Origin of the sequence: Bacillus sp. AK25 (genome assembly GCF_048270685.1) — a bacterium.
GTDB classification, from domain to species: Bacteria; Bacillota; Bacilli; order Bacillales; family Bacillaceae; genus Bacillus; species Bacillus altitudinis.
Window position 1 is genome coordinate 1771408 of sequence record NZ_JBLUWC010000001.1, and the last position, 42777, is coordinate 1814184.

Annotated in this window: 38 protein-coding genes and 2 pseudogenes; 18 read left to right on the forward strand and 22 right to left on the reverse strand. The window is 42.8% G+C overall.

The features are described 5' to 3' along the window. Positions 1-1522 (forward strand): annotated as a pseudogene (locus ACNO7B_RS09115) (MDR family MFS transporter); the annotation flags it as partial. Positions 1523-1565: 43 nt separating this feature from the next. On the opposite strand, the gene ACNO7B_RS09120 reads toward ACNO7B_RS09115, so the two are convergent. The 5 genes from ACNO7B_RS09120 to ACNO7B_RS09140 form a co-directional block, all read right to left on the reverse strand. Then, entirely contained in the window at positions 1566-2435 is an 870-nt protein-coding gene (locus ACNO7B_RS09120) for a class II fructose-bisphosphate aldolase (protein WP_073414085.1), read from the reverse strand. A gap of 2 nt (positions 2436-2437) precedes the next feature. Next, positions 2438-2896: a PTS sugar transporter subunit IIA gene (locus tag ACNO7B_RS09125; RefSeq protein WP_417901436.1), complete on the reverse strand. Its 459-nt coding sequence runs from the start codon at positions 2894-2896 to the stop codon at positions 2438-2440. A 15-nt stretch (positions 2897-2911) separates the two neighbouring features. After that, entirely contained in the window at positions 2912-4327 is a 1416-nt protein-coding gene (locus ACNO7B_RS09130; RefSeq protein WP_081114501.1) for a PTS fructose transporter subunit IIC, read from the reverse strand. 12 nt (positions 4328-4339) lie between these two features. After that, positions 4340-5254, reverse strand: coding sequence for a 1-phosphofructokinase (pfkB, locus tag ACNO7B_RS09135; RefSeq protein WP_019744152.1), 915 nt, complete (start codon positions 5252-5254; stop codon positions 4340-4342). A 130-nt stretch (positions 5255-5384) separates the two neighbouring features. Continuing rightward, positions 5385-6161, reverse strand: a complete 777-nt coding sequence (locus ACNO7B_RS09140) for a MurR/RpiR family transcriptional regulator (protein ID WP_007499235.1) — start codon at positions 6159-6161, stop codon at positions 5385-5387. A 160-nt stretch (positions 6162-6321) separates the two neighbouring features. Here ACNO7B_RS09140 and ACNO7B_RS09145 point away from each other — a divergent pair, with 160 nt between their 5' ends. Then, complete coding sequence (locus ACNO7B_RS09145) at positions 6322-7728, forward strand: phospholipase D-like domain-containing protein (protein ID WP_025207451.1); 1407 nt, start codon at positions 6322-6324, stop codon at positions 7726-7728. Positions 7729-7740: 12 nt separating this feature from the next. On the opposite strand, the gene ACNO7B_RS09150 is transcribed toward ACNO7B_RS09145, so the two are convergent. The 3 genes from ACNO7B_RS09150 to ACNO7B_RS09160 are packed head-to-tail and all read right to left on the reverse strand — an operon-like array spanning position 7741 to position 9373. Next, positions 7741-8226 carry a DMT family transporter gene (locus ACNO7B_RS09150; protein WP_046343697.1) on the reverse strand — a complete coding sequence of 162 codons (486 nt, stop codon included), beginning with the start codon at positions 8224-8226 and terminating at the stop codon, positions 7741-7743. Positions 8227-8247: 21 nt separating this feature from the next. Next, entirely contained in the window at positions 8248-8934 is a 687-nt protein-coding gene (locus ACNO7B_RS09155) for a Crp/Fnr family transcriptional regulator (RefSeq protein ID WP_025207452.1), read from the reverse strand. Between the two features lie 13 nt (positions 8935-8947). After that, a complete protein-coding gene (locus tag ACNO7B_RS09160) occupies positions 8948-9373 on the reverse strand; it encodes a DMT family transporter (RefSeq protein ID WP_008343684.1) in 426 nt (141 codons plus the stop codon). Between the two features lie 212 nt (positions 9374-9585). Between ACNO7B_RS09160 and ACNO7B_RS09165 the strand changes: the two genes are divergently transcribed. From ACNO7B_RS09165 to cysI, 3 genes are all read left to right on the forward strand, one after another. Next, entirely contained in the window at positions 9586-11013 is a 1428-nt protein-coding gene (locus tag ACNO7B_RS09165) for an aldehyde dehydrogenase family protein (protein ID WP_144610088.1), read from the forward strand. 213 nt (positions 11014-11226) lie between these two features. Further along, positions 11227-13038: an assimilatory sulfite reductase (NADPH) flavoprotein subunit gene (locus ACNO7B_RS09170; RefSeq protein ID WP_046343701.1), complete on the forward strand. Its 1812-nt coding sequence runs from the start codon at positions 11227-11229 to the stop codon at positions 13036-13038. Between the two features lie 33 nt (positions 13039-13071). Then, positions 13072-14790, forward strand: a complete 1719-nt coding sequence (gene cysI / locus ACNO7B_RS09175; RefSeq protein ID WP_212339117.1) for an assimilatory sulfite reductase (NADPH) hemoprotein subunit — start codon at positions 13072-13074, stop codon at positions 14788-14790. 27 nt (positions 14791-14817) lie between these two features. Here cysI and ACNO7B_RS09180 read toward each other — a convergent pair whose 3' ends face one another. From ACNO7B_RS09180 to ACNO7B_RS09225, 10 genes are all read right to left on the reverse strand, one after another. Beyond that, complete coding sequence (locus ACNO7B_RS09180) at positions 14818-16752, reverse strand: AMP-binding protein (RefSeq protein ID WP_212339110.1); 1935 nt, start codon at positions 16750-16752, stop codon at positions 14818-14820. A gap of 14 nt (positions 16753-16766) precedes the next feature. Further along, positions 16767-18290: an acyl-CoA carboxylase subunit beta gene (locus ACNO7B_RS09185; RefSeq protein ID WP_212339108.1), complete on the reverse strand. Its 1524-nt coding sequence runs from the start codon at positions 18288-18290 to the stop codon at positions 16767-16769. 18 nt (positions 18291-18308) lie between these two features. After that, the gene (locus ACNO7B_RS09190; RefSeq protein WP_048002652.1) at positions 18309-19091 is read right to left on the reverse strand and encodes an enoyl-CoA hydratase; all 783 of its coding nucleotides are present in this window, start codon (positions 19089-19091) and stop codon (positions 18309-18311) included. Between the two features lie 15 nt (positions 19092-19106). Then, positions 19107-20012: a hydroxymethylglutaryl-CoA lyase gene (locus tag ACNO7B_RS09195; RefSeq protein ID WP_417901437.1), complete on the reverse strand. Its 906-nt coding sequence runs from the start codon at positions 20010-20012 to the stop codon at positions 19107-19109. A 12-nt stretch (positions 20013-20024) separates the two neighbouring features. Continuing rightward, positions 20025-20240 (reverse strand): acetyl-CoA carboxylase biotin carboxyl carrier protein subunit, encoded by a 216-nt coding sequence (locus ACNO7B_RS09200; RefSeq protein WP_008346646.1) that lies wholly within the window; start codon positions 20238-20240, stop codon positions 20025-20027. Continuing rightward, positions 20237-21586 (reverse strand): acetyl-CoA carboxylase biotin carboxylase subunit, encoded by a 1350-nt coding sequence (locus ACNO7B_RS09205; RefSeq protein ID WP_417901438.1) that lies wholly within the window; start codon positions 21584-21586, stop codon positions 20237-20239. Before ACNO7B_RS09205 ends, ACNO7B_RS09200 begins: the two co-directional genes overlap by 4 nt. 8 nt (positions 21587-21594) lie before the next feature. Then, a complete protein-coding gene (locus tag ACNO7B_RS09210) occupies positions 21595-23232 on the reverse strand; it encodes an AMP-binding protein (protein ID WP_065460496.1) in 1638 nt (545 codons plus the stop codon). Between the two features lie 42 nt (positions 23233-23274). Continuing rightward, the gene (locus ACNO7B_RS09215) at positions 23275-24417 is read right to left on the reverse strand and encodes an acyl-CoA dehydrogenase family protein (RefSeq protein ID WP_417901439.1); all 1143 of its coding nucleotides are present in this window, start codon (positions 24415-24417) and stop codon (positions 23275-23277) included. 159 nt (positions 24418-24576) lie between these two features. Further along, positions 24577-26112 carry a glycoside hydrolase family 10 protein gene (locus ACNO7B_RS09220; protein ID WP_138825875.1) on the reverse strand — a complete coding sequence of 512 codons (1536 nt, stop codon included), beginning with the start codon at positions 26110-26112 and terminating at the stop codon, positions 24577-24579. Between the two features lie 24 nt (positions 26113-26136). Continuing rightward, positions 26137-27024: a tyrosine-protein phosphatase gene (locus ACNO7B_RS09225; RefSeq protein WP_417901440.1), complete on the reverse strand. Its 888-nt coding sequence runs from the start codon at positions 27022-27024 to the stop codon at positions 26137-26139. A 90-nt stretch (positions 27025-27114) separates the two neighbouring features. Between ACNO7B_RS09225 and ACNO7B_RS09230 the strand changes: the two genes are divergently transcribed. Together ACNO7B_RS09230 and ACNO7B_RS09235 are read left to right on the forward strand one after the other, a co-directional pair. Further along, positions 27115-27867, forward strand: coding sequence for a DeoR/GlpR family DNA-binding transcription regulator (locus ACNO7B_RS09230; RefSeq protein ID WP_060832382.1), 753 nt, complete (start codon positions 27115-27117; stop codon positions 27865-27867). 122 nt (positions 27868-27989) lie between these two features. After that, positions 27990-28379, forward strand: coding sequence for a tautomerase family protein (locus ACNO7B_RS09235; RefSeq protein WP_008346632.1), 390 nt, complete (start codon positions 27990-27992; stop codon positions 28377-28379). Positions 28380-28413: 34 nt separating this feature from the next. Here ACNO7B_RS09235 and ACNO7B_RS09240 read toward each other — a convergent pair whose 3' ends face one another. Continuing rightward, on the reverse strand, positions 28414-28968 hold the full coding sequence (locus tag ACNO7B_RS09240; protein WP_056703144.1) for a hypothetical protein: 555 nt from the start codon (positions 28966-28968) through the stop codon (positions 28414-28416). Positions 28969-29092: 124 nt separating this feature from the next. Here ACNO7B_RS09240 and ACNO7B_RS09245 point away from each other — a divergent pair, with 124 nt between their 5' ends. The 6 genes from ACNO7B_RS09245 to ACNO7B_RS09270 all read left to right on the forward strand — a co-directional run bounded on the left by ACNO7B_RS09245 (position 29093) and on the right by ACNO7B_RS09270 (position 36829). Next, positions 29093-30226: a CdaR family transcriptional regulator gene (locus tag ACNO7B_RS09245; RefSeq protein WP_411239334.1), complete on the forward strand. Its 1134-nt coding sequence runs from the start codon at positions 29093-29095 to the stop codon at positions 30224-30226. A 77-nt stretch (positions 30227-30303) separates the two neighbouring features. After that, positions 30304-31713 carry a glycolate oxidase subunit GlcD gene (glcD, locus tag ACNO7B_RS09250; protein ID WP_417901441.1) on the forward strand — a complete coding sequence of 470 codons (1410 nt, stop codon included), beginning with the start codon at positions 30304-30306 and terminating at the stop codon, positions 31711-31713. Beyond that, positions 31710-33050, forward strand: a complete 1341-nt coding sequence (locus tag ACNO7B_RS09255) for a (Fe-S)-binding protein (protein ID WP_046343725.1) — start codon at positions 31710-31712, stop codon at positions 33048-33050. Before glcD ends, ACNO7B_RS09255 begins: the two co-directional genes overlap by 4 nt. 81 nt (positions 33051-33131) lie before the next feature. Then, complete coding sequence (locus tag ACNO7B_RS09260; protein WP_417901442.1) at positions 33132-34619, forward strand: spore germination protein; 1488 nt, start codon at positions 33132-33134, stop codon at positions 34617-34619. Positions 34620-34631: 12 nt separating this feature from the next. After that, on the forward strand, positions 34632-35732 hold the full coding sequence (locus ACNO7B_RS09265) for a GerAB/ArcD/ProY family transporter (protein ID WP_007499199.1): 1101 nt from the start codon (positions 34632-34634) through the stop codon (positions 35730-35732). Then, positions 35729-36829, forward strand: coding sequence for a Ger(x)C family spore germination protein (locus ACNO7B_RS09270; protein WP_235621734.1), 1101 nt, complete (start codon positions 35729-35731; stop codon positions 36827-36829). Before ACNO7B_RS09265 ends, ACNO7B_RS09270 begins: the two co-directional genes overlap by 4 nt. 43 nt (positions 36830-36872) lie before the next feature. Here the strand turns inward: ACNO7B_RS09270 and ACNO7B_RS09275 are convergent, their stop codons facing one another. Further along, the gene (locus ACNO7B_RS09275) at positions 36873-37103 is read right to left on the reverse strand and encodes an excisionase family DNA-binding protein (protein WP_017367401.1); all 231 of its coding nucleotides are present in this window, start codon (positions 37101-37103) and stop codon (positions 36873-36875) included. A gap of 167 nt (positions 37104-37270) precedes the next feature. Between ACNO7B_RS09275 and ACNO7B_RS09280 the strand changes: the two genes are divergently transcribed. From ACNO7B_RS09280 to ACNO7B_RS09290, 3 genes are read left to right on the forward strand one after another with little or no spacing between them, the layout of a single operon-like run. After that, complete coding sequence (locus ACNO7B_RS09280; protein ID WP_417901443.1) at positions 37271-37693, forward strand: GtrA family protein; 423 nt, start codon at positions 37271-37273, stop codon at positions 37691-37693. 4 nt (positions 37694-37697) lie between these two features. After that, a complete protein-coding gene (gene galU / locus ACNO7B_RS09285) occupies positions 37698-38579 on the forward strand; it encodes a UTP--glucose-1-phosphate uridylyltransferase GalU (protein WP_017367402.1) in 882 nt (293 codons plus the stop codon). Between the two features lie 53 nt (positions 38580-38632). After that, positions 38633-39235, forward strand: coding sequence for a DedA family protein (locus ACNO7B_RS09290; protein ID WP_417901444.1), 603 nt, complete (start codon positions 38633-38635; stop codon positions 39233-39235). Positions 39236-39274: 39 nt separating this feature from the next. On the opposite strand, the gene ACNO7B_RS09295 is transcribed toward ACNO7B_RS09290, so the two are convergent. Next, positions 39275-40096, reverse strand: coding sequence for a uroporphyrinogen-III synthase (locus tag ACNO7B_RS09295; protein ID WP_057079445.1), 822 nt, complete (start codon positions 40094-40096; stop codon positions 39275-39277). A gap of 148 nt (positions 40097-40244) precedes the next feature. On the opposite strand from ACNO7B_RS09295, the gene ACNO7B_RS09300 reads away from it, so the two are divergent. Next, a complete protein-coding gene (locus tag ACNO7B_RS09300) occupies positions 40245-40865 on the forward strand; it encodes an acetate uptake transporter (RefSeq protein WP_007499188.1) in 621 nt (206 codons plus the stop codon). A 38-nt stretch (positions 40866-40903) separates the two neighbouring features. Here the strand turns inward: ACNO7B_RS09300 and ACNO7B_RS09305 are convergent, their stop codons facing one another. Further along, complete coding sequence (locus tag ACNO7B_RS09305; protein ID WP_026050100.1) at positions 40904-41923, reverse strand: LLM class flavin-dependent oxidoreductase; 1020 nt, start codon at positions 41921-41923, stop codon at positions 40904-40906. 382 nt (positions 41924-42305) lie between these two features. On the opposite strand from ACNO7B_RS09305, the pseudogene ACNO7B_RS09310 reads away from it, so the two are divergent. Then, positions 42306-42777 (forward strand): annotated as a pseudogene (locus ACNO7B_RS09310) (hypothetical protein); the annotation flags it as partial.

Below are 42777 nucleotides of genomic sequence, written 5' to 3' on the forward strand. Positions count from 1 at the left end.
ATGAATAACGTGGATCATAAAGGCAAGGCATCCACTCGCTTTGTTGTCATCGGGTTGCTGTTAGGGATTTTTATGGCAGCGATGGACAACACCATTGTCGCAACAGCAATGGGAAGCATCGTCGCCGATTTGGGCAGTTTTGATAAATTTGCTTGGGTGACTGCTTCTTACATGGTGGCAGTGATGGCCGGTATGCCGATTTATGGAAAGCTTTCAGATATGTATGGTCGAAAGCGTTTTTTTCTGTTTGGACTTATTTTCTTTTTAATTGGATCTGCGCTGTGCGGCATCGCACAAACAATGGATCAGCTCATTATTTACCGTGCGATTCAAGGACTTGGAGGCGGTGCTCTTCTTCCGATCGCTTTCACAATTATCTTTGATATCTTCCCGCCAGAAAAGCGCGGGAAAATGTCCGGTATGTTTGGTGCAGTTTTTGGTCTATCCAGTGTATTAGGCCCGCTGTTAGGAGCGATTATTACGGATTCGATCGGCTGGCATTGGGTGTTTTATATTAACGTACCAATCGGTATTGTCAGTGTGTTCTTGATCGCCAAATTTTATCAAGAATCGCTCGAGCATCGTAAGCAGAAAATTGACTGGTCAGGTGCCATTACACTTGTCGTTGCGGTTGTCAGTTTAATGTTCGCCCTTGAGCTTGGCGGTAAATCGTATGCATGGGATTCTGTTCAAATCTTGACACTATTTGCTGTGTTTGTTGTCTTCGGAACCATCTTCTTCATTGTTGAACGAAAGGCCGAAGAACCGATTATTTCTTTTTGGATGTTTAAAAATCGTTTGTTTGCGACATCTCAAATTTTGGCGTTTTTATATGGCGGAACGTTTATTATTCTAGCTGTCTTTATTCCTATCTTCGTCCAGGCTGTGTACGGTGAATCTGCAACAAGTGCCGGGTTCATTTTAACACCGATGATGATTGGGTCCGTGATTGGCAGTATGATTGGCGGAACGATGCAGACGAAAGTGCCTTTTAGACGATTAATGACCATCTCTGTGATTTCATTTTTTGCTGGGATGCTGCTGCTTGCCAATATGTCGCCTGATACAGCAAGATTGTGGCTTACGCTCTTTATGATGATTTCAGGTTTTGGCGTTGGATTTAGCTTCTCCCTTCTGCCATCTGCTTCAATGAATGATCTCTCTCCGCGCTACCGCGGCAGTGCTAATTCTACCAATTCGTTCATGAGATCACTTGGGATGACTTTAGGTGTGACGATTTTTGGAACGATACAAACCAATGTCCTGACAAATCGTTTAGCAGATGCTTTTAGCGGAATGAAAGGAGCTCCAGCTCAAGTTGGTGATCCGCAAGCCATTTTTCAAGAGGGGGCACGCTCACAAATTCCGCCTGATATTTTAAATAAAGTGATTGATGCGATGTCACAAAGTATTACGTATGTATTTATGATTGCTTTATTCCCGATTGCACTTGCGGCGATTACGGTCGTATTTATGGGAAATGCACGAGTACGTACATCAAATGAAATGAAAGAAAGCGAATAATGTGAAAAAAGCAGAGCGATGTGGCTCTGCTTTTTTTCATCTTATTGATATAAAAGTTGGGCTTTTCCTTCACTGCCAACGATCTTTATTTTAGATGTGACCATGTCTTTGGCTGCTTGTTTTGCTTTTTGTAAATACATACGCGGATCTAAGCTTTCAGGTTCGTTTGAGAAATGATCACGAATCGCTTCAGAGTATGCATTTTTCAGTTCAGTGGACACATTGACCTTTGCCATACCGAGTGCGACACATCTTTTGACATCCTCATCTGGTACAGCTGAACCACCATGAAGGACAAGCGGCACATCGACAAGCGCTGCAATTTGTTCAATGCGCTCAAAGTCGATATCCGGCACCCCTTTATAGATGCCGTGGGCCGTGCCGATCGCAGGTGCTAAAGTAGGTACACCAGTTTCTTCTACAAATTGACGGCATTCTGATGGAATGGCTTTTTCAGCATCTTTTTCATCCACGACAATATCATCTTCTACCCCGCCTACCTTGCCTAACTCGGCTTCTACATTCACACCTACTTTTAAGGCAAGGTCCACCACTTCTTTTGTGCGGCGTACATTTTCTTCATATGAATGCATGGAAGCATCGATCATCACGGATGTATATCCTGCTCGTATACAAGTAAGAATCACATCAAAATCAGTGCAATGATCGAGATGAAGGCCGATTGGTATTTGGTATTGATCCGCTGCCGCCTTTACTGTATCTGCAATGGCTTTTGCGCCAAGCGATTGGACCGTGCCAACCGTTGTTTGCAAAATGACAGGTGATTTTAATTCAGCTGCCGTTTCAAGTACCCAGTAAATACTATCAAAGGAATGTACATTGAATGCGACAATTCCGTATTTTTCTTTTTTTGCTGCTTCAAGCATAGGTGTTGTGGAAAGTAAAGGCATAGTCAAACATCCTCTCTCGTCAAAATCTCTGTTTTTAATACAGCGAGCATTTCTTCATTTGTTCTTGTTTCGAGCAGTTTTTGTCGTCTCGTTTCATCCATTAATCCGCGTGAAAGAGCAGAAAGTGCTTGTAAATGAGTGGTTCCTGCTTCACTTTTTGGGATGAGTAAGGATAAGAAGAAAAAGCAAGGCTTCCCATCAAAAGCGTCCCATTCGATTCCGGTTTCTGTACGGACGATGACGAGTGCCGGTACTTGAATGGCGTCTGACTGTGTATGCGGAATGGCAAATCCATCTTGAAAGCCGGTTGTACTCAGAGCTTCTCTTTCAGCTAGTCCTTTTTTGACAGCCTCAGGAGATGTGCAAATCCCTGCTTCAGAGGCAATGTCAGCTATGGCTGCGAAAACGCCAGCCTGTGAAGAAGCTGTTTCATGTAGATTCATATAAATATGTTCCATCATTTCTCTTCCTCCCTATTAAACTGCGGGTTTGTCTATTTTCTTGCGGTAAAGTCCGTATAGAATCGCACCTACAAGTGAGCCGATGAGTATGGAAAGCACCCACTGAAATGCCCCTGTGACGACTGGTAAGACAAGGAATCCACCGTGCGGAGCAGGAACCTGTACGCCAAAGAGATACGTCAATATAGCAGAGATGGCGGAACCAAACATGATAATTGGCAGGACAACGACTGGGTTTTTTGCTGCAAATGGAATGGCTCCTTCGGTAATATGAGTCGCTCCGAGAATATAGTTGATCATCCCAGCATTTCGTTCTTGTGGTGTAAAATGTTTTCGGAAAATCGTTGTGGCAATCGCAATGATAAGCGGTGGTGTGATACATGCTGCTGACACCCCTGCCATGAAGTAAAGGTTACCTTCTGCGAGTAAAGCCGTTCCTGTGACATAGGCTGCTTTGTTAAAAGGTCCTCCCATATCAAATCCACACATGGCTCCAACAATTAAGCCTAAAAGCAATGGATTTGTGGATTGAACTGATGAGAGAAAATCCATTAATGAATGATTTAGCCCTGTGATGGGAACTAATAGCGGGGTCATGACAGCCCCAATTAAGAAAATACCGATAACAGGATAGATGAAAATTGATTTTAATCCGTCAAGTGATGCTGGTAATTTTTGAAGCAAGAATTGAAGCAATAAAATGATATATCCAGCTGCAAAACCTGCGATAATTCCGCCTAAGAAACCAGCCCCTCCATCATTTGCAAGCAGACCCCCTATAAATCCAACGACCATCCCAGGGCGTCTTGCAATCGAATCAGCGATAAATGCTGCTAAAATTGGCACCATTAAGCTAAAGCCAAGTCCACCAATATTTTTCAAATAGGCAGCAAACGGATGATACGTTTCATGCTGAGGATCAGCTGAGTAAATACCGAATAGAAAAGATAAAGCGATTAAGACACCGCCCCCAACAACAAATGGAAGCATGTGTGATACACCGTTCATTAAATGCTTATAGATGGTGTGTATCCACTTATTCGCTGACTTTTGTTGAGCGGATGAAGACGTAGATGGTTTTTCTGTTCCAGAAGCTCTTCCTTTCACTTGATGAACGGGTGCTTCTCCATTGATAATGCCTTGAATCAGTTCATTTGGCGTGCGGATACCCTTTGCTACAGGCACTTCAATGAGTGGTTTGCCGTGAAAACGATCTGTATTCACATCTTTGTCAGCAGCGACAATGACCCCATCGGCCTCCAAAATGTCTTGATCAGTTAAAGCGTTTTCAATTCCTACTTGACCATGCGTTTCAACTTTGATGTCGACCCCTAATTGCTCAGCTGCGATTTTTAATGCCTCAGCTGCCATAAATGTGTGCGCAATGCCTGTTGGACAGCCAGTGGCAGCGACAATTTTCTTACGGCTCATGTGAACTCCCCCTTATATGTTCTGAATGTGTATTTGCTCAATTAATGAATCAATGTCATGTAAATCACTTAACCCTTTTGAAAAGGCGGTAGATGCCCCTGTTGCAATGCCGTAGCGTAAGCATTCTTCATGAGGTTGTCCTTCCAGCTGTTTACTTAGGAATGCAGCGAGCATGGCATCACCAGAACAAGCCGTGTTTACGACCGTTCCTATTGGTGCATTTCCTTTTAATACGGCTTCGTTTGTAAGGAATAGAGCTCCTTCCCCTCCTCGGGAAATGAGTACTTGCTCTGCACCCATCTCGATCAGCTTTCGCCCTGATTCAACGAGTTCTGTTTCTGATAATCGATGGGTTTTTCCAAAAAATGCGGCCATTTCTTCTTCATTTGGTTTTAGTAAATATGGTTTGTATTGAAGTGTTTCTAAAGCTGCTTTAGAGCTTGTGTCTAAAATAAATTTCACGTTGTTTTGATGACAAATAGCGGCTATCTCTGAGAAAATGCTGGCAGGGACGCCTTTAGGTAGACTACCTGACATAATGAAGATGCTGCCTTTTGGAATGGTCGAGATTTTTTGGCGAAAGGCATCAAGCGCTTTTGCCTCTATAGCGGGTCCTTGATTCACAAGCTTGTATTCTTCCGTTGTGTTAATAAATACATTAATGCGTGTAATCCCATCAACTGGGATAAAATCGGTTTGAATGGAGAGATCTTTTAACGATTGTTCAATATATGAACCTGAAAACCCAGCAATAAATCCTAATGCAGTGCTGGTGAAGCCATATTTCTTTAGCATAATGGACACATTAACACCTTTTCCGTTCGGCTGATAATCCTCATCTTCCGTGCGGTTGACTGTATCTGCCCGCATTTCTTTTAATGCAATATATAGGTCAATAGCAGGATTTAAGGTGCAGGTATAAATCAATTGGTTTCACCTTCTTTCTTTTCTCTAAAGAAAGTATCTCATACGATTCAGTGAAAATGTTTTCAGATTGTGTAAAGGTTTTCACGGTAAAAAGCCTCCCATCATAAAGTGTGGGAGGCTTTTTGAGTGTTTATTTCATCCGAATCACATAGGCGTCTAGTAAAATGCGGGCAATGACATGAAGCGACAGGCGGGACCTGACTTCATAATCTGGGAAGAATGATTGTTCCCCTTTATATCCGACGAGTGTCATATCTGATATTTTACTTAATGTAGAATCAATTCTCGTTGTGACCGTAATGGTCGTGACCTGTTTCATACTGAGGTTTTGGCAGGCTTCTACTAGTTCAGACGTTTCTCCATTTAATGAAACAAAGATGGCAAGTTCGTTTTTATCAATGTCACGCGATTTGAGCCGAATGATATTCGGGTCGTCATGAACTTCACATGTTTTCCCGATGAGCTGCAATTTGATGGTCATCTCTTTGGCGATCATCTCTGAAAAGCCTCTGCCAAAAATATAAATTTTGTCCGCATCGTGGATTTTTTGAACTGCATCCTCAATTTGCCCAATACTTTGCAGTTGAATCGTCTTTAAGACCTCTTCTTCATTTTTTCGAATGGCTAGTTTGATGTCTTCGTCAATATTTTTTAGTTGATCACTATCATCTGTCATTTTCTTTTCTTGTTTCAATCGATATTTAAAGGATGTATAGCCGTTGTATCCGATTTTCTTCATCAGTCTGACAATGGTCGCCGTCGACACGTTGGCTCTTTCACTTAATGTGACGATGGATAAGGTGGAGATATCCTCTAAATGCTGGTGAATATAATGCAGTAAATAACGTTCTGTTTCACTTAACGTTTGATACACATCACTTGGTATATTAAATAATGGTTCATTCAATGCGATTCCCCCTTACTCATTTCATACTATAATTAAATGCCCTATGAAAACAAGATGATTCTTTTATCCTGTATTTTTTATTATAAAGCTGGATGAGTGAAATTTTGTTTTTAACATAAGCTAAGAAAAAGAACGGTTTGTGTGAAAGGAGTTGATCACTGTGCTTCAATTCTTGTTTTTTCTGATCTTTTTATATGTGGTGTATGTATTTTTGACCGCATTTGTCTTGTTTTATTTACCGTTTCAAAAAACATGTAAAGAACATTGCATCTATAAAGCTTCTTCCATCTCAGGAGACGACCAAGGCATAAATCAAGTCATGCTGCTTGATGACGGGTTTGAATCAGGTCAAGTGAGAGTTCAAATGATTCGAGAGGCTAAAAAGAACATTCGTTTGAGTTATTATTCCATTCAAAAAGGAAAAACCGCCGAATGGGTGCTTGGTGCTTTAATTGAAGCGGCTGATCGAGGAGTAAAAGTTCAGCTGTTGTTAGATGGCATTTGCCATAGCCTGCGTGGACCGCTGAAGCATTTGCGTTATGCTGTGGCGAATCACCCGAATATGGCCATTCGTTTTTATGAGCCTTTTCGTTTGTTCAAGCCATGGACGTGGCATAACCGCCTTCACGATAAGCTTCTTTTGGCAGATGGCAGGGTCGCTGTCATGGGCGGCAGAAATATTGGTGATAAATACTTTGCAGATCAGCCGCCGAAAGACTTTGCGTATGACCGAGATGTGCTGCTGTACAACGCCAAAAAAGGAAAAGTATTAGATGAAATGGAGCAGTATTTCGTTTATTTGTGGAATCATGATTTTACGAAAAGAACAAAAGATGTATTTTCCAAGGCAAAAGCGAAAAAAGGAAAAAAGCTAAGAAAACAGCTACTTCGATCTTATCAGGAAGCCATTCGTACAAAAGAACCCTTTGTCACGTCCACATATGATTGGGCAAAAGACGCCATTCGTGCAAAGCAGATTGCATTTTTCACAAATCCAGTGGAACGCTTAAATAAACGTCCGCTCGTCTTGAAAAAGTTAAACGATCTCGCACAGCGGTCAAAGCGTTCGGTTCTGATCCAGACGCCTTATGTCATACCGACACGGCCAATGAAAGACGGACTCACGCCATTACCAAGTGATATTCAAACGACGGTCGTGACAAATTCTCTTACAGCGACACCAAACCCTTTAGCATTTGCAGGATATTTAAGCACGAAAAAGGAACTCATGAAAACGGGTGTTCATTTGTATGAATATCAAGGGCCGTATTCAATTCACGCGAAATCAATGGTCATTGATGATAACTTAAGTATTATTGGAACATATAATCTAGATGCAAGATCCAGCTTTTTAAATACTGAATCGATTTTGGTGATTGATAGTGCACCATTTGCGTTATCTCTTACGGAAGCAATCGAACGAAAAATCGCTTATAGTGTTCTCGTAGCGAAAGATCGAACAGAATATAAAGCAAGCGACTATGGACAGAAAAAAAAGCCTTTCATGAAAAGGCTCCTTTTAACTGGTTTATCTACCATAACGGTTTTATGGCGGCGGTTGATTTAAATAAAAGGGCAGCTACTTTTGTGGCAGCCCTTTTTCTTTTGACTGCTCCTCTTCTACTGGTTCAAGCTTGGTTAACTTAAATACGAGGATTCCTGCCACAATGACAAGTACACCTAATAATTTTGTAAAAGAAAATGTTACTTTTTCTAACCCAAGCCAGCCAAGCGAATCAAATAGAAGCGCACAACCTAGCTGGGAGGTGAGAACAATCGAGATTCCATAAGTGGGACCGAGACGTTTGATGCTCTGAACAAGACAGATGACAACGCCTACCCCGATGGCTCCGCTTATCCAGTACCAGGCTTCCATATGCCTTAATTGAAACATGCCGGTTCCTTCTAACAAAAGACCCATCAAAAGTGAAGCGATAAAGCCCATTCCTAGAACTAGCGTCGTTGTTGACCAAGAGCCTGTATGCTCATTGACTTTACTATTAAAAATGGTTTGTAAGCTGACAAGTGCCCCAGCAGTGACAGCTAATATTATTCCTATGATCATATATAAGTCCCTTCGTTTCTTCTATTCATAAATGTTGTGTTCTGCTATTTCTAAAAGCCCTTTTTGATCACAAATCGTAATCTTTCCTCTTCGCCTTTCAATCAGCCCTTTTTCTTGGAACTGCTGAATGACCCGATTAATATGGCGGTAGCTTGTTCCAATTAAGCTCGCTGCATCCGTGAGGCGAAGCGTGCGTGCGTGCGCGTCATCATCACCTGTTAAAACAGACAATAAATAGCTTGCAAGCCTGACCTCTACAGGGTATAAAAGGTGGAAGCTTAAATCATTTGATTTTGTATAAAATTTGTTTGTGATGCCCTTGAGCAAAAAGGCTAAAACTCGTGGATCGTCCTTTGCATGCCGCATGAGGGCTTGATGAGAAATCCTGAGCATATGTACTTCTGTAACGGCTTCAACTGTATTGACCATATCTGTCTGCTGAACGTATTCAATATCTCCAATCGCTTCAAGAGGGTTTTTAAAGCAAAGAATAAACGTTTTTCCTTCCTTTGTGGTGGTGAAAATCTTTAATTTTCCTTTCACCAGCAAGTACATATACTCCCTTTTATCCCCTTTTGAACAAATCAGCTCACCTTGCTGATAACGCCACAAGCTCACATGTGAGATGAGTTTTTGATGAAAGACATTCTGTAACTGATGCATCTTCATATAAGAGGAAAAAAGAGATTCATCATGCAGCTCCTCCATCTGATGCCCTCCTTTATAGTTTTAAGATGATGACGCCTGCAATCATTAAAAAGATGCCTGCATAATGGGGCCATTTCATTTTTTTCTTCTGAACACCAAACCATCCTTTTGCATCGATGGCAAAGGTAAACGCAAGCTGTGCGATAAGTAAAGCAGCGATGGTGAGTGTCACCCCAATGATTTGAATGGCAGTGACCTCATTAAAGATAATAATGGCTGCAAATGCACCTCCAATTAAATAAAGAGGCTGCACTTTTTTGTATTCCTTAAAGTGGCCATCCCGTACGATGAGTAAAATGACGAGAGAGATGATAAACCCTGTCAGCTGCGTGATCGTTGCTGCCTGCCACGTCCCGATATCTTGACTAATTCTGGCGTTGGCTACGCCTTGCAGTGTAATACAAGCGCCTCCTAATAATGCGAAAATAACACCTTTCATTCGTTCAAAAGCTCCTTCTTTTTTCAGTCTAGTTCCATTAAATGATAGATGCCCTCATGTTGAAAAGGACATATGTCCCACTTTGCGTATTATATCAGAAACTTTCCCTTTTACAGTTTCTCCGTTTTAGATTTTTCACAGTGGGTACAGTTTTATATCAGCTGAAAACAGAATATTGGATTGCATCACATATAAAAAGGAGACATGTCAGAATGAGAAATCAAGAGAAACACTTTATTAATGGAGAATGGGTCGCATCAACAGGAAACGAAACGACGGAGGTCATTAACCCTGCGACAGAGGAAGTCATTGGCACCATTAGTTTAGGAACGAAAGAAGATTTAGATCAAGCTGTCAAAGCAGCTCGAGCTGCCTTCCCTTCTTTCTCAAAAACATCTCGAAATGAACGAGTAGAAATGCTGGAAAACATTGTGCGCGGGTACGAAAAACGCAAGGATGAACTTGTAGAAGTAATGACAAAAGAGCTTGGTGCACCGCTAAAAGTGTCCGAAGAAGTTCATTACAAAATGGGTTATGAACATTTTTCTAAAGCAGCGGAAGCACTGAAATCTTATACATTTACCGAAGATCGTGGTGGACATACGATTATAAAAGAGGCGATTGGTGTCAGTGGATTGATTACACCGTGGAACTTCCCGACGAATCAGACATCTCTTAAAATTGCGGGTGCCATTGCGGCAGGTTCACCAGTTGTCTTAAAGCCAGCGGAAATTACCCCTTTTGCTGCGATGATTCTTGCAGAAATTATTGATGAAGCAGGTGTACCGAAAGGAGTCTTCAACTTAGTAAACGGAACGGGTGACGTGATTGGTGACGGCATTAGCTCACACCCTGATATTGACTTCGTTTCATTTACAGGATCAGGTGCCGTCGGCTCTAAAATTATGGAAAACGCAGCGGACAATGTGAAGAAAGTAGCACTTGAGCTTGGCGGAAAATCCCCTCTTATCGTCTTAGACGATGCAGATGTGGACGAAGCAGCAGAAACAGCCATTCATCATATTGCGATGAATACAGGTCAAGTGTGTTCTGCAGCTACACGTGTGCTGATCCCAGAATCAATGAAAGGCAAGTTTGAAAAAGCGCTGCTGAACGCCCTGCCGAAGTTTACAGTTGGTGATCCGAGAGAAGATCACGCTACTGGCCCGCTTGTTTCTAAAAAGCAATGGGATACGGTGCAATCTTATATTGAAAAAGGAATCGAAGAAGGTGCTACCCTTCTTGCTGGGGGAACTGGAAAGCCAGACGGAATCGATAAAGGATATTTCGCCAAGCATACCATTTTCACCAATGTGAAAAATGATATGACCATTGCGCAAGAAGAAATCTTTGGGCCGGTCATGAGTGTGATCACGTATCAAGACCTCGATCACGCCCTTGAGATCGCCAACGATACAGTGTATGGTCTTGCTGGGTATGTTGTTGGTCAAGATGAAAAAACATTAAAATATGTCGCTGAACATATTCGTGCCGGTCAAATCACCATTAACAATGCTGAAACAGATTACTTTGCCCCATTTGGCGGTTTTAAGCAGTCTGGTATCGGAAGAGAATGGGGAGACTTCGGTATCGAAGAATATTTAGAAGTGAAAGCTGTGATGGGACTTCCAACGGCGTAAGGCAGGCGAAAAAGAGGAAAACGGTGATCCGTTTTCCTTTTTTTGTGCCCTCTCCCCTATTCATCCGTGTTTTGTCATTAGAAATCTTAATCATGACAATCAATATTATATATTTTACTTAATGGCAAACTTTCGGTAAAGTTCAAATTGAACCTATATATATAATTCCTATCGAATTAATCTATGTTTATATTCCTTGTGAGGTGGATATTGTTGCAACTTCATGTATTGAACAGTCCGTTTAGCCAGGAGCAGGCAGAGTTACTCAATCAGCTGCTTCCGACTTTAACAGAACAGCAAAAAATTTGGCTTACTGGTTATTTATCAGCACAGGCAACCCTTGCCGGCTCAGAAGTTGTCGCTCCGGCGCCTTCTGCCGCAGCATCTGTACAGCCTGTGAGCAAAGATGTGACCGTGCTTTATGGGTCGCAAACAGGCAATTCCGAAGGGTTAGCAAAAAAGACAGCCCAGCATCTTGAAGAGAAAGGCTTTCAAGTGACGCTCTCTTCTATGTCCGATTTTAAACCGAATAATCTGAAAAAAATAAACAATTTACTGGTCATTGTCAGCACACATGGCGAAGGAGATCCGCCGGATAATGCCCTTTCGTTCCATGAATATGTTCACGGCAGACGTGCGCCAAAGCTCGATCATTTAAGCTTTTCTGTCCTTTCATTAGGTGACAGCTCATACGAATTCTTCTGTCAGACAGGAAAAGAATTTGACGAACGCTTCAAAGAGCTTGGCGGCACACGTCTTTTTGACCGAGTGGACTGCGACCTTGATTATGATGAGCCGTTTTCAGAATGGCTACAAGGTGTTGCCTCCTCTTTGAGTGAAGGTGAAGCTGTATCAATTCCGCAAGAATCAGCGGGAGTCAACAATCAAGCCGTTTCTGAATATTCAAGAACGAATCCTTTTTATGCTGAAGTTCTTGAAAATATCAACCTAAATGGGCGTGGATCTAATAAAGAAACACGTCACTTAGAGCTTTCTCTTGAAGGATCAGGCCTCGTGTATGAGCCAGGTGACAGCCTTGGCATTTACCCGACAAATAATCCTGCACTTGTCGATGAACTGATTCAAACATGCGGATGGAATGCAGAAGAATCCGTCACCGTTCATAAAAACGGAGACACTCTCCCTTTAAAAGAAGCACTCACCTCGCATTTTGAGATTACGGTTTTAACAAAACCACTTCTTCAAAAGATCGCTGCACTGACAAAAAGCGAATCCTTGCATGCCCTTTTAGAAGAAGGAAACGAAGAAAAACTGAAAGAATATATCGCAGGCCGGGACCTAGTAGATGCGGCTCGTGATTTCGGTCCTTTTGAAGGAACCGCCGCAGAATTCACGTCCATTTTAAGAAAAATCCCTGCACGCCTTTATTCCATTGCAAGCAGTCTCAAAGCAAATGACGAAGAGGTTCATTTGACGATAGGGGCTGTCAGATATGATGCGCATGGCAGAGAACGCCAAGGTGTCTGTTCGATTCTATGTGCAGAGCGCCTGCAGCCAGGTGATACGTTACCTGTTTATATTCAGCACAACCAAAACTTTAAGCTTCCTCAAGATCCAGATACACCGATCATTATGGTAGGACCAGGCACAGGCATCGCCCCTTTCCGTTCATTTATGCAGGAGCGTGAGGAAATGGGTGCAAACGGAAAGTCATGGTTATTCTTCGGTGATCAGCATTTTGTGACGGATTTCTTATACCAAACGGAATGGCAAAAGTGGTTAAAAGATGGCGTCTTAACGAAAATGGACGTGGCTTTTTCAAGAGATACTGAGGAAAAAGTATATGTCCAGCACCAAATGAAGAAACAAAGCAAAGAATTATTTGAATGGCTTGAGCAAGGTGCTTACGTGTATATTTGCGGAGATGAAAAGCATATGGCGCATGATGTTCACAATACCCTTCTATCCATCATTCAAGAAGAAGGTGCGATGAGCAAAGAAAAAGCAGAAAGCTATCTTGCCAACTTACAGCAGCAAAAACGCTATCAGCGTGACGTTTATTGATTTGATGCTTGAAAGAAAGGAGCTTTTACTTACATGGTGAAGACAGCATTAACAGCGCCGGATGGACCTCCGAGCGACGTAGAGGAAATCAAAGAAAAAAGTGATTATTTACGGGGTACGTTAAAAGAAGTGATGCTTGATCCGATTTCAGCGGGAATTCCGGATGATGACAACCGTCTGATGAAGCATCACGGCAGCTACTTACAAGATGATCGTGATCTGAGAAATGAACGACAAAAACAAAAGCTTGAGCCTGCCTATCAATTTATGCTGCGTGTCCGTCTGCCTGGCGGAATCGCCACCTCCAAGCAGTGGCTTGTGATGGATGAGCTTGCTCACAAATACGGAAACGGTACGTTAAAGCTGACGACTCGTGAAACCTTTCAGCTTCACGGTATTTTAAAATGGAATATGAAAAAAACCATTCAAGACATTCATTCTACTATGCTTGATACAATTGCTGCTTGCGGCGACGTGAACCGGAATGTCATGTGTACATCAAACCCCTATCAATCAGAAGTGCACCATGATGTATACGAGCTGGCGAAAAAATTAAGTGATGACCTGCTCCCGCAAACAAGAGCTTATCACGAAATTTGGCTTGATGAGGAAAAGGTTGCGGCAACGCCAGATAAGGAAGTTGAACCGATGTATGGTCCGCTTTATTTGCCAAGGAAATTCAAAATTGGTGTGGCGGTCCCTCCTGCTAATGACATTGATGTTTTTTCGCAGGATCTAGGCTTCATTGCCATTATCGAAAACGATCAACTGGTCGGTTTTAATGTCGCAATTGGCGGCGGAATGGGTATGACGCATGGTGATACAGCGACTTATCCGCAGCTTGCAAAGGTCATCGGCTTTTGTACACCTGAACAGGTCGTAGAAATTGCCAAACAAGTCATCACTATTCAGCGTGACTACGGAAACCGTTCTGTGCGAAAAAATGCCCGCTTTAAATATACGGTGGACCGCCTTGGTCTTGAGAATGTAAAAGAAGAGCTTGAGCGCCGTCTTGGGTTTACTCTTTTAGAGGCAAAGGATTATCACTTTGATCATAACGGTGACCGTTATGGCTGGGTAAAAGGCATTAATGGCAGATGGCATTATACGATGTTTGTAGAAGGCGGACGCATTACAGATTATGATGATTATCCGCTGATGACAGGCATCTGCGAAATCGCCAAGGTTCATACAGGTGACTTCCGTTTAACCGCTAATCAGAATTTAATCATTGGGAATGTGACAACTCATAAAAAGAAACAAATCGAACAGCTCATTCAGAAGTTTGGTTTATCAGACGGCCAGCAGCACTCTGCCCTACGCCGCAGCTCAATGGCTTGTGTATCTTTGCCAACATGCGGTTTAGCGATGGCTGAAGCAGAGCGCTACCTTCCACGATTGATTGATAAAATCGAAGACATCGTGGAAGAAAACGGATTAAGTGATAAAGAAATCACCATTCGAATGACTGGTTGTCCAAATGGTTGTGCTCGTCATGCGCTTGGAGAGATTGGATTTATCGGAAAATCACCTGGTAAGTATAATATGTATCTCGGTGCCGCATTTGATGGCAGCAGATTAAGTAAATTATACCGTGAAAATGTGGGTGAGGAAGACATTCTAAAAGAACTTGGCTCTATTCTCCCCCGCTACGCAAAAGAACGAGAAGAAAATGAACATTTCGGCGATTTTGTCATTCGGGCAGGGATTGTGAAAGAGACAACAGATGGAACGAATTTTCATGTGCAATAAAAAAAGACAGGAACCATCCTGTCTTTTTTATTTTTTCTGTTTCTTATTCAAGTATTCGGTCAGACTCTTATATACATCTGGATTGTCTAATGAAGATAGATCGGATGAAGGCTGATCTTCATACGCCCCTTTAAGTAAACGTCGTACGATTTTTCCATTCCTTGTTTTCGGCAAAGCTGAAATGAGATGAACTTCTTTTGGTGTGAGCGCTTTTCCAGCATGTGAACCAACATGGGCTGAAAGCTCTTGGATAAGGGCTGCTTCTTCAAAAGCATGCGGACTGGTCACGATGAAACAGACGAGCGCCTCCCCTTTCACCTCATCCTTTACCCCAATCACAGCGGCTTCATGCACGGCAGGATGCCAGGTAAGGATGGATTCAATTTCAGCTGGCCCGATGCGTTTCCCTGCTGTATTAATGACATCATCCGATCTGCCGGTGATGTGGAATTCTCCGTCCTCTGTTTGCATGACCCAATCTCCGTGTGTCCATACACCATCAAATCGTTTGAAATACGTATCTTCATAACGCTCCGGTTCGTTCCAAAAACCACATGTCATGCCGACCCATGGCTTTTTCACCACAAGCTCCCCTACCTCATTCATCACGCTTTGCCCGGCTTCATTGTATACATCTGCCGCCATTCCTAAGATCGCCGCATTAAAGAGAATCGGTTTGATGGGTCGAAGCAGCGTACTGCCTACAATGCCACCAGAAACCTCGGTTCCTCCTGAATAATTTAAGATGGGAATGTTCTTTTGACCAATGGTGTGAAATAACCATTGCCACGGAGCTTCATTCCACGGCTCCCCAGTAGAAATAATGGCTTTGACATGCGGTAACTCGACCCCATCAATCGTTTGCTGCATCGCAGAACGAACAAATGTAGGGGAAAGTCCAAAATGAGTGACTTTCTTCTCGTGGATGAATGACCAGAGCTGCTGCTCATCTGGATAATCGGGAGCGCCGTCATATAAAACGATGGTAGCGCCATTGATCAAGCCGCCAAAGACGAGGAATGGCCCCATCATCCAGCCCATATCAGTCAGCCAAAACAGTCGGTCTCCTTTTGCCACGTCCATACATAGCCCGGCATCAAAAGCTGCCTTTATCGGAAAGCCTGCGTGTGTGTGAACGGCTCCCTTTGGTGTGCCGGTTGTGCCTGACGTATACAAGATCATCAGCGGGTCTTCATTTGTGACATAGGTCGCGCCGGTGAACGGCTGTTCTTTTAACAAATCATTTAGCAGGACATCGCCCTGATATCCGGTATGAGAGGAAGTGTGCACAATCACTTTTTGCACAGTTGCTGTTTTGTTGATGGCATCCGCCACACATTCCCGCATGTTGATCGTTTTCCCTCGCCGCATCATTTCATTCGCTGTGACGACAATGGATGCGCCTGACGCACGAATGCGTACAGCGAGTGGCTCGCTTCCATAGCCTGAGAAGACTGGGCTGAAAATAACACCAATCTTTGTAAAGGCAAGCATGACGGCGACCGTTTCTGGAAGCATTGGCATATAGATGATGGCTACATCCCCTTTTTGAAGTCCTTCTTTCAAAAAGCCAGCTGCAAGACGGCTCACTTTCTCTTGAAGTTCGAGAAATGACCATTTCTTTTCTTCACCGGCTTCATTGCTCCAAATGATGGCGGGCTGATGCTTCGTCTCTTCTTTTTCTGCCCATTTGTCCACAGCCGTTTCGGTGATGTTAAGTGTGCCGCCCTGATACCATTTCGGCCACATCAATGAGTGGTGACCTAATGCCGCTTCATATGGTTTTTTCCACTGAATGCCGACCGCCTTCTCCGCTTCTCTCCAAAACCAGTCTGTGCGATCAATACTGGCTTGATAGAATGAGTCATACGTAGAAAAACCAAGAGATTTCATCCACTGATGCAAACGTGTTTTTTGGCTCTGCTTTTCTTCCGGTATCCATTCTGGTTTCAGGTTGATCATGAGATCTGCCCCCTTTAGACCGGATAGACCGGATGTTTTCGTTTCGTAAATGTCATGTCTTTCGATGAATAGGCTACTAATCTATGACAAAGTTCCGTTCTTAGACGGTCAAATGGGATGACGCCATCGACAATCATTTCAGAGGCAAGCTCATAGATATTCATATCTTCCTGGTATTCCTTCCGTTTCTCTTGTATAAATGAAGCCCTCTCTTCGGGCGGGAGTTCTGCAATTTTATTTGCATAGACGGCATTTACAGCGGCTTCTGGACCCATCACAGCGATTTGCGCCGATGGAAGAGCGAGACAGCAGTCTGGCTCAAAAGCAGGGCCTGCCATTGCATATAGTCCTGCTCCGTATGCTTTACGGACGATGACGGATATTTTCGGAACGGTCGCCTCTGACATAGCGGAGATCATTTTTGCCCCATGACGAATAATGCCGGCTTGTTCCACTTTTGTTCCAATCATAAATCCTGGTATGTCCGCAAGAAAGAGCAGCGGGATATGAAAGGCATCACAGAGCTGAATAAACTTGGCGGCTTTATCAGCTGAGTCGTGGAATAATACGCCGCCTTTGACCCTTGGCTGATTGGCAATGAGACCGATAGGCTGACCGTTCATTCTGCCAAAGCCGGTGATTAACTCTGCGGCAAACAGCTTTTTGATTTCAAAAAATGACCCTTCATCAATCAGTAAATCGATGAGTTGATACATGTCAAATGGGGTATTCTGGCCTTTAGGGATTAAGTCTTGGATGGTAATTTCAGATGGTTTAGGTGCTTTTGCTGCTGTCATTTTTGGTTTTTCTGTATAGTTGGCAGGCATATAGGTTAAATAATCACGTGCAATTTGAATGGCCTCTTCCTCTGTTTTGGCTAATATATCTCCGCATCCAGAAATGCTGCAATGCATTTTCGCACCGCCCATTTCCTCAAGTGATACTTTTTCACCGATCACCATTTCAGCCATTCGCGGCGAGCCTAAATACATAGAGGCATTTCCTTCGACCATGACGACAATGTCACAAAAAGCAGGGATATACGCACCACCGGCTGCAGATGGACCGAAGAGTAAACAAATTTGTGGGATACGCCCAGACAGCTTGACTTGGTTATAAAAAATGCGCCCTGCTCCTCTTCTGCCTGGAAACATGGCGATTTGATCAGTGATTCTTGCACCCGCAGAATCGACTAGATACAGCATAGGACAATTGAGTTTCTTGGCCGTTTCTTGAATTCGAATGATTTTTTCTACTGTTTTGACGCCCCACGATCCTGCTTTAACCGTAGAGTCGTTTGCCATGACGCAAACAGTCTGCCCATTCATACGCCCGGTTCCTGTGACGACACCATCTGCTGGTAAATGTTCATCTTTGCACTCTGCAAACATGGCATCTTCAATGAAAGAATCCTCATCTAATAACAAATGGAGGCGATCACGGACAAATAATTTTCCTTTTTCTTTGTTTTTTTGATGGTAGCGTTCTGCCCCGCCCTTTTCAATTCGTTGTTTTTTTAATTCATATTCTTCGATCATGACCATTCCCCTTTCTTGCTATTTGCCTCTGTAATGAGGCGTTCGTTTTTCTTGAAAAGCCTTGAGACCTTCTAGTCGATCGGCTGTATGAATAAGCCGCAGATAAGCTTCGTATTCTTTCGTCAGCCCTGTTTGTAAATCGTGATCAAGGCTGGATTGAATGGCTTGTTTTGCTTCTTTTAAAGCAATCGGTCCATTCTTGGTGATTTGTTTTGCGAGTGTGATGGCATCATTCATCAGTGAATCGGCTGTAGAGATACGTTCAATCAGTCCGATTTTAACGGCTTCTTCTGCTCGTAAAGAAGTGCCTGTGAAGATCATTTCTTTCGCTTTCCCGGGTCCGATCAGGCGCGGAAGTCTTTGTGTGCCCCCTGCTCCCGGCAGGATAGCTAGTCCTGTTTCCGGCAGGCCGAGCGCTGCACCCGCTCTTGCGATGCGGAGATCACAGGCGAGCGCGAGCTCAAGACCTCCGCCAAGTGCGTGTCCGTTTATCACGGCAATGACAGGAACGGGCAAAGATTCAATGTCTGTAAAGGTTTGCTGAATGGTCAGAACAGCTTCTTTGGCTTCTTGTTCTGTCATCAATCGCCGTTCTTTTAAGTCTGCTCCTGCGCAAAAAACTTTAGCGCCAGTTCCTGTCATGAGCAAACAGCGGATGTTTTCATCATGTTTGATTTCTTGAATCGTTTGATTGATTTCCTCTAGCATAGCAGCTGATAGAGCATTGGCTTGTGCTGGTCTATTTAATGTCATGATGCCAATATGATCATCTTGTATTGAAAAATTGACCAATGATGTCATGTGATTCACCCTTTATCAAGTAGTGTGAGACTGAAAAGCGCGTAAACAGTGACTTGGCAGGGTTCGATCCACTTTTGCTTCAATCCATTCAGCCGCTTTGATCAAGCGAGGAAGGTCGACATTTGTTTCGATCCCGAGTTTGTGAAGCATGTGCACCACGTCTTCTGTCGCCACGTTTCCGCTGGAGCCAGGTGCATAAGGACAGCCGCCAAGCCCTCCGCTAGAGGCATCAAATATGGTGATGCCGGCTTTTAATGCTGTATAAATATTGGCAAGCCCCATTCCTTTTGTATCATGAAAATGAAGTGCGATTTTATCAGCAGGAAAGCGTTCAAGTAAAAGGTCTAACCGTCTTTCTACTTGCAGCGGATGGGCTTCCCCAATGGTATCCCCAAGTGATATTTCATCAATGCCGAAGGACAGCAACTGTTCCGTTAATCGCAGCACTTGGTCCATCGGTACTTGTCTTTCATAAGGACATCCAAACACGGTTGAAATATAGGCCCGCGTTTGCCGTCCTTCTGCTTTTAAATCGGCTGTCATTTGTTTGATCACAGGCAGTGTTTCCTGTATAGATCGATTCATATTCTTTTTGTTATGTGTCTCACTCGATGAGATAAACATAGCCCCTACCTCAAGGTTTGCTTCAAAAAAATGAGCTAATCCTTTTTCATTTGGGATGAGTGCGGCATAGGTGAGATCCTCTTTTTTGTTTAATGATTGGGCTAATTCTTTGGCGTCTTTTAAGGTTGGAACCCATTTCGGATGAACAAATGAGGTGACTTCAATATAAGGAAGATGGGCTTCTTCGAGTAAATGGATCCATGTTCGCTTCTCCATTGTGTCCAGCCAAACGGATTCATTTTGCAGGCCATCGCGCGGGCCGACCTCTCTAATGAGCACGTTTTTTGGTAATGCCATGCGGCTTTCCCCCTATTCTGTCAGCTCTAAAAGTACCTCTCCCTCGTCAACAAAGTCCCCCTCCGCCTTATACACTTTACTGATCACACCTGCTTCTTCTGCAACAATGGGAATCTCCATTTTCATCGATTCTAAGATGGCGACTTCCTGTCCTTTTTGCACATCATCACCCTGTTTCACAAGAAGCTTCCATAAGTTTCCGGCCATTTGTATCGTGACAGTTTTCATGAACGGTTTTCCTCCCTTTTTTTCATCAGATAATCGGTTGTGATGCTGCCATGTAAAAAGGCAGTTGATTCGGCCATTTCCTTTAAAAGCGGTACATTGGTTTTGATCCCTTCTATTTCATATGCTTGTAATGCTGCTTTTAATCGTTCTATGGCGAGTTTTCGAGTATCACCGTACACAATCATTTTCGCAATCATTGGATCGTAAAATGGGGTAATGACACTTCCGCTCGTGACGCTTGACTCATGACGGATATATGGGGCATCAGGTGTAGAAAGCCGAGTGATCGTGCCTGGCGAAGGGTAAAATGTCACAGGGTCTTCAGCGTATATTCTAACTTCAATGGCGTGCCCAATTTGATGAATATCCTCTTGGCTAAAAGACAGGGGCTCTAATGCTGCAATTTTTAGCTGCTCCTCGACAAGGTCAATCCCGGTAATTTCTTCAGTGACAGGGTGTTCTACTTGCAATCTCGTATTCATTTCTAAGAAATAAAATTGCTGGTTTTGATCGACTAAACATTCAATCGTGCCCGCATTTTCATACCCAATCGCTTTGGCAGCTTTGACGGCCATCTGTCCCATTTGCTGTCTCACAGTTTCTTCAAGACAGACGGCTGGTGCCTCTTCAACAATTTTCTGATGTCTTCTTTGGAGTGAACAATCTCTTTCAAATAAGTGAACGCCGTGACCGAACGAATCAAAAAGAACTTGAATTTCGATGTGCCGTGCGTGTTCAATCACCTTTTCCATGTACAACGTACCGTCTTGAAAGAAACTTTGTGCTCTTTTTTGATTTCCTTCAAACGCTCGATGCAGTTCTTCGTCGTTGCGGACGAGCTGCATACCAATCCCGCCGCCAGCACTCGATGCTTTTAGCATAATGGGATAGCCGAGTGTCTGTGCTTTATGAACCCCTTCCTCTGCATCATGGAGCGGGGCTGAAACACCAGGAACGATTGGGATGCCCGCTTGTTCCATTGTTTTTCTCGCTTCAATTTTATTTCCCATCTGCTGAATGACTTGTGCAGATGGTCCAATAAAGGCAATGCCTTCGCTCCGGCAGCGCTCAGCAAATGCCGCATTTTCTGATAAAAGACCATACCCTGGGTGGATAGCATCAGCATTTGTTTGTTTGGCAACCTTAATGATCGCTTCCATGTTTAAATAGCTTTCAGAAACTTTAGCGCCGCCGATATAATAGGCGCTGTCTGCTTCTTGCACATGGAGTGCATGCTGATCAGCCTCTGAATAAACGGCAACGGTTTTGATTCCGAGCCGTTTACATGTCCGAATCACTCTACGGGCAATTTCGCCTCGATTGGCGATCAATACTTGTTCAAACATCGCTGCCTTCACTCCTTTATTAGATCAAGCGCCTGCTTTTTCAAGCGGAATTTCTGAATTTTGCCTGAGGCGGTCATTGGGTACTCATCTGTAATGAAAAAGTATTTCGGGATTTTGTAGCGTGCCATTTGCGACTGACAATAGCTCGTTAATGTCTCAATTGAGACCGACTTCCCTTGTTTTAGCCGAATGAATGCGGCTGCTTCCTCGCCGTATGTCTCGTCAGGAATACCAACAACCTGTGCGTCAAGAATGGCAGGATGAGTGTATAGGACATCCTCAATCTCTTTTGGGTACACATTCTCTCCGCCTCTGATGATCATATCTTTAAGCCGGCCTGTGATTTTCACATAACCGTCATGATCCATCTCAGCTAAATCCCCTGTGTGGAGCCATCCGTCCTCATCAATGACTTCATTTGTTGCTTCTTCGTTTTTATAATAGCCTTTCATGACATGATAGCCTCTTGTACAAAGCTCCCCTTGCTGTCCTCTTGGCACTTCTTCTGATGTCCCTGGTAAAGCAATTTTGACTTCAATTTGAGGAAGCGCACGTCCGACTGTTTGAACGCGTCTTTCAAACGAATCATCGGTTCTTGTTTGGGTAATGACGGGTGAACTTTCGGTTTGACCATAGGCAATCGTGAGCTCTCTCAGTCCCATTTTTTCAATGACTGCTTTCATGACGTGGGATGGGCAGAGTGAACCGGCCATAATCCCCGTTCGTAATGTGGACAGGTCATAAGAGTGGAAATTTGGATGATCGAGCTCTGCGATGAACATGGTTGGTACACCGTGAAGAACCGTGCATTTTTCTTTTTCTACTGTTTGAAGGACTCGTTCTGGATGGAATGATTCAAGTGGAATGATCGTTCCCCCTTTTGTGAGACAAGCAAGTACACCAAGAACAGAGCCGAAGCAATGAAAAAACGGTACTGGGATACACATACGGTCCTGCTCTGTTAATTTCATACAATCTGCGATCTGACTCGCATTACAGACGATGTTTGTGTGGCTGAGCATGACGCCTTTTGGATAGCCGGTTGTGCCTGAAGTGTACTGCATATTAATAACGTCATCAGGCGTGAGCTCATTCATTCGTTTCTCCCATTCAAGCTCTCCGGCTCTTTTGGCAGCCACTTGAAGACGATCCCAGCCGAGCATGCCGTTTGGTACATGCTGACCGATATAGATACATCTTTTTAAATAAGGAAATTGTGTGGAAGTGATTTCCTCTTGATGAGCGGTTTGAAGTTCTGGAATCAGCTCTTCAAGCATGTTGACATAGGACGTTTCTTTAAAGCCGTCTACAATAAACAACATTTTGCTGTCAGAATGCTTGAGTAAATAGGCGAGTTCCTGTGATTGAAAATTGGTATTCACAGTGACAAGAACAGCACCAATGGAGGCGCAGGCAAATTGAAGAATGAGCCATTCAGGTATATTTGGTGCCATAATGGCGATGTGATCTCCCTTTTGAACCCCTAATGCCATGAGACCTTTTCCTGTTTCCTTGACCTCTCGATAAAACGCTTCGTACGAATAACGTAAAGAACGTTCTGGGTAAACAATGGCTTCATGTGCTGGGTGCTGTTCTTTTTTTTCTCTTAATAGGGAGCCAATCGTTTGCGGGTGAATCGACATCATTGCTTTCCTCCCTCATGTATAGTAAGCGTTTTCATTAAGGTATTACGCTAACAGCTGTCTTGCGATCACGAGCCGCTGAATTTCAGAGGTTCCTTCTCCGATTTCCATGAGCTTGGCATCTCTCACAAGCCGTTCAACACCGCATTCTTTCATATAGCCTGTTCCGCCATGAATTTGGACCGCATCAAGACTTGCTTTTGTGGCCATTTCTGAAGCAAACAGTTTGGCATAGGCCGCTTCTTTTGTAAATGGTTTGCCTTGATCTTTCAGCCAAGCGGCTTTCCAGACCATTTGTCTTGCAAGCTCTATTTGCATCGCCATATCCGCCAGCTTAAACTGAATGGCCTGGAAGGATGAGAGCGTCTGACCAAATTGTTTTCTTTCTTTTGCATAGGAAAGTGAAGCATCAAATGCAGCTTGCGCAATTCCGACAGATAAGGCTGCAATGGAAATTCGTCCGCCGTCTAATGTATATAAAAATTGCTTGAATCCTTTCGATTTGTCTCCCAATATATGATGCGCTGGTACACGCACTTCGTCTAAAATGATTTCAGCCGTATCTGAACCGCGAACCCCCATTTTGTCATATGGGTTTGTAATCGACAGTCCCTTTTGCCCTTTCTCCACAATAAAGGCGGAGATGATCGGACGTCCGTTTTCATCATGGTCTGTTACAGCGGTGACAATAATCGTTCTGGCATAATTGGCATTTGTGATCCAGCACTTTTCCCCACTGATGACATATTCTTGTCCGTCTTTAATGGCCTTTGTTTTTGTTCCTTTTGCATCTGATCCGGCGTTTGGTTCTGTTAATCCGAAGGAGCCAAGCGCTGTTCCAGAGGCTAATGGAACAAGATGGTCCATCTTTTGCTCCTCCGTCCCGAAGTAATAAAGTGGACTTGCGCCTAAGGAAACCGCTGCGGCATAACTTAAACCTGTACTTGCACACTGTTTTCCAATTTCTTCTACTGCCAGTGCATATGAGATCGTATCTCCTCCAGAACCTCCATATTTCTCTGGAAAGGGTATACCCATAAAACCGAGCTCCCCCATTTTTTGAAATGTTTTTACGGGAAATGCTGCCTGTTCATCAACTGTTTGAGCGTGTGGTGCAATTTCTGTTTTTGCAAATTCTTTGACCATCTGACGGATCATTTGCTGCTCTTTCGTTAATTCAAAATCCATTTTGCTTCCCCCTTTGGCGCTTTTCTATCATATTTATTAATCAAATAGCTGCTTCATGCCAAGCTTGATTGAATTCAGAAAATTAAAATAAAAATAGTAGAAAAATAGAGAAAGCAAAAAAGCATAAATGGAGGAAAACCCTCATTTATGCTGTCTTTGTTATTTTACTGTTTTTGTAGAAGGTTTGCTTTCATGATGAAGGCGATTGAGTGCCGTCACTTTATAGGTATAGCTCTTCTTTTGATTTGCTAAAATGTCTTTCGTATGTGTGAAGGAACCTGTTTCTTTTCTGACCGTTTGCACAAATTCGTATGTCCCTTTATTCGACAATCGATAGACTGCATAATAGGATGCACTAGAGTGCGGATCATTTTGTATCTGTAAAACTGCACCATCCTCTGTCTTTTTCACAGATTGAATGATTGGTTTTTTTGGCGCTTTTTGATGAAGCCATGGCATCTCTGGTATGAGAGCCGGTTTGCTATAGGTTTCTTCTATTAATCGTTTCTTTACATTCAAGGGATTCCGATTGATATCTTTCAGACTAAAATGCATGCTTCCTTGTACGAGCTGTGACTGCCTGTTCAGCTCGATCTGGCGAAAATACTCCTCGGGATCAGACCAAGCAGGATCACTGTTTTGATTGATTTTATACGTCGCTTGACCAATGTACAAGTGAACAGGCTGCCCCTTCACTTCATTTGACCACCATTTCGTCAGCACATCATAGGCAGCGGGCTGAAAGCCGATACTCCAATAAATTTGCGGGGTGATATAATCAATATGGTGCTGCTGTATCCACTCTCTTGTATCAGCATACAAATCATCATAATTGGTCATCCCTGCTGTTGTGTTTGAACCGGTTGGGTCATCTTTTATGTTGCGCCATACACCAAATGGGCTAATGCCGAATTTCACATACGGCTTTTCTTTCTTAATGGTGTCATTGATTTGCTGCACCAAGTGATTCACATTATCTCTTCGCCAATCTTCTATATGAGTGAACTTCTGCCCGTAAGTTTCATACGTTTCTTGATCTGGAAATGGCACACCAGCGATTTTATTCGGGTAAAAATAATCATCCATATGCACCGCATCAATATCGTAATTTTTCACTACTTCCTCTATCCCGTCAACAATGAAATCCTGAGCATCAGGAATGCCTGGATTAAAGTAAAGCTGATTTCCGTAGGCGATGGTCCACTCAGGGTGTGCTCTTGCAGGATGATCGTCTGACAACCGGTTGAGATCAGTATGATTCATGGTGATTCGATAAGGGTTAAACCAAGCATGAAATTCAAGGCCGCGTTTATGTGCTTCTTCTATCATAAATTCAAGCGGGTCATATCCAGGGTCTTTCCCTTGTGTACCAGTCAAATATTCAGACCATGGCCCGAATTTCGACGGATAAAAGGCATCTGCTGTTGGTTTAATTTGCATGATGACGGCGTTCATATTCATCGCTTTGATGTCGTCTAACAGTTGAATGAATTCTTGTTTCTGCTCATCTCTGGGCAGTCCTTTCTTTGAAGGCCAATCTAAGTTATAAACCGATGCGACCCACACTGCACGCATCTCTCTTGTGCTCTCAAGCTTCCCTTTTGGCATCGAACGAGCTAGACTGCTAGACGGAATCAATAAGAAGACACCCATGAGAACTAGTGTCAGAACCGTCATACTGATCTTTTTCAGCATGGTTTGCATCACCTCATATTAAGTTTATTCTGCGTTTTGTGATGGAATGCCAGCAGATGGTGTAAGCAAGATGTTTTTCATTTTAAGCAGCTGAGCTTTCGGGACGTCGCAGGCTTCTAGTAAATACCGCTCTGCACTTCCGTATGTATCCATCATCTCATTCAGTACATCTTCAAGATAATCTTGCTGCACACCAAGCAGGGGTTGAATTTGTTCTTTTGACACCCGATATAAACTCATCATGCGAACAAATCGTTCTTGTCTTTTCACTAGCATTTTCACGCCTTCATTGGAACGCATGTATTCACTTAAAACGGTATGCACCGGCACACCCGCTGCTAATTGAATAAGAGCAGATAAAAAGCCTGTACGGTCCTTTCCGCTTGTACAGTGAAGCATAAGTGGATAATTTTTTTCATCTGACAGTAATGTAAACAATTGCTGAATCTCTTTTTTTCGCTCATAGAGCATGCTTTGATATACATCTTTCATGATCGGTGTAAAGGATAGAGATTTTCCTTCTGCTATCAGCATACGAAACATGGTCCATTTGCTAGGCATCATGCTGTCAGGCTGCATAGGGATATGAACAATTTTGTCATGTTCCATGATCTTTGGCGGGTGTGATTTTCGTTCTGAGCTTGTACGCAGGTCACAAATCGTTTGAATTCCAAGTGTTGAGAACGTCAATATGTCTTGCTTCGTGAGACTTGATAAATCGGCAGATCGATAAATCATTCCTTGTTTGATGACCATCTGATCCGTTGTTTGGAGTCCCCCTACCTCTCTAAAATTTGCTAGCTTTGAAAATTGTATGTTGTGCTCATTCATAGAAGTGAAAATCCTTTCTATCCTCTTTTCTCTATCATACGCTTTTATGAAAAATGAGAAAAGATAAGAGAAAAAGATCATTCGATTCTCGCATGTTGATCAGTGACATCTTTTACGTGGAATTATTGTTATAATAGAATCAGCATATTCGTATTGATTGGAGATTGTAGCATGATAAAAACAAAACGTATTCAGCAAATAAAAGAGTATGTATTTGACCGGGAATCTGCCTCTCTTGATGAGCTTGTGACGCATTTTGGCGTCTCAAAAAACACCATACGCCGAGATGTACAAGCATTGGTAGAATCCGGCGTGCTAAAGAAAGTGTACGGCGGCGTCGCTGTGAACCACTCAACGTTGGTGGTGTATCAGGAGCGAAAGACTCGTCAGCTGAGTAAAAAACAAATGATCGGACAGGCTGCCGCCGCTTTTGTTGAACATGGTGATATGATTTTTGTTGATTCTGGTACAACGACACTGGAGATGCTTCCCTATTTGAAGGAGAAACAGATTACCGTTGTGACAAATAACGTGGATTTCATTACACAGGCTATGCCTTATGAACACCTCACCATCTTTTCAACCGGGGGTATGCTAGAGCGAAAGACAAATTCTTTCGTTGGCTATCAAAGTGTTGAGCGTCTCAAAGCATACAATGTCAATAAAGCATTTATTGCATCAACTGGTTTATCCATTGATCATGGCGTCACGAATTCCTCCCCGCTTGAGACAGATATTAAAAAAACGCTCGTTGAAAAAAACGCCAAAACCTTTTTATTAGTCGATGATAGTAAGTTTGACCATTATGCCTTGACCACGTTTTGTGACTTAAAAGACATAGACATCGTCGTGACGAATGAACAACCAAATGAAGATTACCTTCAATATGGAAAAGAGCATGATGTGAAATTTGTCACGCCTTAGTCCAGAGCGAAAAAGCCAAGCGTCAATGTTTTGGCTTTTTTCTTATGTCGCAAAAGAGTGAAACGGCGAAGTGTTGGTTACATTATGATTGTATATTAAACACATATTTGGAGGTTGACCTGATGCCGTTGTTACGATTTGACGTGATAGAAGGCCGTTCAAAAGAGGAATTAAAAAAACTGCTGGACACTTGCCATGAAGCAATGGTTGATGCCTTTGGGGTACCTGAACGAGATCGCTATCAAATTGTTCATCAGCACCGCCCTGAAGAGATGATGATTGAGGACACTGGGCTTGGTTATCCGAGAACAAAGGATCTGGTTGTCATTAGTGTTGTCAGTAAACAGCGGACGAAAGAGCAAAAGGAACAGCTTTATGCACAAATCGCAGAACGTATAGAAAAAGAATGCGGGGTTGCCAAGACGGATGTGATGATCTCCATCGTGGAAAATGGAGACGCCGATTGGAGCTTCGGGATGGGTGAGGCTCAATTTATAAGAGGATGGCTCTAAAAAAACGGCTCAGGAATGTGAGCCGTTTTTTGATTCATTCATTTTCAAGCTGTATGAGCAAGTTGAATAAATAGCGGTACACTGCTGAGATCACACCAATCAAAGGTGTATCTTCTTTGATGTCCTCTAGTTCAAGAAGCGGAATGTTGATATCAAATAACCCGTCTTGTCCATTAAATTGAAGCTGAGCACCATTTAATGTTGAGAGCATCTCTTTTAGTAATCCAGTATCTTTTTTAGGACGCTTCAATCCGAATAACACGGTATACGTCTGAAATACTTCATCCCATTCTATGGCAAGTCCGTCGGCTCTCACCACATCAAACCACTTCGACTCGATATAAATGAATTCTTTTTGTTGTTTTTTTACGTATGTAAGAGGTGTATTTAAAAAGGAAGCATTTTCTGTTTGAATCATTTCCTCCGATTCCTTGTCTACACGTTCTATATAAACATCAGCAAAGCGTGCTTCTTCTGTCATTTTTGCCCCTTCTAGCGGCCAATTTTGACTTGCGGCTTTGTTATATTCAAAGTCGGTGAGCGCCTGCCCTTCTTTCAGTAAATCTTGTAAGCGGTTTTGCAGTGACATGGCTGTGTCTCCTTTCATCTACTTCATATGCGTTTTTATTTTAGCATAACACATGAAAAGAAAGATATGCCTGAGCATATGATGGTATGATAGTGGAAAAAGAAACATCTCGGAGGGGACCGTTTTGCTCACAATGACACTGGCAGAAAAAATCGTAGATGAGGTCAAAAAGGTACTGACGGAAGAAATCATCATCACACAAACAAACGGTACCATTATTGCTGCAACAGATCCAGCACGCATTGGTCAATTTCATGAAGGTGCATATGTCACATCCTTAGAAGGGCAGAAACGAATTCTCACAAAGGATGATGTGCTGCAGATGAAAGGCGTCAAAGCCGGTATCAATCTGCCTATTTATTTTAAACAAGAAGTCATTGGGGTCATTGGAATGACAGGTGATCCTAGGCATGTCTCCCCTTTTGGCGACATTTTACGTAAAATGACGGAGCTGCTCATTCAAGAACATGAATTTTTTCAAGAAACGGAAACAGATGAACGGCAGCTTGAAGCCTTTGTGTTCGACTGGCTTCATCTGCCAGAGACAGCGGTTGATATGACCGAGAAGGCGCAGCGGCTTGGCCTTGATGTCAACAAGCAGCGTGTCGCTATTCTCATTGATTGTCAAGACGAATCGTTTATGAAGCAGGATCAATACAAACTGATGAAGGACAAATTGCAACTCACCAATCAGGAGATCATTGTGCGCTGGGGGCATGCACGTTTTTTGCTCATGCTACAAGCCACACCAGATGGTCGAGAAACATGGCACAAGCGCTTGTTCCATATTCATGCTGCGCTCGCAGCGCTGTCACCATCGAGGATTTTAATGGGGGCAGGAAAACCAGCAGCTACTCATGTCATGAAGCAGTCCTTTCATCAAGCGTTTCGCGCTTTAAAATTGGCGCATGCTGAAACACCCATTGTGTTTGATGAAGATTTGACGCTTGAACTTTTTATGGAGGAAATCAGTCAGGAAACAAAAGATGCGTTTCTTGATCGAACGATTGCGTCCCTTTTCCCCTATCCTGAACTAGTGAAAACTTTGCGGGTACTCATCGCTTCGGATTACTCATTGAAACATACAGCGGAAGCCATGCATGTCCATATTAATACACTTCATTACCGATTAAAACGGATCCAGGATTTAACCACACTTGATCCAAAGCGCATGCAAGATGCGATGCTTTTTTATTTGGCCTTGCTGCTTTTAGATCATGATACAAAAAATACGATAAAACAGCCTGATATTTTGTAGAATCGTCCATAGTCATGTGACGGTTCTTTTTTTATACTGGTAGAAACGAGACGTTAAATGAGCGGGAGTGATTGTATATGCTGGATTCAGAATTTTCAAATCAATTAAAAGAGATTGTCGGTACGTCCTATGTTCAAGACAGCAAGGCAGATCGTCTTGCCTACTCTTATGATGCGACACCAAATTTTCAACAGATGCCAGATGCCATCGTGACACCTCGCACAGCAGAAGAAGTGCAGCAAATTGTGAAACTGTGCGCCTCTTACAAAGTGCCGATCGTCCCAAGAGGCTCAGGGACGAATCTGTGCGCAGGAACATGCCCTACTCAGGGCGGATTGGTAATTCTCTTTACTAGAATGAATCAATTATTAGAAATAGACGAAGAAAATTTAACCGCAACGGTGCAGCCTGGCTTAATTACGCAGGAATTGATTCATCAAGTAGAGGAAAAAGGTCTCTTCTACCCGCCAGACCCAAGCTCTATGAAAATTTCCACATTAGGCGGCAATATTAACGAAAATTCAGGGGGGCTGCGGGGGTTAAAGTATGGAGTGACAAGGGATTATGTCCTTGGGCTTGAAGTGGTTTTGCCAAATGGTGACATCATCAAAACAGGCGGAAAGCTTGCAAAAGATGTCGCTGGATATGATATGACTCGATTGTTCGTTGGTTCAGAAGGAACACTCGGGATTGTCACAGAAGCGGTGCTAAAGCTCCTGCCGCTTCCAGAAACGAAACAAACAATGCTTTGTTTATACGAAAGCCTTGAAGAAGCTGCGACTTCTGTATCGGCCATCATTGCTGAGCGTATCATTCCTGCTACATTAGAATTTATGGATCAGCCGACCCTTGAAGTCGTTGAAGATTTTGCAAACATCGGCCTGCCTACTGACGTTCAAGCTGTGTTATTAATTGAACAGGACGGCAACCCTGAAGCTGTTTCTCGTGATATCCAAAAAATCGCAGAAGTCTGTGAGCAACACGGGGCTACAAGCGTCAAGATTGCACATTCAGAAGAAGAGGCAAGTGCTCTCTTAACAGCGAGACGCTCTGCTTTATCTGCCCTCGCTCGATTAAGTCCTACAACGATTTTAGAAGATGCTACCGTTCCCCGGTCTGAAATTGCCAATATGGTTCGTGCAATTGAAGACATTGCACGAAAGTACGAGGTGAACATTTGTACGTTTGGTCATGCCGGTGATGGCAACTTACACCCCACTTGTGCGACAGATGCAAGAAATGAAGAAGAAATGAAACGGGTAGAAGCTGCTTTTCAGGCCATTTTTGAAAAAGCCGTTGCCCTTGGCGGCACGATTACAGGCGAACATGGCGTGGGTCTTATGAAAGCGCCCTATTTGGAGCTGAAGGTCAAAAAAGAAGGAATCGCTGCAATGAAGGCGATTAAACAGGCACTTGACCCTGCACATATCATGAACCCAGATAAAGTGTTTGGAAAAGCCTCAAGAAAGCGAGTGGTGGTCTCATGAGTTCTTCTTCTAAGCAAAAAGAGATCCAGCAGCAGTTTCAGGAGCAAATGGATGAAAAGGAGCTGCTTAATTGCATGCGCTGCGGATTCTGCCTCCCTTCCTGCCCTACCTATATTGAATCTGGACAACAAGAAACGCACTCCCCTCGGGGCCGAATTGCGTTAATGAAAGCTGTAAGAGATGGTGTCATTGAGCCAGATGAAGATGTTGAACATTCCCTTAATCTTTGTCTTGGCTGCCGTGCATGTGAACCAGTCTGCCCTTCTGGCGTCAAGTATGGACAGCTGCTAGAAGATGCAAGAGATATTATTCAACAACATAAAAAACAATCGTTTCCCGTCAAATTGATGAGACGTGTTGTGTTTAAAGGTCTCTTTCCATCACAAAGTCGTATGCGACAAGCTGCTAGTTTCCTTCGATTTTATCAAACATCTGGTCTGCAAACAGCCGCCAGGAAGACTCGCATACTGAAGGTGCTTCCCTCCCATTTACAGTTGATGGAACAGGCACTTCCAAAGGTGCCGCCTCAAAAGAAAAAACGTTTGAATGAATATAAAGCCATTGGTCAGGCAAAAAAACGGGTGGCGTTTTTTACTGGCTGTTTAATGGATACAGTTTTCTCAAACACAAACAAAGCGACCATTCATCTCTTGCAGCTGGCAGGCTGCGATGTGATCGTTCCTCCTATACAAACGTGCTGCGGCGCGCTACATGGTCATAGCGGAGAAAAAGACCAAGCAAAACAGTTAGCCAAGCGGAATATTGAAGCATTCGAGGAAACAGATGCTGATGCGATTGTCATGAACGCGGGCGGCTGTGGCGCCTTTTTAAGCGATTACGGTCATTTGCTTCAGGATGATCCAGATTTTCAAAAACGAAGTAAAGCCTTCTCACAGAAAATAACCGATATATCAAGTATCCTTGTAGAGCTGGAGTTTCACCGCCACGTGCCACTGGCTTTGCCAGCGCAAGTGATCACCTATCAAGACTCCTGTCATTTACGAAATGGGATGAATGTACAACAGGCGCCGAGGGTGCTCATGAAAGCCATTCAAGGGGTAACGTTTAAAGAAATGAAAGATGCCGGCCGCTGCTGCGGATCTGCAGGAATCTACAATATCTTGCAGCCAGACATGTCGATGCAAATTTTAGATCATAAAATGACGGAAGCGAGCAACACAGCTGCAGCTGCCATTGTGACGTCGAATCCAGGCTGTCAATTACAAATGGCAGCTGGCGTCAAAAAGGCAGGACATATGCCTAGCATGAGAGCGATTCATCTGGCAGACTTTTTATTAGAAGCCGTTCAATATGGAAAAAAAGCGTCCAGTTCATGATGAAGCTGAACGCTTTTTTTATGCATATCTTCAGAAGATCGGTTGGATAATAGAGGCAAATCACGGAAGGAGATGGTTCAAGTGCTGAAGAAAAACAAATCAAAACAGAAAGACCCGAATTCAGTATTTGAAGCATTATCGCGCTCTTCTGATTTTATCAATGAATTATCAAGTTCCGGAGGTTTTCTTTACAGAATTTCTTTTTTTCGTTCTTTAATTAATGGAAATCTCCTTCATGAACAAATCTTGCCTTTTATTCAGCAATTGCATCTAACCCCCACCCTTGAAGAGCTGAAAGAACACATCCCAATTGAACAAGCTGTGATTACGAGGGACCTTCAAAAAGTGGAAGAAGCTCTTCATCGAGGCAGTATTGCTGTTCGAATTGAGACAGACTGGGGCAAAGCGCTCCTTTTGCCGATTGAAGAAAAGAAAGGCAGACAAGTGAGCCAACCTGAGATTGAATTCGGGATTATCAGTGCGCAGGAAGCCTTTGTGGAAGGGCTGGACACAAACTTAAACTTGCTCAGACGCAGGCTGCCCACTCCTGACCTTAAAGTAGTTGAACACACAGTCGGTACCCTTTCTCTAACGAAAGTAGCCGTTGTATACATAGAGAATATCGCCAACCCGCAGAACATTGAAACCGTTCTTCAGCGGATTCAAGATGTTGACTATGACCAAATTCTAGATTCTAACTATCTTGCGCAAATGCTTTATGATGTGTCCAATACAATCTTTCCATTGTTTTTAAATACAGAACGGCCAGACAGGGTTTCCTCAGGTTTAACGGAAGGAAAAATAGCCATTATGGTTGACGGTTCGCCTCATACCCTGCTTGCACCTACAATTTTACTCGAGTATTTTTCTACAATGGAAGACTATAACATGTCTTGGATCGCAGCATCTTCCTTTCGGCTGTTACGCATTTTTGCAGTGATATTTTCTATTTTTGCAACCCCTTTGTATGTAGCAGTTTTAACGTTTCACTATGAACTGATTCCTAAGGACTTATTAGAAACGATTGTCGCATCACGCTATCTCGTGCCCTTTCCGCCTATTATTGAAGCATTATTTTTAGAGATATCGATTGAGCTACTTAGGGAAGCCGGGTCTCGCCTTCCTGCAAAAGTCGGACAGACGCTCGGGATTGTTGGAGGTATTGTGATCGGACAGGCTGCGGTTGCAGCGGGATTAACAAGTAATATTTTGCTCATTATTGTCGCATTATCAGCTCTTGCCTCTTTTGTCACTCCTATTTATAAAATGGGGACAACCATTCGTCTCTTACGTTTCCCATTTCTTTTTGCTGCACAAGTGTGGGGAGCGCTAGGGATTTCGCTAATGGGGGCTTTTCTTCTTACACATTTAATGAAATTAACGTCTATAGGCCAGCCTTACTTAGAGCCAATCTTTCCACTTCGATTGGCCGATTTAAAAGGTAGTTTGATTCGGCCCCAACTCCGCTTTTTGAAAAAACGTCCAGAAAATTTACGGCCGCAAAATGAAACGATACACCGCCAAAAGCCAAAGCAAGGCCGTAAGGGGAAAAATGATTTTTATGAATAAGGAAGTGAAGGCATGAGCTCTTCTTCTGTGAAAGAAAAATTTCAAGTATCCCCTTTTTTTGTGTTTTTTCTGATCAATGCCAATCAAGTTGGTGTTGGTATTTTAAATTTCCAGACGAATCTGGTCCGGACGATTAATAATGATGGGTGGATCGCCATTTTAATTGCTGGTGCAAGCGTCAATTTGATGATCTTCCTCATTTACTTTTTGTTTAAAAAAGCACCTACTGACGAATTTAGTGACATTACGCAATCTGTGTTTGGTAAATGGCTTGGACAATTCATCAACATTCTCTACATTTTGTATTTTTCTTCATTATCTTTGATTGTGCTTGTTCATTATATGGATGTAATCCATGTTTGGCTGTTTAAAGAAATTCCCGGTCTTCTATTTGCATCAGTGCTGCTCATCCTCGTCTATTACATTCACACAGGCGGATTTAGAACAATCGCTGGCTGGGCATTCTTTAGCATTGTCCTAACGTACTGGATGACCTTTATCTGCTTTTATGTCATGAAATATAGTCACATCCGCTTTATGTTCCCCATGTTTGATCATTCATTTTCACAACTCATGATGGGGGTCAAAGATGCCTCTTTATCCATGTTTGGTTTTGGAACATTGCTTGTCTATTATCCCTTTATTAAAAAAGCACAAACGTCGCAAAAATTTGCACATATGGGAGTGTTGCTGACTACATGCCTGAATTTGCTTGTATTTCTCGTCTCTATAGCGTACTACTCAAGTGCTCAGCTCGAACTAACGAAATGGCCAACATTGACATTAACCAGCATTGTCAAACTTCCGTTTATCCAGCGCTTTGAATTTATTGAAGTGTCCCTATGGCTTTTGCTTATCGTTCCAAATATCGCCATTCCATTATGGGCAGCCAGTAGAATGGCAAAACAAGTGTTTCACACGAGCCAACGCATGACGTTAATTGTTCTCAGCCTTCTCATTCTCGTCATGTTTTCATTTTTGATCGAGGCCACCTCTTTTGAGACGTTTAATAAATGGGTGGAATATAGCGGATATATCCTCATATATGGATTGACTGGATGTATGATCATTGGGCTGCTGCTGAAAAAAAGGTGGGTGAAAAAACGCGCATGAAACATTATATTCTCGTGTGTCTCATGTTATTGAGCCTTTTCTTAACGAGCTGTGCACAGCCTCGTCTCTTAGATGAATTAAGTATCTCGCAGGCAGCGGGATTTGACTTATTGGATGATGGAGAAATGAAGGGCTTCTTTGTTTTCCCTGTTTTTAAAAGCGAAGAACAAGGCAGTTACCAAATTGTAAGTGCTAAGTCAAATACCATTAGTAATATTCAGTTTCTTGTGTCGGAAAAATCGCCTTTCCCCGTTGTCATGGGACAAGTACTCGTGATTTTAATAAGTGAAAAGCTGGCGAAAGAAGTGGGTATGATTGATTTGATGAATTACATTTATCGTGATCCGATCATTGGGTCCCGTCAAGTATTTGCCATAGTAGGCGGAGAAGTTGAAGATTTGTTGTATACAAAGATGAATCAAACCAACTTAAATATCGGTGTATATCTTTCAGATTTACTGGCTCAAAACATGCGAAACGGCAATCAACCTGTGACCAATCAGCATATTTTTATGAATCAGATGATGGCAAAAGGCGTTGATGCTTATCTCCCTTACATTAAAAATACAAGCAACTCTATTAAAGTGTCAGGTGTCGCTCTTTTTGATCAAGAAAAAATGGTTGGGCATATTCCAGGGGAAGATACGTTTACGTTTAAAGCGATGATTGAAACTCATAAAAATGGGATTTATGAGTTTCGATTTAATGACACAAAGAAAACGCATGTTGTCATTGAAAATATCAAATCACATGTGTCTTATCACATTAAACCAACTGAAAACCTTTCAAAAAAGCCTCATATCACCATTGATATCAAGCTGAAAGGTGAGTTAAAAGAATTTATGAAATCAAAAAAAATCGATACGCCTTCTATCTTGCAGCATGTTGAAAAAGAAGTGGAGGAGCGTGTGGCCCAGCAAGGAAAAGACCTTGTTCAATCCTTTAAAAAGCAAAAAATTGATCCACTCGGACTTGGTTTGAGGTATCGCTCTAAAGATAAAGCCATGACACCAGAAAAATGGCAAAAACTCTACCCTGATACAGATGTTCAAGTGAATTGTCATATGAACATTGTCCAAACGGGTGTCAGCCAATAAAAAAGACTGTATGAAAAGGTTCTCCCTTCTCGTACAGTCTTTTTTAATCTTCATCTTTTACGTCCGGGTCCTCAGGGATTGGTTCATTTAAGATGTCTTGAATGAGCTCTTTATATTGTTCTAGCTGTTTCATATGGGTTTGAAACTGCCCTTGATAAATGAGATACGATTTCCCGTCAAATACGTAACGAATCTTTTTTTGCTGGATTAATTTTTCAACATATGCTTCTGATACTTCTAAGTATTCAGCTGTTTCTCCAATTGTTAAATACATGCATGTGCACCACCGTTCGTTTCATCTTACAAATTATATCACGAGCTGGTGAAAAAACAGATATCGCTTGTTCATGTTTTTTTCATCTTTTCTTCACTGATTCGTCAACTCGCTTTTGTACAGTATTCATACACCCACTCAAACACTAGGAGGTGATGATCCTTCGCATGACAAAGAAAAATATTCGGACCTATGCCGCATTTTTAACTGTAGGCGCTAGCAATACGATGATTGACTTTCTGTTCTTCTTTTTTTTAACTGCTTGCTTTGTCCCCTCTTTTCTTGCACAGTGCCTGTCCTATACCGCAGGAATGCTGAACAGTTATGTTTGGAATCGAAAATGGACGTTCCAAGTGAAAAAGAAAGCGGACAAGTGGGAATGGATCAAGTGGGCCACAGTCAACGGCGCAGCGTGCCTTCTCACCTATGTTGTCTTATATGTCATGCAGCAAGCAGGTTTCTCATTATTCATTAGTAAAGCGATTGGTACCCTTCTTGGCATGATGATCACTTTTACTGGAAGCCGCCTATGGGTGTTTCCATCAGAAAATAAACCATCAGAAAATAAACCATCAGAAATGGAGCGATGATTCAATGAATATCAAAAAAGCCGTTATACCAGCAGCTGGATTAGGCACACGTTTTTTACCCGCAACGAAAGCACAGCCAAAGGAAATGCTGCCGATTATCGACAAACCCGCCATTCAATACATAGTTGAGGAGGCTGTTCAATCAGGCATTGAAGATATACTAATTATCACAGGAAGAAATAAAAAATCGATTGAAGACCACTTTGACCGTTCGATTGAGCTAGAACACACGTTGCTTGAAAAAGGAAAAAATGAACAGCTGGCTGAAATCAAACATATTGCGGATATGGCCAATATTCATTATATTCGTCAAAAGGAGCCCTTAGGTCTTGGACATGCGGTATTATGTGCACGTCATTTTACTGGCAATGATCCTTTTGCGGTCCTTTTAGGTGATGATGTCATGGTGTCAGAAAGACCTGCACTTTCTCAGCTCATGGAAGTCTTTGAAGACAAACAAAGAGAGGTCATTGGCGTCCAGCAAGTGGATCGTCTAGATGTCAGTAAGTATGGTATGATAAGACCAGCTAGAGTAGACGGTCAAGTGTTTGAAGTCACAGACTTAGTGGAAAAGCCAGCTATTCATGAAGCTCCTTCCGATTTTGCCGTGATGGGCAGGTATTTGTTAACACCATCGATTTTTCCTATTCTTCAAGGAATCGAGAGAGGTGCCGGGAACGAAATCCAGCTGACAGATGCCCTGAAAATCATTGCACATGAATCACCCATTTATGCAAAACAATTAGATGGGATGAGATTTGACGTTGGTGATAAGCTGGGCTCATTTAAGGCAGCGGCTGAAATTGGATTGATGCGTCATGATATGCGGACAGCCATGCTAGCATATATGCAAAGCATACTCATGAGAGAAGCAAAACAAGCATAGGCTCTTATAAGGATGCTTGAAGAAAATTCGTATTTAAAGGCAGAGTGAAATGAATGGGAACCTTGTTTAATGAAATTTTAACCTGGCTGACAAGCCTTGGTTACGCAGGTGTTGCACTTGGACTGATGATTGAAATTATCCCGAGTGAAATTGTACTTGCCTACGGCGGATATATGGTGTCAACAGGCAGCATAGGATTTGTTGGAGCCGTCATCGCTGGGGTGATTGGAGGAACACTTGCCCAGTGCTTTATTTACTGGATCGGCCTTTACGGCGGAAGACCTTTTTTAACAAAGTATGGGAAGTATTTATTCATCCATGAGCATCATATTGCCACGGCAGAACGCTGGTTTGACCGATATGGAACTGGTGTCGTATTTACAGCTCGTTTTATCCCAGTCGTGCGCCACGCGATCTCAATTCCAGCTGGTATTGCACAGATGCCATTTCTCAAATTTGTTCTTTTGACCGGATTAGCCGCCATCCCTTGGTCCATCCTATTTATTTACCTTGGAATGCAGCTTGGGTCAAAATGGGACCACATTCAAAGTGTCGCTCACACGTATACAACACCAATTATGGTCATTGCCATCGTTCTCATCGTACTGTATTTCGTTTTGAAAAAAATTCGCACAAATCGAAAACGGACAATCTAACAAAAACGCCTTTCACTCGTCATGTGAAAGGCGTTTTTTCTATGCGTGCGTCGATTGTTTTTTCATATATTGAGATAATTCCATAATCATTGCACCCATTCTTTCAAGTGAAGGGGCTAGAATGCGGCTTATCCCCTCTTCTTTTAATGCTTCAGCTGTGACTTTTCCAACAGCTACAGCTAATACATGCTGCTCGAATAGATGTTGCAGTTCTTCTTTTTTGCCCCATTCTTCTGCTAGTTTGAAAAAGGCATGAACCTGAACAGCAGTTGTAAAACAAACGGCATGGACATTCCCTTCTTTCATTTCTTGAAGCAAAGTGTCTGCAGCCTCTGGTTCAGGGGGCGTGTGCTGATAAGGCATGAGCTGCAAAACGTCTGCTCCCTTGTGATGTAAAAAATCAATGAGAGCTGGTGCATTTTCGCCGTGAAGCTGCACCATAACCCGTTTATCTTGAAGTTCTTTGTCTTCTAACTTTGAAATGAGGTCACGAACGGTTCCATCTTCATCAGAAACATCAGGCTGAATGCCGTGTTTTTTTAGAGCCGCAAACGTTTTGTATCCTCTTGAAGCGATATGGGCACTTGATAAAATGTTCATAAATGCTTCTCCAAGCTGCAGCTCTTCCGCACTTTCAATTAATGTGTCTGTGCCGATACCCGTTGTTAAAATGACCCAGTCAGCTCCCTTCTTTACAAAGTTTTCTATGCCTGGCTTCAATTTCTCTTTGGCTAAAAATACAGTGCCCTGAAGAGAACGAATAACAGCTTGTCCTCCTTGCTTTTCAACAAGTGTACGCATTTCTTCTGTTTTTCTTGTTCCGCATATGGCAATGGTCTTTCCAGCTAAGCCTTTACTCATTCTCATCCCTCTTTTTCTATCACATGTATGATGTATTGTATTAAATATAGATTTATTTGGAAGACGTTGCAAGTGTCTACTAAAAAAGAGCTTGACGTTTCTATCGAATTCGAGTATCTTTTGTAAGTGCAAATTGTAGGAGGTCATTATGGAAAAACAGAATGTTCAAGCAATTCGATTATCAATCGCAGACCCAACACCACTTGGTTTGTTTGGTTTAGCAATGGTGACGCTTGTTGCGTCTTCACAAAAACTAGGAATCACAGATGGCACATCTCTTATTTTACCTTGGGCTATCTTCCTTGGAGGAATCGCGCAACTCATCGCGTCCATACAAGATTCAAAGCATCATAATATTTTTGGAGCCACTGCCTTCGGCGCATTCGGTCTTTTTTGGATGGGTGTTGGAACTACTTGGCTCATTCAAGCTGGCGTTTTTGGGAAAACGCTTGCGGGAGCTGCGGACCCAAAACAACTAGGTTTTGCTTTTATTGGTTATTTGATTTTCAGCTTATTTATGACGATCGGTGCAATGGAAACACATAAAGTATTGTTTTTGATTTTCGTCTTTATTGATTTCTTATTCATTGGCCTGTCCCTAAGCTCGTTTGGTGTGATGTACGATGTGACTCATACGATGGCCGGTATTGCAGAATTGATTATTTCTCTTCTTTCATTTTATGGTTCTGCAGCTGTTGTGCTGAATACACATTTTGGTCGTACAGTACTGCCAGTTGGACAACCATTTCGCGTGTTTACTAAAGCATAAATAAAAAAGAACTGCTCTTGGCAGTTCTTTTTTTATTCTTATTTTTCTTGTTCCTCTTGAAATATCTCTGCAATGATTTCATAAGAACGCATTCTTTCTTGATGGTCAAACATATCAGAATTAATCATGACTTCATCTGCTTGAGTTGCTTCAATAAAGGCTTCTAACTCTTTTTTCACCTTTTGTTTATCCCCGATCATCGTCGAACTTAATTGTTCGTCCACCATCGCCTTCTCATATGGACTCCATAACCCATCCATACTTTCAACAGGGGCTTTGAGTTTTCCTGGTGTATTGCGAATGAGGCTCAAAAATCGCTGATAATGAGACGTCGCCAAATATTCAGCCCGCTCTGTTTGATCAGCAGCAAAAACCGTGACACCAACCATCGCATAAGGTTCTTTTAACACATCTGAAGGTTGAAATGACTGTCTGTATAATTCTAAAGCAGGAATGGTATTTTTAGGGGAGAAATGTGCCGCAAAGGCAAATGGCAGTCCCAGTTCTCCTGCAAGCCTTGCACTAAAACCACTTGAACCAAGAAGCCAAATCGGGATATCCAATCCTTCTCCCGGAACGGCTCTTACATGTTTTTTGACCTGACCAGTCGGTTTGAAATATTGCCGAAGTTCTTCAAGCTGCTCAGGGAAATCCTCCCCATTATGAAGATTACGTCTAAGTGCCCTTGCCGTTAACTGATCTGTTCCTGGTGCCCTGCCAAGACCTAAATCAATTCTCCCTGGATACAAAGTCTCCAGTGTTCCAAATTGTTCTGCAATGACGAGTGAAGAATGGTTTGGAAGCATAATCCCCCCAGAACCAACGCGGATCTTTTCAGTCCCTCCAGCAATATATCCAATCAAGACGGATGTTGCTGAACTCGCAACCCCTTCCATATTATGATGCTCCGCAAGCCAATATCTATGGTAGCCCCACTTCTCAGCTTTTTTTGCTAAATCCATACTATGTTCAAATGATTCTTTAATTGTGCCCCCCTCTGTTACAGAGGATAAATTTAACACGGAATATGCTGTGTGTTGTAAAACTGATTGACTCATACATGCTGCCCCATTTCTTTCAAAAATCATACTAGTTTCATTCTTTCAACACCATAACATAAAACGATTTAACTTTTAAATGATTTGATTCGATGAACTTCGAACTAAAAAATATCATTAAGCTCAATTCCGCTTTTTAAATTTCCACATAGAATAAAATATTAACTTTTAGGAGATGGGGAATTTGTATAACCAGTACGATAACAAATGTCCCTTTTGCGGAAAAAATCATGATTGGCAACCTCATTACAGAAAATCTCGTCACGATAGACCTACATTTGATGATTGCCCTCTTCTTAAACGAGAATGTAAAAAGAAAAAAGTTGTTAAACATCACAGCACTTGTGCTAAAGCAAAAGGACGAAAAAAAACAAATAATAAGATTGTAAAAAGAGGTTCTACTGGTGTTACTGGTCCAACCGGTGCGACTGGTGTAACTGGTGATACCGGGCCTACTGGTGCGACTGGTGTAACTGGTGATACTGGCCCTACCGGAGCCACTGGTGTAACTGGAGATACTGGGCCTACTGGTGCCACTGGAGTAACTGGAGATACTGGGCCTACTGGTGCCACTGGTGTAACTGGTGATACTGGCCCTACGGGTGCGACTGGTGTAACTGGTGATACTGGCCCTACGGGTGCGACTGGTGTAACTGGTGATACTGGTCCAACCGGTGCTACTGGTGATACCGGACCTACCGGTGCGACTGGTGCCACTGGTGTAACTGGTGATACTGGTCCAACCGGTGCGACTGGTGTAACTGGTGATACCGGGCCTACTGGTGCCACCGGAGTTACTGGAGATACCGGGCCTACCGGTGTAGGATTAACAGGAATTGAAGCGTTTGATCCGA

Coding starts and splice junctions, on each gene's coding strand:
- ACNO7B_RS09275 (WP_017367401.1), bottom strand. CDS start 37,103: ATGTATTTAACAATTGGAGAAACAGCTGAATACTTAGAAGTATCAGAA.
- ACNO7B_RS09120 (WP_073414085.1), bottom strand. CDS start 2,435: ATGCCTTTACTTTCCACAACACCTATGCTTGAAGCAGCAAAAAAAGAA.
- ACNO7B_RS09190 (WP_048002652.1), bottom strand. CDS start 19,091: ATGACATCATTGGTCAATTTTTCAATACAAGATGATCATATTGGCATC.
- ACNO7B_RS09205 (WP_417901438.1), bottom strand. CDS start 21,586: ATGTTTGAACAAGTATTGATCGCCAATCGAGGCGAAATTGCCCGTAGA.
- ACNO7B_RS09165 (WP_144610088.1), top strand. CDS start 9,586: ATGAGAAATCAAGAGAAACACTTTATTAATGGAGAATGGGTCGCATCA.
- ACNO7B_RS09150 (WP_046343697.1), bottom strand. CDS start 8,226: ATGATCATAGGAATAATATTAGCTGTCACTGCTGGGGCACTTGTCAGC.
- ACNO7B_RS09295 (WP_057079445.1), bottom strand. CDS start 40,096: ATGAGTAAAGGCTTAGCTGGAAAGACCATTGCCATATGCGGAACAAGA.
- ACNO7B_RS09210 (WP_065460496.1), bottom strand. CDS start 23,232: ATGATGTCGATTCACCCGCAAACGATTGGCTCCCTATTAAGAGAAAAA.
- ACNO7B_RS09280 (WP_417901443.1), top strand. CDS start 37,271: ATGACAAAGAAAAATATTCGGACCTATGCCGCATTTTTAACTGTAGGC.
- ACNO7B_RS09270 (WP_235621734.1), top strand. CDS start 35,729: ATGAAACATTATATTCTCGTGTGTCTCATGTTATTGAGCCTTTTCTTA.
- ACNO7B_RS09255 (WP_046343725.1), top strand. CDS start 31,710: ATGAGTTCTTCTTCTAAGCAAAAAGAGATCCAGCAGCAGTTTCAGGAG.
- galU (WP_017367402.1), top strand. CDS start 37,698: ATGAATATCAAAAAAGCCGTTATACCAGCAGCTGGATTAGGCACACGT.
- ACNO7B_RS09200 (WP_008346646.1), bottom strand. CDS start 20,240: ATGAAAACTGTCACGATACAAATGGCCGGAAACTTATGGAAGCTTCTT.
- glcD (WP_417901441.1), top strand. CDS start 30,304: ATGCTGGATTCAGAATTTTCAAATCAATTAAAAGAGATTGTCGGTACG.
- ACNO7B_RS09305 (WP_026050100.1), bottom strand. CDS start 41,923: ATGAGTCAATCAGTTTTACAACACACAGCATATTCCGTGTTAAATTTA.
- ACNO7B_RS09215 (WP_417901439.1), bottom strand. CDS start 24,417: ATGGATTTTGAATTAACGAAAGAGCAGCAAATGATCCGTCAGATGGTC.
- ACNO7B_RS09230 (WP_060832382.1), top strand. CDS start 27,115: ATGATAAAAACAAAACGTATTCAGCAAATAAAAGAGTATGTATTTGAC.
- ACNO7B_RS09300 (WP_007499188.1), top strand. CDS start 40,245: ATGGAAAAACAGAATGTTCAAGCAATTCGATTATCAATCGCAGACCCA.
- ACNO7B_RS09290 (WP_417901444.1), top strand. CDS start 38,633: ATGGGAACCTTGTTTAATGAAATTTTAACCTGGCTGACAAGCCTTGGT.
- ACNO7B_RS09130 (WP_081114501.1), bottom strand. CDS start 4,327: ATGAGCCGTAAGAAAATTGTCGCTGCCACTGGCTGTCCAACAGGCATT.
- ACNO7B_RS09220 (WP_138825875.1), bottom strand. CDS start 26,112: ATGCTGAAAAAGATCAGTATGACGGTTCTGACACTAGTTCTCATGGGT.
- ACNO7B_RS09235 (WP_008346632.1), top strand. CDS start 27,990: ATGCCGTTGTTACGATTTGACGTGATAGAAGGCCGTTCAAAAGAGGAA.
- ACNO7B_RS09160 (WP_008343684.1), bottom strand. CDS start 9,373: ATGAAAGGTGTTATTTTCGCATTATTAGGAGGCGCTTGTATTACACTG.
- ACNO7B_RS09125 (WP_417901436.1), bottom strand. CDS start 2,896: ATGATGGAACATATTTATATGAATCTACATGAAACAGCTTCTTCACAG.
- ACNO7B_RS09240 (WP_056703144.1), bottom strand. CDS start 28,968: ATGTCACTGCAAAACCGCTTACAAGATTTACTGAAAGAAGGGCAGGCG.
- ACNO7B_RS09225 (WP_417901440.1), bottom strand. CDS start 27,024: ATGATCTTTTTCTCTTATCTTTTCTCATTTTTCATAAAAGCGTATGAT.
- ACNO7B_RS09195 (WP_417901437.1), bottom strand. CDS start 20,012: ATGGCATTACCAAAAAACGTGCTCATTAGAGAGGTCGGCCCGCGCGAT.
- ACNO7B_RS09155 (WP_025207452.1), bottom strand. CDS start 8,934: ATGGAGGAGCTGCATGATGAATCTCTTTTTTCCTCTTATATGAAGATG.
- ACNO7B_RS09265 (WP_007499199.1), top strand. CDS start 34,632: ATGAGCTCTTCTTCTGTGAAAGAAAAATTTCAAGTATCCCCTTTTTTT.
- ACNO7B_RS09180 (WP_212339110.1), bottom strand. CDS start 16,752: ATGATCAACCTGAAACCAGAATGGATACCGGAAGAAAAGCAGAGCCAA.
- ACNO7B_RS09185 (WP_212339108.1), bottom strand. CDS start 18,290: ATGATCGAAGAATATGAATTAAAAAAACAACGAATTGAAAAGGGCGGG.
- cysI (WP_212339117.1), top strand. CDS start 13,072: ATGGTGAAGACAGCATTAACAGCGCCGGATGGACCTCCGAGCGACGTA.